Annotated in this window: 51 protein-coding genes and 1 tRNA gene (2 of these 52 only partly in view); 30 read left to right on the plus strand and 22 right to left on the minus strand. The window is 38.0% G+C overall.

The features are described 5' to 3' along the window. Nucleotides 1-565: 565 nt before the first annotated feature. The 7 genes from BUA71_RS11330 to BUA71_RS11360 all read right to left on the minus strand — a co-directional run bounded on the left by BUA71_RS11330 (nt 566) and on the right by BUA71_RS11360 (nt 5958). The gene (locus BUA71_RS11330; RefSeq protein WP_072879839.1) at nt 566-1252 is read right to left on the minus strand and encodes a TIGR04283 family arsenosugar biosynthesis glycosyltransferase; all 687 of its coding nucleotides are present in this window, start codon (nt 1250-1252) and stop codon (nt 566-568) included. A gap of 4 nt (nt 1253-1256) precedes the next feature. Then, a complete protein-coding gene (locus BUA71_RS11335; protein ID WP_072879840.1) occupies nt 1257-2072 on the minus strand; it encodes a DUF547 domain-containing protein in 816 nt (271 codons plus the stop codon). 103 nt (nt 2073-2175) lie between these two features. Next, nucleotides 2176-2988: a purine-nucleoside phosphorylase gene (locus BUA71_RS11340; protein WP_072879842.1), complete on the minus strand. Its 813-nt coding sequence runs from the start codon at nt 2986-2988 to the stop codon at nt 2176-2178. A 48-nt stretch (nt 2989-3036) separates the two neighbouring features. Beyond that, a complete protein-coding gene (locus tag BUA71_RS11345) occupies nt 3037-3645 on the minus strand; it encodes a TIGR04282 family arsenosugar biosynthesis glycosyltransferase (RefSeq protein WP_072879844.1) in 609 nt (202 codons plus the stop codon). 20 nt (nt 3646-3665) lie between these two features. Further along, nucleotides 3666-4163, minus strand: a complete 498-nt coding sequence (locus BUA71_RS11350) for a rhodanese-like domain-containing protein (protein ID WP_072879846.1) — start codon at nt 4161-4163, stop codon at nt 3666-3668. 323 nt (nt 4164-4486) lie between these two features. Continuing rightward, nucleotides 4487-5545 (minus strand): arsenosugar biosynthesis radical SAM (seleno)protein ArsS, encoded by a 1059-nt coding sequence (gene arsS, locus BUA71_RS11355; RefSeq protein ID WP_072879848.1) that lies wholly within the window; start codon nt 5543-5545, stop codon nt 4487-4489. Between the two features lie 77 nt (nt 5546-5622). Further along, nucleotides 5623-5958: an arsenosugar biosynthesis-associated peroxidase-like protein gene (locus tag BUA71_RS11360; RefSeq protein WP_072879850.1), complete on the minus strand. Its 336-nt coding sequence runs from the start codon at nt 5956-5958 to the stop codon at nt 5623-5625. A gap of 1003 nt (nt 5959-6961) precedes the next feature. Between BUA71_RS11360 and BUA71_RS11365 the strand changes: the two genes are divergently transcribed. Then, complete coding sequence (locus BUA71_RS11365) at nt 6962-7981, plus strand: helix-turn-helix domain-containing protein (RefSeq protein WP_072879852.1); 1020 nt, start codon at nt 6962-6964, stop codon at nt 7979-7981. On the opposite strand, the gene BUA71_RS11370 is transcribed toward BUA71_RS11365, so the two are convergent. Then, a complete protein-coding gene (locus BUA71_RS11370) occupies nt 7978-8679 on the minus strand; it encodes a LytR/AlgR family response regulator transcription factor (protein ID WP_072879854.1) in 702 nt (233 codons plus the stop codon). The two genes, BUA71_RS11365 and BUA71_RS11370, sit on opposite strands and share 4 nt — an antisense overlap. Continuing rightward, nucleotides 8676-9782: a sensor histidine kinase gene (locus BUA71_RS11375; RefSeq protein WP_072879856.1), complete on the minus strand. Its 1107-nt coding sequence runs from the start codon at nt 9780-9782 to the stop codon at nt 8676-8678. Before BUA71_RS11375 ends, BUA71_RS11370 begins: the two co-directional genes overlap by 4 nt. A 141-nt stretch (nt 9783-9923) precedes the next feature. Here BUA71_RS11375 and BUA71_RS11380 point away from each other — a divergent pair, with 141 nt between their 5' ends. The 13 genes from BUA71_RS11380 to BUA71_RS11440 all read left to right on the plus strand — a co-directional run bounded on the left by BUA71_RS11380 (nt 9924) and on the right by BUA71_RS11440 (nt 29741). Beyond that, entirely contained in the window at nt 9924-12191 is a 2268-nt protein-coding gene (locus tag BUA71_RS11380) for a GH92 family glycosyl hydrolase (RefSeq protein ID WP_072880040.1), read from the plus strand. Beyond that, a complete protein-coding gene (locus tag BUA71_RS11385) occupies nt 12191-14068 on the plus strand; it encodes a sodium:solute symporter family protein (protein WP_072879858.1) in 1878 nt (625 codons plus the stop codon). The genes BUA71_RS11380 and BUA71_RS11385 overlap by 1 nt, the downstream gene beginning before the upstream one ends. 1 nt (nt 14069) lies before the next feature. After that, nucleotides 14070-15035 (plus strand): glycoside hydrolase family 130 protein, encoded by a 966-nt coding sequence (locus BUA71_RS11390; protein WP_072880042.1) that lies wholly within the window; start codon nt 14070-14072, stop codon nt 15033-15035. Between the two features lie 2 nt (nt 15036-15037). Continuing rightward, nucleotides 15038-16126 (plus strand): carbohydrate-binding family 9-like protein, encoded by a 1089-nt coding sequence (locus tag BUA71_RS11395; RefSeq protein ID WP_072879860.1) that lies wholly within the window; start codon nt 15038-15040, stop codon nt 16124-16126. Beyond that, nucleotides 16123-17235 carry a glycoside hydrolase family protein gene (locus BUA71_RS11400; protein ID WP_072879862.1) on the plus strand — a complete coding sequence of 371 codons (1113 nt, stop codon included), beginning with the start codon at nt 16123-16125 and terminating at the stop codon, nt 17233-17235. Before BUA71_RS11395 ends, BUA71_RS11400 begins: the two co-directional genes overlap by 4 nt. Beyond that, entirely contained in the window at nt 17232-19463 is a 2232-nt protein-coding gene (locus BUA71_RS11405; RefSeq protein ID WP_072879864.1) for a GH92 family glycosyl hydrolase, read from the plus strand. Before BUA71_RS11400 ends, BUA71_RS11405 begins: the two co-directional genes overlap by 4 nt. After that, nucleotides 19463-21787 (plus strand): beta-N-acetylhexosaminidase, encoded by a 2325-nt coding sequence (locus tag BUA71_RS11410; RefSeq protein WP_072879866.1) that lies wholly within the window; start codon nt 19463-19465, stop codon nt 21785-21787. The genes BUA71_RS11405 and BUA71_RS11410 overlap by 1 nt, the downstream gene beginning before the upstream one ends. 5 nt (nt 21788-21792) lie before the next feature. Then, the gene (locus BUA71_RS11415) at nt 21793-23130 is read left to right on the plus strand and encodes an alpha-L-fucosidase (RefSeq protein WP_072880044.1); all 1338 of its coding nucleotides are present in this window, start codon (nt 21793-21795) and stop codon (nt 23128-23130) included. A gap of 128 nt (nt 23131-23258) precedes the next feature. Beyond that, nucleotides 23259-23501: a type II toxin-antitoxin system ParD family antitoxin gene (locus tag BUA71_RS11420; RefSeq protein WP_072880046.1), complete on the plus strand. Its 243-nt coding sequence runs from the start codon at nt 23259-23261 to the stop codon at nt 23499-23501. Then, the gene (locus tag BUA71_RS11425) at nt 23498-23800 is read left to right on the plus strand and encodes a type II toxin-antitoxin system RelE/ParE family toxin (RefSeq protein ID WP_072879868.1); all 303 of its coding nucleotides are present in this window, start codon (nt 23498-23500) and stop codon (nt 23798-23800) included. Before BUA71_RS11420 ends, BUA71_RS11425 begins: the two co-directional genes overlap by 4 nt. Nucleotides 23801-23986: 186 nt before the next feature. Continuing rightward, a complete protein-coding gene (locus tag BUA71_RS11430; RefSeq protein WP_072879870.1) occupies nt 23987-26290 on the plus strand; it encodes a GH92 family glycosyl hydrolase in 2304 nt (767 codons plus the stop codon). Between the two features lie 370 nt (nt 26291-26660). Continuing rightward, complete coding sequence (locus BUA71_RS11435) at nt 26661-28898, plus strand: GH92 family glycosyl hydrolase (protein WP_072880048.1); 2238 nt, start codon at nt 26661-26663, stop codon at nt 28896-28898. 204 nt (nt 28899-29102) lie between these two features. Further along, the gene (locus BUA71_RS11440) at nt 29103-29741 is read left to right on the plus strand and encodes a copper homeostasis protein CutC (RefSeq protein ID WP_072879872.1); all 639 of its coding nucleotides are present in this window, start codon (nt 29103-29105) and stop codon (nt 29739-29741) included. A 216-nt stretch (nt 29742-29957) separates the two neighbouring features. Here the strand turns inward: BUA71_RS11440 and groL are convergent, their stop codons facing one another. The 7 genes from groL to miaB all read right to left on the minus strand — a co-directional run bounded on the left by groL (nt 29958) and on the right by miaB (nt 36740). Beyond that, nucleotides 29958-31601, minus strand: coding sequence for a chaperonin GroEL (gene groL / locus BUA71_RS11445; RefSeq protein ID WP_072879874.1), 1644 nt, complete (start codon nt 31599-31601; stop codon nt 29958-29960). Between the two features lie 95 nt (nt 31602-31696). Next, nucleotides 31697-31972 (minus strand): co-chaperone GroES, encoded by a 276-nt coding sequence (locus BUA71_RS11450; protein WP_072879876.1) that lies wholly within the window; start codon nt 31970-31972, stop codon nt 31697-31699. 150 nt (nt 31973-32122) lie between these two features. After that, on the minus strand, nt 32123-32467 hold the full coding sequence (gene secG, locus BUA71_RS11455) for a preprotein translocase subunit SecG (RefSeq protein WP_072879878.1): 345 nt from the start codon (nt 32465-32467) through the stop codon (nt 32123-32125). After that, entirely contained in the window at nt 32464-33339 is an 876-nt protein-coding gene (locus tag BUA71_RS11460) for a hypothetical protein (protein ID WP_072879880.1), read from the minus strand. The genes secG and BUA71_RS11460 overlap by 4 nt, the downstream gene beginning before the upstream one ends. Nucleotide 33340: 1 nt before the next feature. After that, the gene (locus tag BUA71_RS11465; RefSeq protein WP_072879882.1) at nt 33341-33847 is read right to left on the minus strand and encodes an LptE family protein; all 507 of its coding nucleotides are present in this window, start codon (nt 33845-33847) and stop codon (nt 33341-33343) included. Between the two features lie 15 nt (nt 33848-33862). Beyond that, a complete protein-coding gene (locus BUA71_RS11470; protein WP_072879884.1) occupies nt 33863-35137 on the minus strand; it encodes a sigma-54 interaction domain-containing protein in 1275 nt (424 codons plus the stop codon). A gap of 172 nt (nt 35138-35309) precedes the next feature. Next, entirely contained in the window at nt 35310-36740 is a 1431-nt protein-coding gene (gene miaB / locus BUA71_RS11475; RefSeq protein ID WP_072879886.1) for a tRNA (N6-isopentenyl adenosine(37)-C2)-methylthiotransferase MiaB, read from the minus strand. Between the two features lie 262 nt (nt 36741-37002). Here miaB and BUA71_RS11480 point away from each other — a divergent pair, with 262 nt between their 5' ends. The 9 genes from BUA71_RS11480 (at nt 37003) to BUA71_RS11520 (ending at nt 50269) form a co-directional block, all read left to right on the plus strand. After that, nucleotides 37003-38244: an LVIVD repeat-containing protein gene (locus BUA71_RS11480; protein ID WP_072879888.1), complete on the plus strand. Its 1242-nt coding sequence runs from the start codon at nt 37003-37005 to the stop codon at nt 38242-38244. A 421-nt stretch (nt 38245-38665) separates the two neighbouring features. After that, a complete protein-coding gene (locus BUA71_RS11485) occupies nt 38666-40564 on the plus strand; it encodes a hypothetical protein (protein WP_245812577.1) in 1899 nt (632 codons plus the stop codon). 186 nt (nt 40565-40750) lie between these two features. Continuing rightward, entirely contained in the window at nt 40751-43279 is a 2529-nt protein-coding gene (topA, locus tag BUA71_RS11490) for a type I DNA topoisomerase (RefSeq protein ID WP_072879890.1), read from the plus strand. Nucleotides 43280-43282: 3 nt separating this feature from the next. Beyond that, nucleotides 43283-44443: a formimidoylglutamase gene (locus tag BUA71_RS11495; protein WP_072879892.1), complete on the plus strand. Its 1161-nt coding sequence runs from the start codon at nt 43283-43285 to the stop codon at nt 44441-44443. Nucleotides 44444-44557: 114 nt separating this feature from the next. Beyond that, the gene (porK, locus tag BUA71_RS11500) at nt 44558-45922 is read left to right on the plus strand and encodes a T9SS ring complex lipoprotein PorK/GldK (protein WP_072879894.1); all 1365 of its coding nucleotides are present in this window, start codon (nt 44558-44560) and stop codon (nt 45920-45922) included. 29 nt (nt 45923-45951) lie between these two features. Beyond that, entirely contained in the window at nt 45952-46611 is a 660-nt protein-coding gene (porL, locus tag BUA71_RS11505) for a type IX secretion system motor protein PorL/GldL (protein WP_072879896.1), read from the plus strand. A gap of 57 nt (nt 46612-46668) precedes the next feature. After that, the gene (gene porM / locus BUA71_RS11510) at nt 46669-48213 is read left to right on the plus strand and encodes a type IX secretion system motor protein PorM/GldM (protein WP_072879898.1); all 1545 of its coding nucleotides are present in this window, start codon (nt 46669-46671) and stop codon (nt 48211-48213) included. Between the two features lie 13 nt (nt 48214-48226). Then, the gene (gene porN / locus BUA71_RS11515) at nt 48227-49120 is read left to right on the plus strand and encodes a type IX secretion system ring subunit PorN/GldN (RefSeq protein ID WP_072879900.1); all 894 of its coding nucleotides are present in this window, start codon (nt 48227-48229) and stop codon (nt 49118-49120) included. 93 nt (nt 49121-49213) lie between these two features. Continuing rightward, nucleotides 49214-50269 carry an NAD(P)/FAD-dependent oxidoreductase gene (locus BUA71_RS11520; RefSeq protein ID WP_072879902.1) on the plus strand — a complete coding sequence of 352 codons (1056 nt, stop codon included), beginning with the start codon at nt 49214-49216 and terminating at the stop codon, nt 50267-50269. 124 nt (nt 50270-50393) lie between these two features. On the opposite strand, the gene BUA71_RS11525 is transcribed toward BUA71_RS11520, so the two are convergent. After that, entirely contained in the window at nt 50394-50780 is a 387-nt protein-coding gene (locus tag BUA71_RS11525; protein WP_072879904.1) for a DUF983 domain-containing protein, read from the minus strand. A gap of 107 nt (nt 50781-50887) precedes the next feature. Here BUA71_RS11525 and BUA71_RS11530 point away from each other — a divergent pair, with 107 nt between their 5' ends. The 4 genes from BUA71_RS11530 to BUA71_RS11545 all read left to right on the plus strand — a co-directional run bounded on the left by BUA71_RS11530 (nt 50888) and on the right by BUA71_RS11545 (nt 53862). Further along, on the plus strand, nt 50888-52804 hold the full coding sequence (locus tag BUA71_RS11530) for an ABC-F family ATP-binding cassette domain-containing protein (protein ID WP_072879906.1): 1917 nt from the start codon (nt 50888-50890) through the stop codon (nt 52802-52804). A 16-nt stretch (nt 52805-52820) separates the two neighbouring features. Further along, nucleotides 52821-53003, plus strand: coding sequence for a CPXCG motif-containing cysteine-rich protein (locus tag BUA71_RS11535; RefSeq protein WP_072879908.1), 183 nt, complete (start codon nt 52821-52823; stop codon nt 53001-53003). Nucleotides 53004-53289: 286 nt separating this feature from the next. Beyond that, nucleotides 53290-53652, plus strand: a complete 363-nt coding sequence (locus BUA71_RS11540) for a SpoIIAA family protein (protein WP_072879910.1) — start codon at nt 53290-53292, stop codon at nt 53650-53652. A 137-nt stretch (nt 53653-53789) separates the two neighbouring features. Continuing rightward, a tRNA-Met gene (locus BUA71_RS11545) sits at nt 53790-53862 on the plus strand. 137 nt (nt 53863-53999) lie between these two features. Here BUA71_RS11545 and BUA71_RS11550 read toward each other — a convergent pair. From BUA71_RS11550 to BUA71_RS17635, 5 genes are all read right to left on the minus strand, one after another. Beyond that, the gene (locus tag BUA71_RS11550) at nt 54000-54674 is read right to left on the minus strand and encodes a hypothetical protein (protein ID WP_072879912.1); all 675 of its coding nucleotides are present in this window, start codon (nt 54672-54674) and stop codon (nt 54000-54002) included. Continuing rightward, a complete protein-coding gene (locus BUA71_RS11555) occupies nt 54667-55527 on the minus strand; it encodes a hypothetical protein (protein WP_139277094.1) in 861 nt (286 codons plus the stop codon). Before BUA71_RS11555 ends, BUA71_RS11550 begins: the two co-directional genes overlap by 8 nt. Nucleotides 55528-55653: 126 nt before the next feature. After that, nucleotides 55654-56148 carry a Pycsar system effector family protein gene (locus tag BUA71_RS11560; RefSeq protein ID WP_072879917.1) on the minus strand — a complete coding sequence of 165 codons (495 nt, stop codon included), beginning with the start codon at nt 56146-56148 and terminating at the stop codon, nt 55654-55656. Nucleotides 56149-56197: 49 nt separating this feature from the next. Next, on the minus strand, nt 56198-56350 hold the full coding sequence (locus tag BUA71_RS17630) for a hypothetical protein (RefSeq protein ID WP_175545957.1): 153 nt from the start codon (nt 56348-56350) through the stop codon (nt 56198-56200). 52 nt (nt 56351-56402) lie between these two features. Next, the gene (locus BUA71_RS17635; protein WP_175545958.1) at nt 56403-56579 is read right to left on the minus strand and encodes a hypothetical protein; all 177 of its coding nucleotides are present in this window, start codon (nt 56577-56579) and stop codon (nt 56403-56405) included. Nucleotides 56580-56680: 101 nt separating this feature from the next. Between BUA71_RS17635 and BUA71_RS11565 the strand changes: the two genes are divergently transcribed. Next, the gene (locus tag BUA71_RS11565) at nt 56681-57283 is read left to right on the plus strand and encodes a hypothetical protein (RefSeq protein ID WP_072879919.1); all 603 of its coding nucleotides are present in this window, start codon (nt 56681-56683) and stop codon (nt 57281-57283) included. After that, nucleotides 57259-57671 carry the 5' portion of a hypothetical protein gene (locus tag BUA71_RS11570; protein ID WP_072879921.1) on the plus strand. It continues 1 nt past the right edge of the window, so 413 of the gene's 414 nt are visible here — the first part of the coding sequence; the start codon lies at nt 57259-57261; the stop codon is cut by the window's right edge — 2 of its three bases fall inside, at nt 57670-57671. Before BUA71_RS11565 ends, BUA71_RS11570 begins: the two co-directional genes overlap by 25 nt. Then, nucleotides 57647-57671: the 5' end (the start) of an ImmA/IrrE family metallo-endopeptidase gene (locus BUA71_RS11575; protein ID WP_072879923.1), read on the plus strand. The gene runs 776 nt beyond the window's last position; 25 of the gene's 801 nt are visible here — the first part of the coding sequence; its start codon is at nt 57647-57649; its stop codon lies off the right edge, out of view. The genes BUA71_RS11570 and BUA71_RS11575 overlap by 26 nt, the downstream gene beginning before the upstream one ends.

The raw sequence follows: 57671 nt of genomic DNA on the forward strand, positions 1-57671 counted from the left end.
TTTGAATTTTAGACACTTAAATATACTAATTTTCCGCTTTTCTATTGCCTAAAAATTCAAGAAAAATCCCACTTTCTTACATCGAACTCAGGTTATAAATATACCGCCTTTACGAGGCTTAAGGGAAATTCGGAATGTAATTTTTGCTATGGAATAATCAAACTGGAAACAAAGACTTAGGAGCTTCAGAGAAGCGAAATATTTATAGCAGGAGATTTTCAGGGATAAAAAAGAGCTCCAATAGGAGCGGTATATTTTATCTTGATTGTGCATTATGGCAATAATGGTTTTTTTAAATATAAGAAAATCGGGTATGAATAGCTATGCCGCTTCGCTGGAGCTTATAGAGCGTCACTGCTATTTTACTATAAATATACCGCCTTTACGAGGCTTAAGGGAAATTCGGAATGTAATTTTTGCTATAGAATAATCAAACTGGAAACAAAGACTTAGGAGCTTCAGAGAAGCGAAATATTTATAGCAGAAGATTTTCAGGGATAAAAAAGAGCTCCATAGGAGCGGTATATTTCTAAGAGAAGTAGGACCTTGTTATATTTAATAGCGTTTACACCTGTACTTTTTGTTTATAAAAACGATGTAATTCTTCCGGGCCTGCTCCAAAGCATTTTTTTAGATGAATTCTTAAAAAGAAATACTGCAATGTCCATACTCCGCATTCTTCATAACGTCGTGCCGAGGTGGTTAGCCATTTTTTGATAATGGTGAATTGTTTTTTCTGATAAAGCTTTTCTATAAAATCGTTGTCTTCATAGATCACAAAATCCTCATTAAAACCTCCAATTTCTTCAAAAAGTGTTTTGGATACAAATAAAGATTGATCCCCACCACGACATATTTTGTAATTAAAGCGAGTGCACCAGCCGGAGAATTTAAGCAGCCAATGTGAATGGTCAAACCGCATACAAAAGCAGCCGGCTTTATTTCCTTTTTGAAACTGCGTCACAATAAGTTTGTCGAAATTTTGTGGGGGATAGGAATCGGCGTGTAAGAAATACAGAATTTCGCACTTTGCTGCTTGAGCCCCGGCATTCATTTGCCTGGCTCTTCCTTTTTCAGACTTTATAAGCTGTACATTAGTAGATTGCTGAAGTAAGTCCGTAGTGTTGTCGGTGCTACCGCCGTCCACTACTATAATTTCTGAAATAAAATGAGAAGAGGAATTCTGAAGATGGCCTAATAACTTCAAAATCCCGTCTTCCTCATTTATAACCGGAATAATAATGCTTATCATTCCTTTATTTCTGCTCGTTTAGGTTCCAGTTATAACTTTTATAAGAAATTGTTGCGCCTTTATTGATTTTAATGTCTGAATATTGATTTACATATTCCCTAACCGATTTAATTTTCTTAGTAATAAAGTCTTTTTTATACCAATCGAAAATAGCCGAAAGCTTAGCAGCGTTTTCGCCGATCTTGTTTTTATCAGAATTAATAAACTCACGTGTAACTTCATCTAATTGTTCATTGATTTTCGCTGCCGTATAAGCTTCGTTTAAAAGTTTTGGACAGGAAATAGAGGCGCAGTTTATGGCAAAATGAATTCGCGGCTCATTCATTTTTCGTAAAATACTATTTTCTATCCCACCCAAAGCTAATTTCTTATCGCCCACTGCTACAATAGCTTTCGTCCAGGGACTCTCAATATCTTTAATGCTTTTTAACGGATAATTTTCTAAAATAAGTGCCACGGTATGGGCGTTGTAAAGGTTTATGTAATAGGCCAGTTGTTCCTGCACAGACCAATCTTTACCGGGCTTGTTCTTAGAAAGCATGCTTAGATATTCCTCCAATTGCTTTTTATCATCTTTAAATGCTTTGTAATCTACATCCCCACTTTTATCCACGTGTTTTTGTAAAAGCTTAGTCCATAAACTATGATCTAAATTTACTGCCGAATTTGCAGTAGTGGAAGTTAGCTTTTCCGGTACTTTTTTATTGGAAAGTCCTTTATCGCTCAAGCCAGCCGCCGATAGCAGGTTACAGCTGGTAAACGCAAAAAGTATAAATCCCAGGCTTAGACTGCGGAAGGTTTTTGAAATATTCTGTTTCATAATTTTGATTTTTTGTGATTCCCTCAAGTCCTCACATTTCCGATAACTATACGGGACTGCGAGGACTTTCCGATTAAATTATTTCAACGTGGGAATTGCGACTTTAAATCGTTTTTATCAATTCCTTAAATAAAACAATCATATTTGGTTCGGCTTTTTCGGCCATGGCTATAATCTCTTTTATATCTACGGGTTTTAGATCTTTTGGGTTTGCTTCATCTGTAATTACCGAAACCGCAGCCACCGGGAGTTTTAAGTGATTGGCCACAATAATCTCTGGCACCGTGCTCATTCCCACGGTATCTGTGCCCAAAATTTGGAGCATTTTATATTCAGCGCGGGTCTCTAGTTGTGGTCCTAGTAGGGCGGTATAAACGCCTTTGTGCAATTTTATTTGCTCAGTTTCAGCAATGTTTTCAAAAGCTTTATTCATTTTTGCATCATAAGGCGCACTCATATCTACAAAGCGCTCGCCCAGTTGATCTACTCCTTTGAACGCCAGGGGTGAATTCCCCAATAAGTTAATGTGATCGTCAATAAGCATCAATTCCCCTTTTTTGAAATTGGGGTTTACAGAGCCGGAAGCATTAGAAACCAATAATTTTTTGATGCCCAGTTGGTGCATAACGCGCACCGGGAAAGTGACATCCTGCATATTATATCCCTCATAAATATGAAAACGACCCTGCATCACGACTACTTTTTTGTTGGCCAGGCTTCCAAAAATCAATTTTCCCTTGTGAAATTCTACCGTTGCGGTGGGGAAGTTTGGAATGTCGTTGTAACTCACCACGGCTTCTATGGAAATTTCGTCTATCAATTGCCCCAGTCCGGTACCCAAAATGATCCCTATTTGCGGGTTTTTAAAACCTTTTTCTTCTAAAAATTTAGTGCTTTCCTGTATTTTCTCTTTCATAATTTTCGACTAAATGTGTGCATTTAAATGATTTTTTCTGAAGGTAATTTAATGATTAAAAAATTGCTGAAAATCGGGATGATCTTTAATATCTGAAAAATGATCTACATCGTTTCTTGCTTCTAAAATACCCAGTTCTGTTCCTTTCAAATCTTCTAAAGTAGCTTCCAAAACGCTGGAAGTTCCCCAGACTTTTTGCTTAAAAACCTGCGGATAAAGCTTATTCATTCCTAAAAGATAGTATCCGCCATCTGTGGCAGGACCAATAACTGTTTCTTTTTGCTGAAGTAAAAGAAAAGCGGTTTCCAGGTCTTTGGTTTCCAGTTCGTAAAGATCGCTCCCAATAATAATAATATTTTTATACCCGTTCTTGAAGCCATCTTTAAATGCCTGAAGCATTCTTTCTCCCAAATCTTCACCTTTTTGTAGTTTTTTGGAATATAATTCGTTATCCCAAACATCCCGCTCCCAAATTTCTTCAGAATAATAGACTTCTTTATGAACCGCCAGGTTTTTAGTGACCGAGGCCGTGTGTTCCAATAAGAATTCATAAATCCTTAAAGCCGATTTTTCTCCTACATCTTTAGCCAGTCTTGATTTCACTTTTCCCAACTCGGGGTTTCTGGTAAAGATGAGCAATAAATTTTCTGATTTCAAATGATTATTTTTTTACAGATTTAAAAGATTTTTTCTCCGTTTTTTAAATATTTCGCCCAGCGTTTCGCAAATACGTGAACTCTCTCTGTGGGCTCGTCAAACTCGTTATAAACGGAATATCCCTTATTTTTCCATTCAAAAATGCCGCCATATAAATTACTAACATTGCTATAACCTTCTTTTTTTAATTTTTCTGAAATGGTTTCAGAACGTATTCCCAGCGAGCAATATACCACTACAGGTCTGGATTTATCATTAATCAAATGTGAAATTATTGTTACTGAAAATTGGGAAAACCCGGCATAAACGGCTGATTTTATATGGCTTACTTTAAATTCTTTTGGTTCCCGGGCATCTAAAATTACCAGGTTAGTGTCTTTACTTTGCATTTTTAATTCTTCCACAGAAATATATGGCACAGTTTGCGAATTATAACGCGCTAAAAGTTTATCTAAATCTGCCTGGGCGTGAGAGGAGACGCCTATCAAGATAAAACAGTAAATTAAAAATTGCTTCATAAAACTATTTTATTGCATAACCATAAATAACAATAATTGTCATCTATCCTAAATAGTTGAAGGCATTAATATTGAAATTAAAGTCTTACAAATTCAATATTATATTTAAAAGCGGATAAAGACTATTTCACTGTTTTGCTTAATCTTTAAAATTTGATGTTTCTAGTTTAGCATTGCGCTGAAAATATCCTGGTTTGTTCGTGTAGAAGTCAGCTTGCGAAGTAAAGAATCTTTGTTCTAAAGGAGGAGATCCCTCCTTCGTCGGAATGACATTACATCACAATTCTAATAGCTTTATTAAACTACAGCCTTAATTTTTTAACTTAAGTAACACTTCCCTGGCAACTACTTCCAGATCCTGCTGTACAACCATAACAGTGCTGAGAAATTCTAATTTCACGATCGTTCAATAGATCTTCGTTATAATCGCTTATATGCTGCACTTTGCTGTTCACTTTTAATTCCAACATTTGGTTAAAATCGCAGTCATAGAGCCAGCCATCCCAGCTTATGGAAATAGTATTGGTGCACATCACGCTTTCTACCGCCTTCGGGTTGTAAGCATCCACCAGTGCATACATATAATCTTCGTAATTTTCTGAAGCGATCAAATATTCTAAAAATCGGCTTATTGGTAGATTGGTAATAGCGAAGAGCTCATTAAAATCGATATTAAAATCTTCTTTTAAAGCTACTTTAAAATCGCGTTCCAGTTCTTTTTGATTGGTAGGGAGGAAAGCACCGGCGGGATTGTACACCAAATCTAATTTTAGTCCTGTGCCTTCCTGGGCATAACCAACCTCGTTTAGCATTTGTAGGGCTTTTATAGATTTATCGAAAACGCCACTACCTCTTTGTTTGTCGGTTTTTTCCCTTTTGTAAAAGGGTAGGGAGGAGGCCACGTGTACATTATATTTCTTGAAAAACTCCGGCAGGTCATGATATTTTTTATTGGCCAGAATAATCGTGAGATTAGAGCGCACGATGAAATCTTTAATCCCGGCTTTAGAAGCCTCCTCTACAAACCATCTAAAATTGGGGTTCATCTCTGGCGCCCCTCCTGTAAGGTCTAACGTATGTGCACCGGTAGTTTTAATAACTTCCAGGCATTGTAACATAGTTTCTTTGGTCATTATCTCTCTCCTGTCTGGCCCGGCATCTACGTGACAATGGGAGCAAACCTGGTTGCACATATAACCTAAATTAAGCTGAAGGATTTCCAGCTTTTTAGGTTTTAGCGGAAAATTACCGGTTTCGGCTATTTTATCTTTAAACGTAGGTAACTCTCCTTCGCGGAAAATTCCATTGTTTAAAAATTTAAGCTGATTGGCCGGTTTTGAAAGGTCATCTTTTCTTGCAGATAAAGATTTTAATAATGCCATAAAATTTATTCAGAAGTTTAAAAATTAAAGATCCAATTATTGGTTAGACTGGAATAGAAGCTAAAAATAAAAATCACTTACATGGAAAGTTTTTCATACTTATTCATCATTTGCACGCCGTGAACAAGGGTAGCGCCACTTTTAATGGCAGCCCCAACGTGTACGGCTTCCATCATTTCTTCTTTTTCTATTCCTCGTTCCAGCCCGTCTTTGGTGTAAGCGTCAATACAATAAGGACACTGCACTACGTGCGAAACAGCCAGTGCAATAAGGGATTTTTCCCGGGCAGAAAGTGCGCCTTCTTCAAAGACTTTTCCGTAGTAATCAAAAAATTTATTGCCTAAATCTTCGTTCCATTCGGTGATCTTACCAAATTTCCTTAGATCTTCTGCATTGTAGTATGGCTTAGACATAGCTTATCTTTTTTAAATTTGTTTGATCACTAAAGTATCTATTAATATTTACGTAACAAATCACTTTGTAGTTTTTTAAAGATTTGTTTCATCTATTCGGTTTAAGCTCCAAAATTTAATTATTTAAAGCTATAAGGAGTAAAAAAGACTGGACTGTCAAACAGCGACTGAATCTTCCTTCTTAGTAAAAATTTTAAGTTTATGGTTTTTTTCTCTGGGAGTAAGAAAACCTTGTTAAGATAGGTTCTTACAGATTCAAGATTCTTAGAGTTTCATTATCTCGAAATGGAATGGATTAAACCTATGTAAACGATCTTAGACATTCTAGGTGTTCAAGAAATTTTAGACGTTTAAAGAAGGAGGGTAAAAATAAAATCTTAATATCACGCTCGCTTGCCAGGATGCTAATTTAAGGGACCAATATAGATAAAACGCTCTCTGCGAAAATCAAAACGCTGTGACTGCCGTTGGTATTCTAATAGCTTCAATTATTATGAATCTGGTAAAAACAAGTGAACTAGCACGCAATTACTGCGGTATTAGCGATTTTTCTCAGCTTTTTCCCTTTTAAATTTAAGTATTTTTTTAATAAAAAATACCGATAAAGCGAGAATAGCCAGAATCTCTAAGCCTAAGAAAATGTAGATGAGGTTCATAGGAATTGGGTATAGTGTCTATCCCGGGGAGAGGCGAAAGACTGGTGATTTACAAATAAACGAATGTTTCACGATTGTGCTTAACGTTATTTAGTTTAAAGATACGGTTTTTTAAGAAAAATTAAGGCTTAAATGTTAATATTATTATTAATTTACAGCTGTAAAATTTAACACTATTCACACTATTATTAGTTCAAAAGCTTTTATGTTTAATGCCTTATAGATTTCTATGGTTCAAATTTTATTTTTACGTGAGAAAATAAGTGTTAAAACCTATAAGTGTTTTTAGGATTTAACATCTGTTGTAGATTATTGACTTGACTATATGAGGCTTAGGCTATTTCGATATGAAAATTAAAGTACAAACCTTACCGGTAAAAGAAATTATTCAGGATATTTCAGAAAATTTAAATGCTCCAATTGAAAATGGAAGTGGAGAGCATACTATACGCCTGCCGGAAGATGTGGGAGAAGGTTATATTCGGGGAATTAGTTTCGATTCTGGCCTTGGCTTTATCACTTACAACTGTAAGTTCTATGAAGATGTAGAGATTCATTTTACTTTAAGCACGGTACATCCGCTTAAATTTATTTTTTGCTCCAGCGGTTCTCTGGGACATTCCTTTCAGGATGCTGATAAGGTGAACAAGATTGAAACTTATCAAAATATTATTGTTTCAAGTAGTGGTTATAATGGCCACGTTTTATATTTTAAGGCAAATGAAGCAACCTATATTTCCAGTTTGGAGATTATAAGATCTGTGTTTGTACATCGTAGTAATTATGATTTTGTAAATCTTGATGCTACTTTAAAAGACCTTTTTCGGGATGCGGTATCTGAAAAGCAATTTTTTCACCAGGGAAATTATAGCATTAAAGCCGCCGATATCATGAATGAAATTAATGCCAAAGATTTTACCGGATTTTTGCGCTCGGTATATTTGGAGTCTAAGGCTCTAGAGATGCTGGTAATACAAATCGCCCAATACGAAGATGATGAGGATGAAGGGAAACTGCCGCAAATATTAAGACAATCTGATATCCAAAAAGTAGATTATGTGGTAAAGAGGATTCAGGGGGATATGGGAAGTAATCTAAGTGTTGAAATGCTAGCTAAAGAAGCGGGTACAAATGTGAATAAGCTTCAGGAAGGTTTTAAATATGTTTATGATCTTACCGTAAATAAATATATGCAGCATGTGAAACTGCAGGCCGCCAAGGAAATGTTGATGACTTCAGATAGAAATATTTCGGAAATTGTGACCGCTATAGGGCTGAATAACAGAAGTTACTTCTCTAAGATATTTAAAGAGAAATATGGAGTTAACCCTAAATATTTTCTCAAGAACAGGAATAAGGAAGACTAACTATCAAGAATAGTATCTTTCACATCGTTTAGGTAACTGCGACCTATAACATAACGTTTACCGTCAATTTCCAGGCTATTCCCTTCTAAGGTATCTACCTTGTCTAATGAAACAGTATAAGATCTGTGAATTCTTATAAAATGCTCTTTGGGAAGGCTCTCGGTAAAACTGCTTAAAGTTTGATGAATAACGTAATCTTTATCCTTAGTAATTATTTTAATATAATCTTTAAGGCTTTCTATGAGCAGTATATCATCCAGGTAAACTTTTTTCATCTTCTTTTTATTGATTTTTAAAAAAAGATGTTTTTCGCGCCAGCTGCTATCTTCTTCTTTGGGTTTTTCTAATTTTCTTATGCCTTTATTAACGGCTTGTAAAAAGCGGGGGAAAGGGATGGGTTTTACAAGATAATCTAAGATCTCCAGCTCGTAACCCTGTACTGCATATTCCTCATGTGCTGTAGTAATAATTACCTGGGGTTTATTAGCGAGACTTTTTAAAAAGCTGTAACCATCTAAGACGGGCATATTTATGTCTAAGAATAGTAAATCTACCTGGTTTTGTTGAAAAAACTCCAAACTATCTAAAGCGCTATTAAAACTGGCGACAAGCTCAACACCTTTTATTTGCTTCAAATAGTTTTTAATAATATCTACCGCCAGGGGTTCGTCATCTATAATTGCGCACTTTAAGCTCATTCTAATCTTAGCTTTAAATCAACTGTAAAATTCTGATTTTCTTCTGTAATGTCAAGGTCGTAATCCTCGTTATTATAACCTAAAGCCAGGCGCTTTTTAACATTGGTAATTCCAATTCCGCCTGTTTTAGGCTTATTTGGTTTTAAAAGTTCCAGCTTCCTGGTGTCCTCTGGCTTTGGGATAGTATTGCGGCACCTAAAATACAAAATATTGTCGGCGATGTTTAAACTTATATTTATTTTCACCGGACTGCTACTTTTGTTGGCTCCGTGTTTAAATGAATTTTCTATAAAAGGGATAAGTAGCATGGGAGGTAATTTCTTATCTTTTGGTTCTCCTGTAATTTCAAAATCAATTTGTAATTTATCGCCGTGCCTTATTCTTTCAAGATCGAGGTAATTCCTAACACAGGAAATTTCTTTTTCCAGGCTTTGTAGATTTCGGGTGGTCTCATATAACAAATAACGCATAAGCTCGGAAAGTTTTAAAATTGTCTCAGGCGTTTTTTCAGATTTACTTAAGCTAAGCGAATAAATATTGTTGAGGGTATTAAAAAAGAAATGCGGGGAAATTTGCGTGCGCAAAAACCGTAATTCTGTTTCTAATTGAGTTTTTTCCAGGCGCGCCGCTTTTTTGCTTTCCCCCATCCAGTTTATGATGATCTTTATAGCGGTGACAAAAGAGATTACATAGAACTCACCCAACATCATGACCACGGCATAATCAAAGCTAAAAGTGGTGGTTTCTTCCGGTCCCTCTGGCCAAACATTATGACTTATTAGAAAATAGGTGAGCTCAAATTTTAAGAAAACCATTAAAAATATTACTCCAAGGAGAATAATAGTAAACTCAATTATTCTTTTTTTATAAATGAATTTGGGTAGTAAAATATAAATAGTGAAGTAGGATAAAATCATATGTATGGGGAATCCCAGCATATTTGCTTTTAAAGAATATAGGTAATCTCCGTAATAACTTCCCCATCTAAGCGTGTTAAAAATAAAATAAACAGACCAGAAAATTATGTGGTGTGTGATCGAGATTTGGTATCCCTGTGCTTCGTTGAGAAAAAAGCTGTTTTTAAAACGTTTTAGTAAAGACATAAGATGGAAAAGGTGGATTTATGTTATTCGGCTTTTCTTACCTGCTGTTTGTCTAATATTCTTTTTAGTATGGCTGAATATATAAATATTTATAAGACTGTATTCGAAAATTTTTATTGTACCGAAAATCTAAGCGCTGTTATGATTAAAAAATCCCCATATCTCTTCTTTTTTTTGTTAGCTTTCTTAGGCTGCAAAGATCAGAATAAAGAAGCTGTAAAGCCGCAAAAAACAGAAAAAAACTTAACTAATTATGTAGATCCATTTATTGGGACCGGTGGTCACGGGCATACTTATCCCGGGGCAACCGTGCCTTTTGGAATGATACAGCTAAGCCCCGATAATGGCAATAGTGCCTGGGACTGGGTTTCTGGTTATCACGTTACAGACTCTATTATTGCCGGTTTTTCCCATCTACATTTAAGCGGAACAGGAATAGGCGACCTGGCAGATCTTTTGTTTATGCCGGTTAACAAAGAAATAGATTTAACCAAAACCGTGAATTCAAGAGATGATATTCCTTATAAATCTAAATTTAGTCACGATAAGGAAGAGGCAGCACCGGGATATTACGAGGTTTTCTTGGAAGACCCGCAGGTAAATGTTCAGCTTACCTCTTCTTTGAGAACGGGCTATTCAAAATATACTTTTACAGAAGGTGATAAACAATCGGTGATACTGGACTTAGGATTTGCAATAAACTGGGACAAAGCTACCGAAACCAGTATTGTTCTTGAAAATGACCGGAAAATTAGTGGCTATAGACACAGTACGGGTTGGGCTAATAATCAAAAAGTATTTTTCACTGCCGAATTTTCAAAACCAATTGCAAAACATCACTTTATTGCCGATGGAAAAAAGGAAGACGGCGATAAGGTTGAAGGTGTTAAAACCTCGGCACAATTTTTTTTCGATGAGACTACCGGGAAAGAAGTTGAGCTAAAGCTGGCGCTTTCTTCAGTAAGTGTGGAAAATGCGAAGGAAAACCTGGATAAAGGCGATTTTAATTTTAGCAACATTAAAAATGATGCTCAAAAGATCTGGAACAAATCCTTGCAACATATCACGGTTGAAACTCCGGTAGATTCACTAAAAACTATTTTTTATACGGCCCTTTATCACACCAAACTGGCCCCGGTTACTTTTAGCGATGCTAATGGAGAATTTAGAAAAGAAAATGACAGCATTGTAAAAGCTGAAGATTATACTGCTTACTCTACTTTATCGCTTTGGGACACCTTTAGGGCACAACAGCCATTGTTAACCCTTACTAATCCAGATAAGGTAACCGATATTATTAAATCCATGCTGGAATATTATAAGACCAATAAAATTTTACCGGTGTGGACGCTCTACGGAAATGAAACCAATACCATGACCGGTTATCATTCCATTCCTGTGATTGCTGAAGCTTATTTTAAAGGAATTAGGGATTTCGATATCGAAGAAGCTTATAAAGCGATGAAGACTACGATGATGCAGGATGAACGCGGATTGAAATATTACAAAGAGTACGGTTATATTCCATACAATGCGGTAGATGAATCGGTGACCATTAGTTTAGAATATGCTTATAACGATTGGTGTGTAGCGCAAGTGGCGAAGGCTTTAGATAAACAGGAGGATTATGAATATTTCTCTGAAAGAGCAAAAGCTTATCAGGAGTTGTTTGATCCCGAAACCGGTTTTATGCGAGGAAAAGCAAAAGATGGTAAAACCTGGAATACACCATTTGATCCTAAACATTCCAACCACCGGGAAAATACAGATTATACCGAAGGAAATGCCTGGCAACACAGTTGGTTTGTACTCCACGAGCCACAGGAATTTATAGAACTTCACGGTGGGCCAGATAATTTTACTGAAAAATTGGAACAACTATTTACCGAAGATTCAGAAATTACCGGTGATAATACTTCGGTAGATATTTCTGGTTTAATTGGTCAATATGCTCACGGTAACGAGCCCAGTCACCATATTGCTTACTTATTTAATGAAGCCGGGCAACCCTGGAGAACGCAATATTGGGTAAATGAAATATTAAAAACCCAGTACAGCACCCAGCCCGATGGTTTAAGCGGGAACGAAGATGCCGGGCAAATGTCTGCCTGGTATGTGTTTAGCAGTATGGGCTTATATCCATTTAATCCAGCTTCAGCCGAGTATGAAATTGGAAGTCCGTTGTTTGAGAAATCTACGATAAACCTGGAAGACGGAAAAACCTTTAATATCATTGCAGAAAATGTTTCTGAAGAAAATATTTACATTCAGTCAGCAAGCTTAAATGGGGAAGAATTTAATCAAACCTCTATCACGCATCAGGAGATTTTAAAAGGAGGGGAGCTTAAATTTGTGATGGGTCCCAAGCCAAATAAGAACTGGGGCGTAAATAAAAAACAAGCGAATTAATGGCTTTAGTAGATGTGCTCATTATAGCCCTTTATTTAGTTCTTACGGTAGGGATAGGAATTTGGGTTTCAAAGAAAGCTTCCAAAGGATTGGATTCCTACTTTTTGGGGGGCAAAACAATAAAATGGTATTTCCTGGGGCTTAGTAACGGTTCGGGGATGTTCGATGTTTCCGGTACTGCCTGGATGGTGGGGATCTTGTTTCTCTATGGCGTAAAAAGCTTTATGTTCATGTGGATGTGGCCAATATGGAACCAAATCTTCGTGATGATGTTTTTGGCTGTATGGATAAGAAGATCTGGAGTGATGACAGGTTCTGGCTGGATTCTTACCAGGTTTGGAGATGATAGGCCGGGAAGGGCTTCACATTTAATTGTTGCTATTTTTGCCGTGGTTGCCGCGGTTGGATTTATCGCTTATTTCTTTGAAGGTGTTGGTAAATTTATGACGGTAATCTTACCCTGGGATTTTAGCTTAATGCTGGGCGATTTTATGCTGCTTACTTCAGAGCAAAGTTATGCTTTGTTAATCATATTTTTCACCACTATTTATACCATTAAAGGCGGGATGTTTTCGGTAGTTAGTACCGAGGTGCTTCAGTATGGAATTATGTTGCTTTCTGGGGTGCTTATTGCCGGTTATACTTTTTTTGAATTTACAGACCTGGAGATAAATAATGTAATCCCCGCGGAATGGAAAAATGTTTTCTTCGGAAGTGAGCTGAAGACATTCTGGGATGGAAAAAAAGAACCATTTAATGCGCTAATTGATTCCCAGGGCTATAAAATGTTTGGGGCTTTTATTGGGATGACACTTTTTAAAGGGTTTTTTGCCAGTATCGCAGGGCCAACGCCAAGTTATGATATGCAACGAATCCTTTCTACAAGAACCGTAAAGGATGCAGCTTATATGAGCGGCTTTACTAACCTGGTGTTGTTTATTCCCCGTTACCTTTTAATTGCTGCGATTGTATTAATTGGTTTGGTGTATATCGCTCCAGAGATGGCAGCATCGGGTAGCGTTACAGGAAATGACCTGGAAGTAATTCTTCCCAAAGTGATAAATAATCACGTGCCGGTAGGAATTAAAGGTCTGCTGCTTGCCGGGCTTCTGGCAGCATTTATGTCCACTTTTTCGGCTTTTGTAAATGCAGGGCCGGCTTATATAGTAAACGATATTTATAAAAAATACTTTAAGCCTACGGGATCAGACAGGCATTATGTAAAAGCCAGTCACATCGCTTCTTTACTCGTAGTTATTCTGGGAGTGATTATGGGCTTTTTTGCCGATTCTATTAACTCTATTACACTATGGATCACCAGCGCTTTATATGGAGGTTATGTAGCCGCAAATTTCTTAAAATGGATCTGGTGGCGGTTTAATGGCTGGGGATATTTTTGGGGAATGCTCTCTGGCTTAATTATCGCCTCCTTACAATTTTTTATGGATCAAAATAAGGGTAATTTTGTGCCGGATACCTTTTTATATGATGTAGCACATATTCCGGCGATTTACCTGTTCCCGGCAATTTTTTTATTTTCCCTGGCGGGTTCGTTTTTGGGAACCTACCTAACACCGCCCACCAATATGACTACTTTAAAAAGTTTCTATAAAAACGTAAGACCGTGGGGTTGGTGGAAACCGGTATTAAAAGAGTTGCAAACCGAAGATGCCGAAATTGAAACGAATAAAAGTTTTGGAATAGATATGCTAAATTGCCTTATTGGAATAATATGGCAATCGAGTATGATTCTTATGCCAATATTCCTGGTGATAAGGGATTATCCTAAAACCTGGATGTCATTATTGGTATTTGTAATTAGCTCACTTATTTTAAAATTCACCTGGTTAGATAAAGTTAGAAATTATGAAGAATAGTATGAAAAATATACCCTGGCAAGATAGACCAGAAGGTTCAAATGATGTAATGTGGCGATATAATGAAAATCCTGTAATAGATCGTTATGCCATCCCAACTTCAAACAGTATTTTCAACTCTGCAGTGGTGCCATTTAAAGATGGTTATGCAGGAGTTTTTAGATGCGATAATAAAGCGGTGCAAATGAATATTTTTGCCGGTTTTAGTAAAGACGGAATCAACTGGGACCTGGAGCATGAGCCTATAGATTTTGAAGCGGGAAACACCAATATGATCGAGTCTGATTATAAATATGACCCCAGGGTGACTTTTATAGAAGATCGCTACTGGATTACCTGGTGCAACGGCTATCACGGTCCTACTATTGGAATTGGCTATACTTTCGATTTTAAAGAGTTTTACCAATGTGAAAATGCTTTTCTTCCTTTTAACAGGAACGGGGTTTTATTTCCGGAGAAAATAAACGGAAAATATGCAATGCTAAGCCGTCCCAGCGATAATGGCCATACTCCTTTTGGAGATATTTACATTAGCTACAGTCCAGATATGAAGTATTGGGGCGAACATCGTTGTGTGATGAAAGTAGCTCCCTTTGAAGAAAGCGCCTGGCAATGTACAAAAATAGGTGCAGGCCCTGTGCCAATTTTAACCGATGAAGGTTGGTTGCTGTTTTACCACGGGGTTATTAATACCTGCAACGGATTTAGGTACTCCATAGGAGCAGCTATTCTTGATGAAAATGAACCGGAGAAAGTTAAATACAGGTCTCAACCTTATTTGCTGGCACCAGCCGAGCTTTATGAGCTAACCGGGGATGTGCCAAATGTACTTTTCCCTTGCGCAGCTTTGCATTCTAAAGAAGAGGATAAACTTGCGCTTTATTATGGTGCGGCAGATACAGTTACTTCAGTTGCTTTTGGGAAATTGAGTGAGATTATAGATTTTGTAAAAAATAATAGTCTATAAAAATGAAAAAGCTTGCTGGTATAAAATTAGGGGTTGTTCTGGGTATGTTCAGCTTTGGTCTTTTGGCCCAACAAAACATACCCCGAACCTATGTTGCGCATCAAACTTCCGATGAAATTGAAATAGATGGGCTTGCCAATGAGCAAGCCTGGGAGAAAGCGCCCTGGAGTGAAGATTTTATTGATATTGAAGGAGAAAAGACCCCTAAGTATAAAACGAATATGAAAATGCTTTGGGATGAGGAATACCTGTATTTTTATGCCAATATGGAAGAATCGCATATTTGGGGTACTTTAAAGCAAAGGGATACGGTTATTTTTTACAATAACGACTTCGAGATTTTTATAGATCCTACCGGTGATACCCATAATTATATGGAGTTTGAGATGAATGCCTTAAATACCGTGTGGGACCTGTTTTTGGTAAAACCCTATAGGGAGCCTGCTCCAATTATAGATAGCTGGGATATTCAAGGGTTAAAATCTGCAGTAAATATAAAAGGAACTCTAAATAATCCTGAAGATACCGATGAAAGTTGGAGCATAGAAGTAGCAATTCCCTGGGAGGTTTTAAAAGAAGCCAATACCCATGATGAATTACCAGAAGACGAGTTTTGGCGTATTAATTTCTCGCGGGTAAACTGGGACTTTCAGTTGGATGAGGGAAGGTATTCCAGGAAAAAAGACGAGAATGGTGAGTTTTTACCGGAATATAACTGGGTATGGTCGCCACAAGGTGTCATAAACATGCATGAGCCAGAGCATTGGGGTTATGTGTATTTTTCTTCCAAAGAACCTGGAGAAAAGGACGAATTTGAAATTCCGCAGGATGAAAAAATTAGATGGGCATTTTACGAGTTGTATAGAAAACAAAAGGCTTATTATAATGAGCATCATAGCTGGGCGGAAAGTTTGAATAAACTTCAGCAGGAAACTATAAACATTGATGGGGAAGTTATAGAACCCATTTTAGAAAATCATTTTACCGGATGGAACATTTCAACAGAAAGTCCGTTTTCGGGAAAAACCTACGTCATTAAAGAAGACGGAAAATTTTTAACTATCGAAAATCCAAAATCTAAAAACAAATGAAAATTAAACCTTTATTAATTGGCCTTATCGCCATAGGATTAACTTCTTGCCTCGATAATATGAGCGCCAGGAAGTCCCAGGGAAATGCGGAGGACAACAAGAATGAAAACGACTTTAAATTCTCGGTATGGACCACTGCCGATCCCGAAAAAGCCGATGCCGATTATACTGCGGAATTTAAAAAGTATAGCGATAATGGCATTGAATCTGTTCTTATTAATACCGATACAGATCCCGAGCTTCTTGCCAGGTTAACACCATTGGCTAAAGAAGAAGGATTGGAGGTACACGCCTGGATTATGGCGATGAGCCGCCCGGGGGATAGCGTGGCCTTAGAGCATCCAGATTGGTATGCCGTGAGCCGGGAAGGTAAATCTGCCCACGATACCAGGCCTTATGTTGAATATTACCAATGGCTATGTCCTACCAGGGAAGATTCCAGAAATCACGTTCTAGGATTGGTGGAAGGTCTCTCTAAAGTAGAAGGAATAGAAAGTGTTCATTTAGATTATATTCGATTGCCCGATATTTTTCTGCCAATAGGTTTATTGCCTAAATATGACCTGGAACAAACAGAAGAATTAGCACAATTCGACTTTTGTTATTGCGATGTTTGTGTTGCTGAATTTGAGAAAGAACATCACAAGAATCCCAGGGATTTTGAAAACCCCGCGTTGGATATTGAATGGAAACAATTTCGTTTAAACAAAATAAAAGCTGTGGTAGATGATTCTTATGAGATTGTACACAATAATGGAAAACAGTTAACTGCAGCAGTATTCCCTTATCCAGAGATGGCAGATCATATGGTTCGCCAGCGATGGGACAAATGGAGAATTGACGAGGTGTATCCTATGATCTATAACAACTTCTATAATGAAGAGTTAGACTGGATTGGTTGGGCAACAAAACAAGGAGTTACAGATCTTGCTAATAAAGATACTCAATTAAATACCGGTATTTACGTGCCACCAATGAGCCCCGAAGATATTACAAAATCGATAAAACTGGCAAAAGAAAATGGCGCCAAAGGTATTTCCTTCTTTGATGGAAATGCGTTAACAGATGCACAACTTAAAGCGATAAAAAAAGCTTCAGAAAATAAATGAGAAAGCTAAGTTTGTTTTGGATTATCCTGTTTACAGTTCCGGTTTTTGCTCAGCAAAACCTCACGGAATTTGTAAACCCATTTATTGGAACAGATGGCCCCGGGAATACTTACCCCGGGGCTACGGTTCCTTATGGCATGGTGCAATTAAGTCCCGATATTGGCATTCCCGGGTGGGACCGTATTGCAGGTTATTTTTATCGCGATTCCATTATTAGCGGATTTTCCCATACCCATCTTTCAGGAACGGGTGCGGGAGATCTTTATGATATTTTGGTGATACCCACCAATAGCAAATTCGATAAAAGAATAGAAGAAAATAACTTTAAACCTTTTTCTTCTTTTAGCCATAATGCCGAAATAGCTTCTCCCGGATATTATGCCGTAGAACTTCAGGATTTTGGAATCCTGGCAGAATTAACAGCCACCCAAAGAACCGGTATTCACGAATATACCTTCCCAAAAGATGAGAATTCTAAAATAACCATAGATCTGGGTTACGCGCTAAATTGGGATAAACCTACAGATACGCATATTAAAGTAGTAGATAAGACCACTATTGAAGGTTATAGAAAATCTACCGGCTGGGCAAAAGACCAGCGCATTTATTTTGTAATTAAATTATCTAAAGGCTTTAATGCTTATAAGCTTTTTAAAGATGGAGATGAGGTTGAAAATCCGGTGCAGGGAGAAGATACGAGGATTGAGCTGAATTTTTCTACTTCCAACCGTGAGAAAATAATGCTTAAAACAGCACTTTCTACCGCCAATATTGAGGGTGCTTATGCTTCTATGCAAGCTGAAGCCCCGCATTATGATTTTGATAAATATAGGAATGATGCCAGGAAAACCTGGGAAAAAGAATTACAAAAAATAAAGATTGAAACAGATGATAAAGACCGAAAATCGGTTTTTTATACGATGATGTATCAATCTATGTTGGCACCCACTTTATTGAGCGATCCCAATGGGAATTACAAAGGTGCTAACGATACCGTTATGCAAGCCAATAATTTTAAGCGTTATGATACGTTTTCACTTTGGGATACCTTTAGGGCGGCACATCCACTTTATACGATAATTCAGCAGGAAAGAGTGCCAGGTTTCATTAAATCCTTATTGGCGCATTACAGAGAAACCGGTTTGTTGCCGGTGTGGTCCATGCAAGGAAACGAAACGAATATGATGTTAGGTTATCACGCTGTGCCGGTGGTAGTAGATGCATATTTTAAAGGTTTTGATTTTGATGCTAATCTTGCTTTTGAAGCTTGTAAAGCCAGTGCTATGGCCAATGATCGGCAAATAGATGTTTACCGGGAGTTGGGTTATGTGCCGGCGAGTGAAGAAAATGAAGACTGGAGCGTTTCTAAAACCCTGGAATATGCCTACGATGATTGGTGCGTAGCGATGTTTGCCAAAGATTTGGGAAAGGAAAATGATTATCAATATTTTCTAAAGCGTTCTAAAAACTGGAAAAACCTATACGACGAACAGAGCAGCTTTTTTAGGCCTAAAACTGAAAAAGGAAAGTTTGTCGATAATTTTATTCCGAAGGAATATACCAAATATTTTAGTGAAAGTAATGCCTGGCAGTATTTCTGGTTCGTACCACAAGATATCCCCGGTCTTATCGATGAAATGGGAGGGGAGCAAAGATTTGAGCAAAAACTGGATTCCATGTTCACTTTTCATCCTACAGCATCAGACGAGTTGCCTATTTTTAGCACAGGAATGATTGGCCAATATGCCCACGGTAATGAGCCCAGCCATCACGTGGCTTATCTTTATAATTATCTTAATAAGCCTTCAGAAACCCAAAAACTGGTTCGGGAAATATTAACCACACAATATAAAAATGAACCGGCGGGACACTGCGGAAACGAGGACTGCGGACAAATGTCTTCCTGGTATATTTTTAGTGCCATGGGATTTTATCCCGTTAATCCCGCTCAGGGAACTTATATGCTGGGCGCGCCTCTTTTTGAAAAAGCAGAAATTAGTTTACCCGGAAATAAAAAGTTTAGCATTAGGGCTAAAAACTTAAGTGAAGAAAATAAATACGTAAAGAGTATTCAGCTCAACGGGAAACCATTAAACCGTAGTTTTATTACGCACAGCGAAATAACCTCTGGAGGGGAATTGGTTTTTAATATGGTCGGGGAGCCACAGAATTCAGAATCTAAAAACAAATTAATAAAAACACCTAAGCCAAATAAAATCTATCAATAATGAAATATTTTTCTTACTTACTATGTGTTATGGTTTTGGTCTTTTCGGCTTGTTCCGGGAATAAGGAAAAGACTTTTTCAAAAGATGAAATCACCCTCATCCCAAAACCGGCAGAAATGAAGCTGAATAAAGGTAGCTTCGAATTTACAAAAGAAACCGGTTTTGTAGTGCAGGGATCGCAACAAAAGGAAATTGCCGGTTTGTTGAATGCTAAATTTAAATCGGCGGCAGGATGGGAGATGAAGATTTTAGAAGAAAATCCTGATGCTAATTTTATTCAGTTTAAGGAAAATAAAGACTTAAAGGATGAAGCTTATAACCTTGAGGTGAAAAAGGATAAAATCGTGATTGAGGCTGGTTCTTCTTCAGGTTATATTTATGGAGTAGAGACTTTAAGACAACTCTTACCGTTGGAGCTTGAAAGCGATGAAAAAGTAGGTGATGTTGCCTGGCAAATTCCGCAATTGACCATTAAAGACGAGCCAAGGTTTAAATGGCGCGGACTTATGCTGGATGTTTCCCGACATTTTTTCGAGAAAGAATATGTTTTAAAAACCATAGATCGCCTGGCGTTTTTAAAGATGAACACTTTGCACCTTCACCTGGTTGATGATCAAGGTTGGAGAATTGAGATTAAAAAGTATCCAAAACTTACTGAAGTTGGTGCTTTTAGGGTAGATCAGGAAGAAAAACACTGGGATGCGCGAAGTGACAATGATCCCGATGAAAAAGGAACCTACGGCGGATTTTATACCCAGGAAGATATTAAGGAAATTGTTGCTTATGCCGGGAAACACGGTATAGATGTAGTGCCAGAAATTGAAATGCCGGCGCACGTGACCAGTGCAATTGCTGCTTATCCCGAGCTTTCCTGTGCCGGGGAACCGGTTGCGGTACCTTCTGGTGGGCTTTGGCCAATTACCGATATTTATTGTGCCGGAAAAGATGAAACTTTCGACTTTTTAGAAGACGTTTTATTGGAAGTGATGGAACTGTTTCCATCTAAATATATTCACGTAGGTGGCGATGAAGCTACCAAAACCGAATGGGAAAAATGTGAAGATTGCCAGCGTAGGATTAGGGAAGAAGGCCTGGCCGGGGTAGATGAGCTGCAAAGCTATTTTATTCAAAGAATGGAAGAATTTATTAGTTCTCACGATAGGGTTTTAATAGGATGGGACGAAATCCTGGAAGGCGGTTTAGCTCCCGGAGCAACTGTTATGAGCTGGCGCGGAACCAAAGGTGGCTGGGAAGCTTCAGAGCAGGGTCACGATGTGATAATGACCCCGGGAAGCCACGTGTATTTTAATTTCTATCAGGGAGATTTTGATACCGAACCTATGGCTTTTTCAGGCTTTACCCCGTTAAGTAAAGTTTATGAATTCGACCCTGTGGTAGATAGTATGAGTACAGCCCAGAAAAAACACGTTTTGGGCGGGCAGGCGAACTTATGGTCTGAATTTATCTCCACAACAGAGCGTTCAGAATATATGCTTTTCCCTAGATTGGCCGCTTTATCTGAGGTACTATGGACGCCGGAGGAAAACAAAGATTGGGCAGATTTCTCCAGGAGAATGCACGTGATGTTTAAGCGTTTTGATAAAATGAACATCAATTATGCGATGAGTGCCTATTCGGTTACAGCCGAAAGTGAGGTAGATGCTACTTCAGGAGAAATTAAAATTATCCTAAAAAATGAATTCCCAGATTCAGAAATTCGTTATACGCTGAATGATGAAAATATAGATGAATCATCGTCTGTTTATAATGAGCCAATTCAGGTTGATTCCAGTAGCCTTTTAAGAGCTGCAGTATTTGAAAATGGAAAAGCCAAAGGCGATACTTTGGTTAAAGATTTCCATTTCCATAAAGCCGTTGGCGCAAAAGTGACTTATAATCCTATTTACAATGACAGCTATACGGGCGTAGGAGAGAACACTGCGGTAAATGTGATTAGGGCGACCAAGAATTTCCACGATGGCCAATGGCTTGGTTGGTTAGGTGAGGATGTTGAGGCAATCCTGGAACTTGATGAAAAGGTAAAAGTTGAAAAAGTAAAAGTAGGAGCTATGGAAAACCAGGGCTCCGGAATTTACTTCCCGGTAAAAGCAACTGCATTTCTTTCTAAAGACGGAAAGAATTATAAGAAAGCAGGTTCAGTAAGTCGTGATTTTAAAGTTAACGGTGCTATTGGTTTAAAAGATTTTGAAATAGAGGTAGAACCACAGGAAGCTAAATTTATAAAAGTAAAGGTAGAAACTTATAAAGGCTTACCCGGTAAAGGAAAGGCCTGGTTGTTCCTGGATGAAATAATTGTAGAATAATGAATATGAGAAAGTTAGTAGTAGTTTTTCTTTGTTGTAGTAATTTTATTTTTGCACAAGATGACAAAAAGGATAATGAAAGGATGGAGTGGTTTAACGATGCCAAGCTTGGTATTTTTATCCACTGGGGGTATTATGGCGTAAACGGGATTACAGAATCCTGGTCCATGTACCATAAACAAATTCCTTATACCGATTATATGGATCAGGGGGATGAGTTTACCGCCAGTAATTACGATCCCGAAGCCTGGGCCAAACTTTTTAAGGAGGTTGGGGCAGATTATTCGGTGTTGACAACCAAGCACCACGATGGGGTTGCCCTTTGGGATACCGATTTTAGTAAGCTGAATGTTGTTGAAAAAACCCCCGCCGGTAGAGACTTAGTTGGACCCTATGTTGACGCTTTAAGAGAAAACGATTTGAAAGTGGGGTTGTATTTTTCCCTGCCAGACTGGTCGCATCCCGATTATGAAGTGGTATTCCCAAGACCTGATACGCGGAAAAATTATCCACAGAAAAATCAAAAAACCTGGCCGGCCTGGGAACGATTTGTTTATTTCTATAAAAATCAGATCAAAGAATTGCAGGATAATTACAACCCCGATCTTTTCTGGTTTGACGGGGATTGGGAGCATAGCCCCGAAGAATGGCGGGCTAAAGGTCTTAAAGATTCTTTGCTAGCCAGGAATCCAGATATTATAGTGAATTCCAGGCTTAATCAATATGGCGATTACAGTACTCCAGAGCAGGGAGTGCCGGTGGTAAGGCCAGAAGGGCCCTGGGAATTTTGTATGACGATGAATGATAACTGGGGTTATTATCCATCGGACACAAACTATAAACCTTCTTCCCAAATTGTGAGAACTTTTGCCGAAGTAATTGGTTCTGGTGGAAATTTATTGCTGAATATTGGTCCGAAGCCAGATGGAACAATTCCACAGGAGCAGGAAACAAGACTTAGGGATTTGGGAAGATGGATCGCCAAAAACGATGCAGCTATTCACGGCACTGTTGCCGGACTGCCATACGGGCATTTTTATGGACCCACTACGCTAAGTAAAGACCAGAAGAAGCTGTATCTCTTTATGCTTCAGGATCCTAAAAATTACATTTCGCTGAAGGGTATTCAGAATAAAGTGAAAAGTATTCGCGTTTTAGGCAGTGATGAAGAATTGGATTTTGTAAGAAACGGTGGTGCTGCCTGGAATAATATTCCTGGGATTTTAAGAATAGACCTGCCCGCTAAAGAAAGCATTGATGAGTACGTAACTGTTCTGGAAATAGAATTAGAAGACGAGTTAGAATTATACCGCGGGCATGGGAATGCCGTGGAATTGAATTAAAATAGAACTATAAAACCTGCGAAGTCTTTTTTAGACCTTGTAGGTATATGTTTCTCACTAGTAGAAGGTTGTTTACAGATTGTGCACGTTACCAGGGTTTGGTATATTTGATAAAAACAAAATCCAAAATGGCAAAAAATACATCAATATCGCTCGGGAATCATTTTGAGGAATTCATTAAAGAAGAAGTAAAATCTGGAAGATACGGTTCAGTAAGTGAAGTTATTCGTTCTGCTTTAAGACTCTTAGAAAGAGAAGAAAAAAAAGAAAGAGAGCTAATTAAAGCTCTCGAAATCGGAGAGCAAAGTGGATTTGTTGAGGACTTCGACCCGAACCAAAATTTGAAAGAATTACATCGTGAGTTCTTATGAGTAAAAACCAATATCGAATAAGTCAGGAAGCGATTAAGGATTTAAAAAAGATTTGGCTTTACACTTTGAATAAATGGTCTAAAGAACAAGCAGACAGATATTATGACCTAATAATTGCAGAGATTGAATTCGTTACGGATAATTTTATGACTGGCAAATCTGTAGAACAAACGCGAAAAAATTATCGTGTAACTAAAATAAAATCGCATTTGGTTTTTTACAGAAAAGCGGAAAATGACATCGTAGAAATCGTTAGAATTTTACATCAAAGAATGGATATTAAAAAACGACTGAAGTAAAAAACTGCGCACAAATAACTAAGTATTCGTTCAACTATAAATAATTGCTTTTACTTGCCGAAGCTGAAAATTCCACAGGGATTTTCAACTGCGTACTTGTAAAATTCCGTGCTAAAGGACGCAACTATTCATAGTCGAGACCGTTGCCAGGATGAAAATTGTTAATAAAACATTTTAATTAAAAACATGGGAAAGAATTTAAAGGTTTTCGTAGGTACATTTTTAGCGTTGTTTCTTTCAGCAACAATGACAGCGCAGGAACATGAGATCTCTTATGTAGATTATGTAAATACTCTAATGGGAACCGATTCGGCTTTCGATTTGTCCAATGGAAACACTTACCCCGCAATCGCTTTGCCCTGGGGGATGAACTTTTGGACGCCGCAAACCGCCGAAATGGGCGATGGTTGGGCCTATAAATACGATGATTATAAAATAAGGGGAATTAAACAAACCCATCAGCCAAGTCCGTGGTTAAATGATTATGCTGCATTTTCCCTAATGGCGGTAACCGGCAAACTGAAGTTTGAGGAAGAAGAAAGAGCTTCCTGGTTTTCCCATAAAGCCGAAACAGCCAAACCCCATCATTACAAAGTATATCTAGCCGATTATGATGTGACCGCCCAGGTTGCGCCAACCGAGCGGGCTGCCCATTTTAAATTCACATTCCCTGATGCCGATAGTTCCTACATAGTGCTAGATGCCTTTAACAAAGGTTCTATGGTAAAGATTATTCCTGAAGAAAGAAAGATTATTGGTTATGCCCGGAACAATCACGGCGGCGTGCCAGAGAATTTTCATAATTATTTTGTAGCTGAATTCGATAAGGATTTTGAACTTACCCACACCTGGAAAGATGAATGGGAACTTCAGCAAAATTCAAAAAATGCAGAAGCCGATCACGTAGGCGCTATCATTGGTTTTAAAACTAAAAAAGGAGAGGAAGTAAATGTGAAAGTAGCTTCCTCTTTTATAAGTCACGAGCAGGCGCAACTTAATTTAGATTCAGAAATTGGGGAAAGCAGTTTTGAGGAAGTAAAAGAAAAAGCTGCGGCAGTTTGGAATAAAGAACTCGGCAGGATTAAGATAGAAGATGAAGATAAACAGCAGATAAGAACCTTTTATTCGAGTTTATATAGGGTGCTTTTATTTCCGCGGAAATTTTACGAGATAAATGCACAGGGGGAAAAGGTACATTATAGTCCGTATAATGGGAAAGTGCTACCCGGATATATGTTTACCGATAATGGATTTTGGGATACGTTTAGGGCAGTCTTTCCATTCTTCAATTTAATGTATCCTGAATTAAATAAAGAAATTATGGCCGGCCTGGCCAATACCTACAAAGAGTCTGGGTGGTTGCCGGAATGGGCGAGTCCCGGGCATAGGAATGTAATGATTGGTTCTAACTCGGCGCCCATTATTGTTGATGCTTATTTAAAAGGAAATGTTTTTGAAAAAGATGTAGATGTCCTTTTTGAAGCTATTTTAAAGAATGCCAATGTAGAAGAAGGTCGCCCGGAAAGTTCGGTAGGCCGGGAAGGCGTAGATTATTACAACGAGCTTGGTTATGTGCCTTATGATGTAGATATCCATGAAAATGCAGCGAGAACCTTAGAATACGCCTATGCCGATTGGACCCTTGCAAAAATGGCTGAAGACCTGGGAAAAAAGAAGGTCGCCAAACGTTTTTATAAACAAGCTTACAATTATAAAAAACTGTTTGATCCTTCCACAAATTTAATGCGGGGTAAAAATGAAGACGGAAGTTTTCAGGAGCCATTTAATCCCTTGAAGTGGGGAGATGCGTTTACCGAAGGCAATAGTTTGCATTATACCTGGAGTGTTTTTCAGGATATCGACGGACTTATAGATCTAATGGGCGGAAAAAAAGAGTTTACAGCAAAATTAGACGGGGTTTTTGAAATGCCCCCAAAATTTGACGATTCCTATTACGGCTTTACCATTCACGAGATTCGGGAGATGCAAATTGTAAACATGGGGAATTATGCACATGGGAATCAGCCTATTCAGCATATGATTTATTTGTATAATTATGCGGGACAGCCCTGGAAAACGCAACAACGAATTAGAGAAGTGCTTACCAAACTTTATTTCCCAACACCAGATGGTTATCCGGGAGATGAAGATAACGGGCAAACTTCTGCCTGGTATGTGTTTAGTTCACTGGGATTTTATCCGGTAACGCCGGGAAGTGACCAATATGTAATTGGAAGTCCGCTTTTTGATAAAGCCACGCTAAACCTTCAAAGTGGCAATGAATTTGAGATTATTGCTGAAGATAATTCCGAAGAAAACTTTTATATAGAATCTGCCGTGTTAAATGGAAAGAAATGGAATAAAACTTACCTTAATTATGAGGATGTGATGAAGGGCGGAAAAGTAAAGTTTGAAATGAGTGATACGCCAAATAAGGAATGGGCGACGGAGGAAGATTCGGTGCCTTATTCGTTGAGTAGGGAAGAATAGAGACAAGAGACAAGAGACAAGAGACAAGAGACAAGAGACAAGAGACAAGAGACAAGAGACAAGAGACAAGAGACAAGAGACAAGAGACAATTTGAAATAGCTAAACAAGTTATGATAATTTGCTGAATATCACATTGTGATTTTATGTGAATTATTGATTTAATCGTCAAACTGAGCCAGTCGAAGTTTTTAATATACTGAGCTAAATTATGCCCTTTATTAAATATTTAAAAAAATAAAAAGAATCAGCTGAAATCAGAAAAAACGGATTAAACTATAAGACCTCACAGGTTTCCGAGATCTGTGAGGTCTGGTTTTAATTAATTTTTCTGGTTTTACTTATAAGTAGAAAAAAATAAATATGAATACCATGAGGAATTTAAAACTTAGCCTATTTGTTGTTTTAATGAGCAGCATAGTGTTTGGGCAGGAAAAGCCGGTAACTTATGTAAATCCGTTTATTGGGACTTCAAATTATGGTGCTACCAATCCCGGGGCCATTGCGCCACGTGGAATGCTTAGTGTAAGTCCTTTTAACGTGGCTGGAAAGATCGAATTAAATCCGTTGGAAAAGGACAGTCAGTGGTTATCCAATCCTTATGTAAATGAAAATAAATTCCTTACCGGTTTCTCCCACGTGAACCTAAGTGGGGTTGGCTGTCCCGATTTGGGAGTAATCATTAGTATGCCCACAACCGGGGAATTTAAGACCAATCATTTGGATTATGGCACAACTTATAGTGAAGAAACAGCCAAAGCCGGGTATTATTCGGTAGCATTAGATAATTATAAAGTTAAAGCTGAAGTCACTGCATCTACGCGGGTTGGTGTGAGCCGCTATTCGTTTCCCGCCGGCAAAGCAAATGTTTTGCTTAACCTGGGCCTTGGTTTGACCAATGAGCAGGGGGGAATGTTGAAAATTAATTCTGCTACCGAGGTAGAAGGTTTTAGAACGGTAGGTTCGTTTTGTTACAATAGTCCCGAGCAGGCTTATCCCGTTTATTTTGTCGCCAGGTTGTCTAAGCCGGCCGAAAATTTTGGGGTTTGGAAAACACCAAACAAATATGAAGGTGTAGAAGCGCAATGGATGGGTTATAACGGCAAAACCCGACTCAAGGAAGGGTTTAAAAGAGAAGTAGTAGGCGACAGCCTGGGTGCTTATTTTAGTTATGATTTTGAGAAAGCAACCCAGGTAGAACTTAAGATTGGAGTTTCTTATGTGAGTATTGAAAATGCAAGGGAAAATTTAGATCAGGAAGCAAAAGACAAATCTTTTGATGAGGTTTATACGGAAACCAGGAATGCCTGGAATAAGAAATTAAAACAAATAGAAGTAGAAGGCGGTACCAAAGATGATAAAACAATTTTTTATTCAGCTTTATACCACACCCAGATCCATCCGAATATTTTTAACGATGTAAATGGAGAATATCCCGAAATTTCTACCGGAGAAATTGGCAAAACCGATGGCACCCGTTATACCGTTTTTTCACTGTGGGATACTTATAGGAACTATCATCAGCTAATGACTTTACTATATCCGCAGGAACAGCTGGAGATGGTGCATACGATGTTAGATATGTATGATGAAAATGGCTGGTTACCTAAATGGGAACTTAATTCTACCGAAACCTTTACTATGGTAGGCGATCCAGCCTCGGTAGTGTTAGCCGATACCTATTTAAGAGGTTTGACTGATTTTGATGTTGAGAAAGCTTTTGAAGCTATGAAAAAGAGTGCTACGCAAACGGAAGGAAATCCCTTGCGACCAGGTTTAAAAGAATATCTCGATCTCGGTTATGTGAGTGTGGATAGTAAGATAGCGGGACCGGTTTCCACAACTTTAGAGTATAATATTTCCGATTATGCCATTGCACAATTGGCGAAAGAATTGGGCAAAAAGAAAGATTACAAGCAGTTTTCTAAACGCGCGCTGTCTTATAAAGATCTTTATAATCCTAAAAGTGGGTTCCTCCAACCTAAGATGAGCGATGGAAAATGGTATGAGCCATTTGATCCCAACGCAGGGGCTAATTTTACTGAAAACGTAGGTTATATTGAAGGTAACGCCTGGCAGTACTTATTTATGGTACCTCAGGATATTGAAGGACTTATCGCACTTATGGGTGGCGAAAGTCAATTTGAAAATAAGCTAGATGAGGTTTTTGAAAAAGACCAGTACGATATGGCCAACGAGCCCGATATTGCCTATCCTTTCCTCTACAATTATATAAAAGGAAGTGAATGGAAATCTAGCAAGAGGGTATCTCAATTAATAGACGAATATTATCACAATGCACCCAACGGACTCCCCGGAAATGATGATACGGGGACTATGAGCGCCTGGTTGGTTTACGCGATGATGGGTTTCTACCCCACCACTCCCGCACAACCAGATTATGCTATTATTGAGCCTCGATTTAAAAAAATAACCATTCATTTAAATCCTGAATATTACAAGAAAGAAAAGCTTATTATCAATAGGCTGGACCCCGAAGAAGCAGAAAACGTGGGCAAAAAATCCCTGTACAATAAGGATAAATTCTTTATAAGCCACGATACGCTTATGAATATAGGAGAGATTAATATAGCTTCTGAAAAAGAATAGTTTTTCATATTACTTCTGGTAATATGGTAATAAGGGATATTCCTATCTTAGATGTGAGAATATTTTAACTGTATTTTCGCTTTTAAACTTAAGTTGGATCTGTTAACTAAACCTCACAGATACTGTGTTTCAAAATCTTGTGAGGTTTGAGAAAATTCACCAAAATGATTACCTTCTCTTTCGTTTAAAATAAAAATCTCTGAATTGAAAGAAACCCCATATTTAGTAGAAGCCTGTGTAGAAACCCTTAAGCAGTCCATAACTGCCGAAAAGAACGGTGCCGATAGGATTGAACTTTGTGCCGATTTGCATCTGGGCGGTGTTACGCCAACAAAAGAATTGGTTCGAAAGGTTAAAAAAGAGCTGCAGATTCCCATAAGAATAATGATTCGCCCTCGAGGAGGAGATTTTCAATATTCTGCTGCAGAACTTACCCAAATGAGGGAATCTATAGAGTTTTGCAAGGAAATTGGGGTAGATGGGGTAGTTTTCGGGTTTTTACAAGATGATAAAAGAATAGACCTTTCGGTTCTAATTGAATTGGCGAAAATTGCGAAGCCTTTGCAGGTAATTTTTCACAAGGCTATAGACGAGACCCCCAATATTTTAGAATCGGTTACAATATTAAAAGAAACGGGACTGGTAGATGGAATTTTAAGTTCGGGCGGCTGTGCTACAGCCTTAGAAGGTGCCAGCGCGCTTAGAGAAATGCTTAAAAGAACAGGAGAGGAGCTGGAAATTATATGTGCCGGTAAAATTACCACCGCAAATCTTCAAGAAATTCACCAAAAAATTGGATCCGGGGCTTACCACGGAAGGAGAATCGTACCCGGATTAAAATAGTTAATTGATAGAGAAGAGAGAAAAGAGAATAGACAAGAGAGAAAAATAGAGACTGTAAAAATCACTATACGTGCTTTGATGAGGAGATTACTTCACCGTCTTCATAATGACTAATACATTCTGCTTTAAGATTCTTAAAATAAAATCCCCGCTTTCAATTGAAAGCGGGGATTTACTGTTTGTACCACTTACTTCTAAACTTGTACTTTTAGGGCACTACATCATTCCGGGCATACCGCCGCCCATTCCACCGCCTGGCATTCCGCCGCCGCCTTTGTCTTCCTCTGGAAGATCTACAAGGGCACATTCGGTAGTTAGGATCATTCCGGCAACAGAAGCTGCATTTTCTAATGCAATTCTTGTTACTTTCTTAGGATCGATAATTCCGGCTTTCATCATATCTACAAAAGAGTCGGTTTTAGCGTCATAACCAAAGTCTTTTTTACCTTCTAAGACTTTGTTGATTACTACAGAAGCTTCTCCTCCTGCATTGGTCACGATGGTTCTAAGTGGAGATTCAATTGCTTTTACAATAATTTGAATTCCGGTATTTTCATCGTTATTTTCAGCTTTCAATTTAGATAAAACAGCCTGTGCTCTAACAAAAGCTACACCACCACCGGCTACTATACCTTCTTCTACAGCTGCACGGGTTGCGTGAAGTGCATCGTCAACACGGTCTTTTTTCTCTTTCATTTCAACTTCTGAAGCTGCACCTACATAAAGAACGGCAACACCACCGGCTAATTTAGCCAAACGTTCTTGAAGTTTTTCCTTATCATAATCTGATGTAGTGGTTTCAATCTGTGCTTTTATTTGGTTAACACGCTCTTCAATTTGCTTGTTATCACCACCACCATTAACTACAGTAGTATTATCTTTATCGATAGCTACTTTTTCTGCTGTACCTAATTGATCTATAGTTGCATTTTCTAGAGAGAAACCTCTTTCTTCAGAAATTACTGTACCACCGGTTAAGATAGCAATATCTTCTAGCATTGCTTTTCTGCGGTCTCCAAAACCTGGTGCTTTTACTGCAGCGATTTTAAGGGATCCACGCAATTTGTTTACCACTAAAGTAGCAAGGGCTTCCCCATCTACATCTTCAGCAATAATTAAAAGTGGTTTTCCAGATTGAGCTACTGGCTCAAGAATTGGAAGTAGATCTTTCATTGCAGAAATCTTCTTGTCAAACAACAAGATGTATGGATCTTCCAAATCTGCAGTCATTTTCTCAGAATTTGTCACGAAATAAGGAGAAAGATAACCACGGTCAAACTGCATTCCTTCAACAACCTCTACGTTAGTTTCGGTTCCTTTGGCTTCTTCTACGGTGATTACACCTTCTTTTCCTACCTTCCCAAACGCTTCGGCGATAAGTTCACCAATAAGTTCGTCGTTGTTGGCAGAAATTGAAGCTACCTGCTTAATTTTTTCTGAAGAATCTCCAACCTCTTTGGTTTGTTTTGCAAGATCTTCTGTAATTGCAGCTACTGCTTTGTCAATGCCACGTTTTAGATCCATTGGGCTTGCACCGGCAGCAACGTTTTTAAGGCCTTCTTTAACGATAGCCTGGGCAAGAACTGTTGCGGTAGTAGTACCATCTCCTGCAAGATCATTGGTTTTAGAAGCAACTTCTTTAACCATTTGAGCTCCCATATTCTCCAATGCGTCTTCGAGCTCAATTTCTTTGGCTACTGTTACCCCATCTTTAGTGATGGTTGGCGCACCAAAGGATTTGCTTATTACTACATTACGACCTTTTGGGCCTAAAGTTGTTTTTACTGCATTGGCCAATGCATCTACACCGCGCTTAATTCCGTCGCGAGCCTGAATGTCAAATTTTATATCTTTTGCCATTGTTAATTATTTTTGTCATTTCCGTAAAAACCGAAAATCTTATTTATTATAAATTTGTTTTGAAAATTCCTGTAGATAAACAGGATAAAGAAATCTTATACTATTGCAAGGATATCATCCTCTCTCATCATAAGATACTCTGTCCCTTCCAATTTTAGTTCGGTACCAGAAAATTTACCGTAAAGAACGGTATCTCCAACTTTTACAGTCATATCGTAGTCCTTTGTGCCTTTACCAACAGCAACTACTTTTCCACGTTGTGGTTTTTCTTTAGCAGTTTCAGGAATATAAATTCCAGATGCTGTTTTGGTTTCAGGGGCTACAGGTTCAATAAGAACCCTGTCTGAGAGCGGTTTAATGTTTAGTCCCATTTCTTTAATTTTATTTTAGGTTAATTAATTTTTTTAAAATCAGTTAAGCTTCTTTCTAAAATTGTGCCAGCCAAAATTCCCTGCCATTTAGCAAAAAAAAATGCCAGCTTGTCATAAGCTGGCATCTATATATTTTAAAGAGCTATACCTTTATTCCTGATTGTCAGATTCGGGTTGTTGAGTTGGCATTTGTACCGGTGGTGTTGTAGTATTCTCTGGCATGGCTTCTTCATCGAAAACGCGGGATTCAGTAAACCCGTTGCCATCCATAATAGTCACATTAGAGAGTAAGATTAAAACCAGTAAAAGCGTAGCTAAGGTCCAGGTACTTTTATCTAAAAAGTCACCTGTTTTCTTAACGCCACCTACTTGTTGTCCGCTGCCACCAAAAGAAGACGATAATCCGCCGCCTTTAGGATTTTGTACCATAATCACCACAACCAATAAAAAGGCAACGATAACTATTAATGCTAAAAAAATTGTGAATGTACTCATTCTTTCTTGGTATTATTTTCTTGTAATTTTTCGGTTGCCCGAATTTGGTCAGCAAAGAAACCACTTTTTTCGGGATTTTTCAAAATTAATATTTTATATGCCTGAATTGCTTTTTTGTAGTTTCTCTGTTCCAGGTACACCCGGGCCAAAGTCTCTGTCATTAGAGACTCTGGCGTGCTTTTACCCACTTCGGCCAGGTTGGTTTTATTGGTGGTTTTTCCCGGTTTTATTTTAGGATTTTTAGAAATAAAACTGTCAATCAACTCAAATTTCTTGTGTTGTTCGTCATTTTTATGCGGTTTTTCTTCAGTTTGCTCCCTATTAATGGGTTTTGCTGAAGTAAGTCGTAACCACTCTGAAAAAGAGTGCGATTCTGAACCATCAAACTCCAGTGGTTTACCTAATTTTAGCGCTTCTTTTTCTCGAGCTGTTTCAGGGTTTTCCTCCTCTTTTTTGCCAGGTTTTTCTAAAAACAATTCGGGATCCATGACCCTCCTTGATTCCGATTGTCGCATTTTTATGGCGTCATCTATATCCATACTGCGACGGGCAAAAATTTCTTCGGGTTCAAAAACGGTGATATTACGCAATTGCAATTCCTGGTCCTGAATTTGTCTTGCTATCCTATTTTGATTGAACTCTTCAGAAGTTATAAAATCGAAAAGCACACTGCGATTAGTGGTATAGGCAGCAGTTTTTTTAAGCGCTGTATTGTAGCTGAATTCCCTGTGCTCTTTGAGTCCTTTTAAACGAACCGCCCGTGCCGCCTGAAAATAAGGCGCATCTTTAAGCACCTGCTCCAAAGCGTCGGTTTGCCCGGCAGTGACCGTTGTAGGTTCTTTAAGCAATTGTATAAATTCTTCAGCTTCCATATTACCAATCGGTTAATGCAGCATTAAAAATATCCTGGGTCAACCTATCAAAAATTTCGTTTACCGCGGTTTCCAAAGTGCCTCCAACTAATTGTGCGCTGGCGGGATAATCGTAATAGAAAGAGAAGCGGCGTTCAAAATCCTTTTCGGGTTCCAGGGTATTGTAATAGCGCACATTTACGGCAATGGTCAATCGGTTTTGCGCTGCAGTATTCTCGGCAGTAGCCGTCATTGGCGCTACATAAAAATCTATAATCTCCCCTTCAAAAATTAGATCGGCGTTGTTATTGGCCAGGCTTAAACTGGTTTGGTTTTGAATTAAATCTTGCAACTGCAAAGTGAACGTACGGTCTATTCCAGGCTCCACCAAATCTGCCTGATTTTGAAAATAATTCACCTGAAAAGATTGGGCATCACCGGTATCTGCTCCTGTAAAAGAGTAAATTCCGCAAGATTGCATCAAAAATATAGCGGTAAGTGATAATAGTAGGAAAGCGACTTTCTTCATAATGCGGATAGCAATTTATAAATTATATTGTTTGATTTTTCGGTATAAAGTGCGTTCGCTAATCCCTAATTCCTCGGCCGCCGCTTTACGTTTTCCACTATGACGCTCCAGGGATTTTTTTATGAGTTCCAGTTCTTTATCCTGTAGCGAAAGTGGCTCTTCTTCCTCAATTTCTTCAGCAAAATAATATTTATCTTTTTCCCTGTTTTCTCCTTTCGGGCTGTTCTGCGGAATTTGCAATACTTCCAGATTCTCATTGCTTAAGGCATCTAATTCTTCAGAATCTACGTCTTCGCCGTCATCATTACCGTATAATTTTTCAATGAGACTTTCATTTTCATCCTGGACCTCCTGGCTGTTGCCGTTTTCCATCAATTTTAGCGTAAGTTTCTTAAGATCGGTAAGGTCACTTTTCATATCAAAGAGCACCTTGTAAAGTATTTCCCGTTCGTTGCTAAAATCACTTTCTTTTTTCTTTTCTGAAATTATCGCCGGAAGGTTACTGCCTATATTGGGTAAGTATTCTTTTAAACGTTCGGCGCCAATCATCCTTTCCTGTTCCAAAACAGAAATTTGTTCAGCTATATTTCGCAACTGTCTAATATTACCGCCCCAGCGGTATTTTTGCAATAAATCTACCGCTTCATCCTGAAGCTTAATTGTTGGCATTTTATATTTAAGAGCAAAATCTGAAGCAAATTTTCTAAACAACAAATGAATGTCTCCTTTACGTTCACGCAGGGGAGGGAGGTTAATCTCTACGGTACTTAAGCGATAATAAAGATCTTCCCTAAACTTTTCTTTCTTGATAGATTCCTGCATATCGATGTTAGTGGCTGCGATAATGCGAACATCAGATTTTTGAACTTTAGAAGAACCTACTTTTATAAATTCCCCGTTTTCCAAAACACGCAATAGACGCACTTGTGTGGGCAGGGGTAATTCTCCAACTTCATCTAAAAAAATGGTGCCGCCGTCTGCTACCTCAAAATATCCGCTTCGGGTTTGGGTAGCGCCGGTAAAAGCTCCTTTTTCGTGTCCAAAAAGTTCAGAATCTATGGTGCCTTCTGGAATGGCGCCACAGTTCACAGCTATATATTTTCCGTGTTTCCTATGCGATAATGAATGGATGATTTTTGGGATACTTTCTTTTCCCACACCACTTTCCCCGGTTACCAAAACCGAAATATCTGTTGGCGCAACCTGGATCGCTTTTTCAATAGACCGGTTTAAGCGAGCATCGTCGCCTATAATGCCAAATCGTTGTTTTACTGCCTGTATTGATTCCATAGGCCCCTAGCCCCCAAAGGGGGAATTAAAAGCCCCCCAACCCCCGAAAAGGGAAATAGGAGCTTCCCATCTCCCAAAAGTGGAGATGTGGTAGTTAATATTTATATTTAAAAATGTCATAACTTTTATATCTTTTGATTTTCTCACTCTCTTGTAGTTTTCTCTTTGTGGGTTAGGGGAGGCTCTCCCCAATTAATGTAGCACTGGTACAATCGGTTACTTTTACCTTTACAAAATCACCAATTTTATGATTCCCTTTTGGGAAAACCGCTACCGTATTTTGTGTGGTACGGCCGCTCCACTGCTCACTGGATTTTTTGGATTCCCGTTCAATTAAAACTTCTACAGTTTGTCCGAGAAATCGTTGTATTCTGAAGTGATTATGTTCCCGCTGTAACTTTACAATTTCAGCTAACCTTCGTTGTTTTGTTTCGGCAGGTACATCATCTTCTAGTTTGCGGCCAGCCATCGTGCCGGGCCTTTCAGAATAGGCATACATATAGCCAAAGTCATATTTTACGTATTCCATTAAAGATAGGGTGTCCTGGTGGTCTTCTTCGGTTTCGGTGGGAAAACCAACAATTATATCCTGTGAAATCGAACATTCAGGCATTAATTCCCTTATATAATCTATGAGTTTAAAATATTCTTCGCGGGTATGCAACCTGTTCATCTTTTTTAGGATACGGTCGCTGCCGCTTTGCACCGGCAAGTGTATATGCTTGCAAATGTTTTCATATTTCGCCACGGTTTCTATTACATCCAAAGTCATATCCTGAGGATTGGAAGTAGAAAACCGAATGCGCATTCCCGGCTGGGCTTCAGCTACCAGTTTTAAAAGTGCCGAGAAATTTGTGGCTGTAGCCTTTTGAATTTCCGAAGCATTTTTAAAATCTTTTTTAAGTCCGCCTCCATACCATAAATAACTATCTACATTTTGGCCTAGAAGGGTTATTTCCTTAAATCCTTTTTCCCACAGGTCATTAACTTCTTCCACAATACTTTGCGGGTCACGGCTTCGTTCCCTTCCACGGGTAAATGGCACTACACAGAAAGTACACATATTATCACACCCCCTGGTTATGGATACGAAAGCTGAAACCCCGTTAGATTGCAAACGAACGGGAGAAATATCGCCATAAGTTTCCTCTTTAGAGAGCAGCACGTTTATGGCATCCCGGCCTGCTTCTACTTCATTTATCAGGTTTGGGAGGTCTTTATAGGCATCTGGGCCTACCACGAGGTCCACAATTTTCTCCTCTTCCAGGAATTTTTCTTTTAAGCGTTCGGCCATACAGCCTAATACGCCAACTTTCATTTTCGGGTTTATTCGTTTAACAGCATTGTATTTCTCTAATCTTTTGCGAACAGATTGTTCTGCTTTTTCCCGAATAGAGCAGGTGTTTACCAATACAAGGTCTGCTTCTTCCAGTTTTTGGGTTGTATTAAAGCCTTCTTTAGATAATATAGAAGCAACGATTTCACTATCACTAAAGTTCATGGCGCAGCCATAACTTTCAATAAAAAGTTTACGGGTATTTTCTTTTTTTGCTTCTGTAACCAGGGTATTTCCCTGTTGCTTTTCATCTATAATCTTCTCCATAAGTCAATATTCCTTTACAGGATTTAATCCTGTTTTCTCATAATAATTACTGAATATGCTAAAGCGACTAATCCCGATAGCAATTGGGAGGGATTAATCCGCGCTATAAAACACTTTTCATCAGTAACGTGAATTATGCGGTTAAAAGCGCAAAGATAAGGTTAAAACACACTTCTGACAAAGTGACAGCAAAAAAATTAAATATTCGAACGCAACCTTTTACTTATTTGTGCATCTATAAGGAAACCAACCAACTACAGCGATGAAAAAACTTAGCGGATTAACAGTGCTTTTTTTATTGGCCTTTCTTAGTATTTCTTGCGAAAAGGAAAGTGAAGAAGGCGATTATTATAATGTAGCGATTCCCGTGGTGAAATCTATACAGGATTTTAGAGGGATGGTAAGAATTTCTGAGCCCAGGAGTATTGAACAAGCCGGTAAAATTTATAGTTATCAGGATTATGTTTTTATAAACGATGCTGAAAAAGGTGTTCATATTATCGATAACAGTGATCACCTTGCGCCACAAAAGGTGAAATTTCTTGAAATTCCCATGAATACAGATGTAGCAATAAAAGATGATATGCTTTTTGCTAATTCTGCTATGGACCTGGTAGTTTTTGATCTTAGTGACATCAATAATATTAAACAAAAAGAACGTATAAAAGACGTTTTTCCCAATAGAACATATCACATTCCCAATGGTGCTGCTTTTGTAGATTATAAAAACTTCGATTTTGAAAATGAGGTGATCGTGGGATATTTGATAGAGTCGCGTAAAATTGAAACACCAAATGGCCCTGTGTTTACAGAAGATGAGTTTGTTAACAATTCTGGTGTTTCAGGAGGTTCTGGAACCGGGGGTTCGCTGGCGCGTTTTAATATTCATAAAGGTTTTTTATACGTGGTAGATCAAACCAACCTTTCCATTTTTGATATAAAAGACTTAAATGAGGCTCAACTGGTAAAGACAGAAAGAGTTGGTTGGGAAATAGAAACCATTTTTAATAAAGAAGGCTATTTGTATTTAGGAAGTTCATCTGGTATGTTTATTTATGATATTGAAGATCCTGCCGCACCACAATTTCAATCTATGTTTAGCCATATTTTAGGCTGTGATCCTGTGGTGGTGAAAGATGATATTGCCTATGTAACCATAAGAGGCGGTAATCTTTGTGGGCAGGAATGGAGCCAATTGGATGTTATTGATGTGGGTGATAAGAAAAATCCGCAGCTATTAAAATCTTTTGAGATGGAAAATCCCTATGGCCTGGGAATTAAAGATGACCGGTTATTCGTTTGCGATGGCAGTGCAGGATTAAAAATATATGATACACAAGATACCCCCAACCTAAAATTAAAAGACCACTTTCCAGACATTAACACCTATGACGTAATTCCCCTGGAAAAAGAGCTGTTAATGGTTGGGGATAATACACTTTTTCAATATACTTATAAAGGCAATAAGATTACGTTGCTTAGTGAGTTCAAATTGGGAGATTAATCCCAGTTACTTCTATTTAAGATTATTGAACCTGAAGTAAAAAAAGCTGTAAATTCCTTTAGTCTTCATCTTTAAGATTATTTGGGGTTTATGGCTTTTTTATGCAGAAAATATTGTCTTTGATAGAGGTTCGTTTTTTATGCCACAAAGACATGAAAGCACCAGAATATACTAAGATGTTCTTCGTGTTTTTCTTAGTGTCTTCGAGTCTTTGTGGCTTTTTTAATCGTGTAATGGAATCATATTACAAGCCTGAAAGAGTTGTTATTAATCACGAATATTCCTTAGCATTGTAGATAATAGCATATTTTTCATCCTTATATCCATTAAAAAACAAACTTTATTTTAGAAAAAGTTCTCTTTTCTGGGAGAGATTCTTTAACGAACTTTGTACTCTTGTAATTTCTTAGAAAGATAGACCTTGAAGAAGTGTGTTTATATTGTATTTATTTTAGGCTTTTGTCTAAATAGTTTCGGACAGGTTCAGGAGGAAGCAGATACCAATACCCGGGATAGCGTAGCATTATACCAAAAGCTTAAAAAATATTCAGAAAGAAATAAACTTACCAAAACCTTGCACAAGCTCATATTTCGGCAGGAGGAGCAAAACTTTCGAGAGCAGCAAAGGCAACCAGACTATTTATCCTATCATGACAAAGTAATTAGGAATATTGTTATACGTACCAGGGATCCTTTTGGATATTCTATAAAAGATAGCGTGAACACGCCTGCTACCTTTCTTGGAAAAGCAGGAAATGCCATTCACGTTACCTCGAATGAGGCAAGTGTTAAGAAGTTTTTGTTATTTAATGAAGGGGAGGCTTTAGATACATTGTTAGTGCAGGAAACGGCCCGACTTTTAAGGAAGCAAAATAATATACGTAAGGTGAGGATTATTCCCAAGTCTATAGAGGATTCTAAAGATTCTTTAGACCTGGTTGTGGAAGTTTTAGACTCCTGGAGTCTCATTCCTAAGGTGAGTTTTTCAGAATCCCGGGCTAAAGTAAGTTTACGGGAGCGAAACTTCATTGGGACAGGGCACCGTGTGGATGCAAAGTACGACAAACGTCATACCGACGGTAGTACCGGCTTCACAGGAGTTTATGAGATTAACAATGTCAAAAATACTTTTATTGATTTTACGGGTAAATACGCCTTAGATGTAGATCAATATTATGATCAGTTTCTTTCAGTTAATAGGGATTTTTATTCACCACTTGCACATTGGGCCGGAGGAGTTTTTATTCAGAAACGGTTTTTGGGTAGTTTATTTCCACAAAATAGCGCTCAATTTATCAAACAGGATTTTAAATATTTCTATCACGATTTTTGGGGGGCATACGCCTTTCAGCTTTTTAAAGAAGACTCTAAAAAAAGGCGTACTACAAAATTGGTTTTAAGTTTACGCTCTTCTTTTCTAAATTACAAAGAAACGCCAAAAATAGCGTATGACAGCATTGGCTATTTTTCTGATGAGCATTTTCACCTGGCCAGCATTGGTGTGAGTTCCAGGGAATTTATTAAAGATCGCTATATTTTTAGGGATGGAGACATAGAAGATGTACCGGTAGGTTCCCTTTTTTCTTTAACGGCCGGTGTTCAAAGAAAAAACCATCAAAATCGTTTATATTCGGGTTTGCGGGTATCTTACGGTAACTATAACGCTTGGGGGTTTTTTAGTGGTAATTTTGAATTGGGAACTTTTTTTAATGATGCTCATACCGAGCAAACTACCTTAAGTTTTAAAGCAAATTATTTCAGCAATCTTTTAAATCTTGGCGGGGAATGGAGAATGCGACAATTTATAAAACCACAATTGGTTATAGGTTTTAACCGCTTAAATTCGGTTGCAGACCGTTTGGGGCTTAATGAAAGCCCATATTTTAAGGGCGTTCATAGTTATAGATACATAGATTATGGTAAGAGGAATAAATATGTAGATTATAACAACGGCAATATTCAGGGTTTTGAAAGTTCGGCAAGCGGCACAAGAAAATATGTGCTTGACTTACAAACCCAGTTTTATTCTCCCTGGTCACTTTTAGGCTTTCGTTTTAACCCTTTTGTAAACATAAGTTTGGGAATGTTATCTGGAGAAAGTTTTATTAAAAACGACAATAAAATATATTCGTCTCTTGGAGCGGGCTTTATTATTAGAAACGACTATTTGGTATTTGACTCCTTTCAGTTCTCCTTTTCTTATTACCCTTCGATGCCGGGAGGAAGAAGGGAAATCTTTCAAACTAATAGCTTTAGAAGTGAAGATTTTGGTTTTCAGGATTTTAAAATGAGGGAGCCACGGCCGGTTATCTATGAGTAAGGCGCGGTTAATGGGTTAGGGCGTTTGGCATGGTTTTTCAGAAAACTGTAAATAGAAAAGTTACACGCCCTCTAAAATAAAAACTTTATAAAAAAGGTGGAATTAGAATGGATCGATAGGATTTTCTTCAAAAAAAAATAGAAATCAAAAAAATCATATACTTTTGCAGCTAGAAAAATTTGAGTTATGGCAAAGAATTTAGTGATTGTTGAGTCTCCTGCCAAGGCAAAGACCATTGAAAAGTTTTTGGGCAAGGATTATAAGGTGACTTCTAGTTTTGGACATATTGCAGATTTGCCAACCAAAGAGTTGGGCGTGGATACCGAAGGGGACTTCACTCCAAAATACGTGGTTTCCAAAGACAAGAAAGACGTTGTAAAAAAGCTAAGAGGTTTTGCTAAAAATGCCGAAATGGTATGGCTGGCCAGTGATGAGGACCGTGAAGGAGAGGCTATTGCCTGGCATCTTGCCGAGGAGCTAAAACTAAAAGGTGAAAAAACAAAACGAATTGTATTTCACGAAATTACTAAATCGGCTATTCTTAAAGCAATTGATAATCCCAGGGGGATAAATTACAACCTGGTAAATGCCCAGCAAGCGCGCAGGGTTTTAGACAGGTTAGTAGGTTATGAACTTTCGCCTGTGTTATGGAGAAAAGTAAAAGGCGGACTTTCGGCCGGGCGGGTACAATCTGTAGCCGTGCGACTCATTGTAGAACGTGAAAGGGAAATTCAAAATTTTAAGGCGGAAGGTTCTTATAGAGTAGATGCAGAGTTTACCACTAAGGACGGGAAGTCTTTTAAAGCAAAAATTCCTAAGAATTTTGCAACCCGGAAAGAAGCGGAAGCTTTTCTGAAAGAAAACCTCGATGCTGATTTTAAAGTAGCTGAACTAACTACGAAACCGGCAAAGAAAAATCCCGCGCCACCCTTTACTACTTCAACCTTGCAGCAGGAAGCAGCCAGGAAGTTATATTTCTCGGTAAGTAAAACCATGACAATGGCACAACGTCTTTACGAAGCCGGTCATATTACTTATATGAGAACAGACTCGGTAAACCTTTCAGATGATGCCCGTAAAGGTGCCAACCGGGAAATATTAAAAGCTTATGGTGATAAATATGCAAAATCCCGCCAGTTTAAAGGAAAAACAAAAGGAGCGCAGGAAGCTCACGAGGCTATAAGACCTACAGATTTTGCCAAACATTCGGTGCGGGCAGACCGTGATGAGCAACGTTTGTACGAGCTTATTTGGAAACGTGCAATTGCCTCACAAATGAGTGAAGCGCAATTGGAGCGTACCAATGTAAAAATAGAAGCTTCCAGGCACGATAAACATTTTACCGCCAATGGTGAGGTGTTAAAATTTGATGGATTTTTAAAAGTATATTTAGAAAGTAATGACGAGGAAGATGAGGAACAAAGCGGAATGTTGCCGGCTTTAAAGGAAAATCAGCCTTTAGCTAATCAATATATTAGCGCGACAGAGCGTTTTACCAGGCCGTCTTATCGTTACACAGAAGCTTCTTTGGTGAAAAAACTGGAAGAGCTAGGAATTGGCCGTCCTTCTACTTATGCACCTACCATTTCTACTATTCAGAATAGAAAATATATCGAAAAAGGTTCTGTAGATGGTACAGAGCGTGAGTATTTACAATTTGTACTGAAAAAAGAAAAAATTTCAGAAAAAAAATTAACCGAAACCGTGGGCAGCGATAAAGGGAAGTTGGTTCCTACTGCTGTTGGTATGGTGGTTAATGACTTTTTGGTGAACCATTTTTCAAACATTCTCGATTATAATTTTACCGCTCGCGTAGAACAGAGTTTTGATGATATTGCTGAAGGAAATGAAGCCTGGACGCATATGTTGAAAGAGTTTTATGAAGAATTTCACCCGCAAGTTGAAGATGTCGCCAAAAATGCCGAGCGGGAAGTAGGAGAACGTGTTTTGGGTGAAGACCCCGCAACCGGAAAACCGGTGAGTGTGCGTTTGGGTAAATTTGGTCCCATGGTGCAAATAGGCTCAGTAGAAGACGATGAAAAACCGAAATTTGCCAGCCTTGGCCCAGACCAGACTTTAGATTCGGTAACTTATGAAGAGGCGATGGATCTTTTTCAGCTTCCAAAGGAATTGGGGGAATATAAAGATGAAAAAGTTGAGGTGAATAATGGCCGTTATGGTCCTTATGTGAAATTTGGTAAAAAATATGTTTCATTAGCCAAAGGCGAAGACCCGTTAAATGTAGATTTTGAGCGGGCTATGGAGCTTATAAAGGAAAAAGAAAAAGCCGATGCGCCTATTCACGAATATGAAGATATGCCGGTGCAAAAAGGTGTGGGGCGATTTGGTCCTTACCTTAAATGGAATGGAATTTTTATTAATGTAAATAAGAAATACGATTTCGATAACCTGTCTATAGAAGATATTGAAACGCTTATTGAAGATAAAAAGCGAAAAGAACGCGAAAAGTTAATCCATAATTGGGAAGAAGAAGGAATTCGTGTGGAGAAAGCGCGCTGGGGCAGGTTTAAGATTATTAAAGGAAAAACCAAGATAGAATTGCCAAAAACCACAGATGCCGAAAATTTAAGTTTGGAGGAGGTTAAAGAGATTCTTGAGGAGAAAACTAAAAAGAAGAAAACCACAAAAAAGAAAGCGACGACCAAAAAGAAGTCAGCCGCTAAAAAGAAAACCACTACAAAAAAGAAAAAGTAATTTATGGATTTAGACTTTCTGAGTCCCCTTTCTGAATCTTTATTAGAAGAACTATCGGCCTTAGAGGAGCAGTCCCTGGCCGGGCAGGTAGAAAAACACACGCAAAGCGAAGGCATTCCTCAGCTTGAAGGCGTGAATTTGGCTATAGTGGGAGTGAAAGAGAATCGCCTGGGAAGCGAAATAGATTTCCTGGATTTTGAAGATGTGAGAAAATCATTTTACAGTTTATTTCCCGGAAATTGGGATGTGAAAATTGTCGATCTTGGGGATATTGAAAAAGGTGAAACCGTAGAAGATACTTATTTTGCATTGCAAACCCTGGTGGCAAAACTTGTAAAAATGGATGTGGTTCCTGTAATTCTGGGTGGCAGTCAGGATTTGGTTTATGCTCAATACCGCGCTTACGATACTTTAGATCAAATGGTGAATTTGGTAAATATAGACAGTAGGTTTGATCTTGGCGATGCCGAAAAACCTATAGGCAATCATTCTTATATGGGAAAGATAGTGGTAAACGAGCCTTATAATCTATTTAATTATTCCAATTTAGGTTATCAAACATATTTCAATTCACAAGATGAAATAGAACTTATGGATAACCTGTTTTTTGACGCCTATCGGCTGGGAGACGTAAATGCCAATATTAGTATAGTGGAGCCCGTAATGCGGGATGCCAATATGGTGACTATAGATCTAACCTCGGTTAGTGCGCCGGCCTGCGGTTCCCGTGATATCGCTTCTCCAAATGGGTTTGACGGCAAAGAAATTTGCAATTTAGCACGTTATGCGGGAATAAGTGATAAAGTGAGTTCCTTTGGGATTTATGAATATGACAATCTTAAATTTGGAAATTTAGGTGCCATGTTAATGGCGCAGATGATGTGGTATTTTGCTGAAGGGGTAAATTATAGAACAAATGAAAATACTATCTCAGCAAAAAAAGAGTTTATAAAATATCAGGTGCCAATAGAAGAAGAGGTGCTTGTTTTTTTTAAGAGCCCAATAAGTGGCCGATGGTGGATAGAGATTCCATTTTTGGAACATTTAAATACTAAATTGAAGAGGCACACGTTATTACCTTGCAGTGAAGAGGATTATTTGGAGGCTTGCAACCAGGTAATTCCCGAGAGGTGGTATAAAGCTAAAAGAAAAAATGAAGTGTAAAATAATTTCAGACATTCGTAAGATTTACCGTATTTTTACCCAAAATATTGTTTTTTAAAAAATATTTAGATAGGTTTACCGCCGTAAATTTACAAGTCTTAACCTAAGAAAATTATGAGGAAATTTATTTCGCTAATTGCTGTTCTTGCCCTACTTTACAGCTGTGGGCGTGGAGATCGTGGACAGCTTGTTGGTGCGAAAGGGGAAAAGTGGAATCCCGAAAAGCCACTTGGAATGACGCTAATTCCTGGTGGATCTTTCATTATGGGTAAAGCCGATGATGATCTTGCCGGAAAAAAAGATGCCCCATTAAAGACCGTTACCGTGAGATCCTTTTATATGGATGAAACTGAAATCACTAATGCCGAATATCGACAGTTTGTAAATTATGTACGCGATTCTGTGGTACGAACAGAGTTGGCAATTATGGCTGAGAATATGGGGGAGACCTCTGGTTCTGGCGGAATTGGCGATTATGCATTTATGGATTCTGAAGAAGGTGAGATGACTCCTTATGAAGAATACATGCTCAATACTTATGGGCAGGGTGGTCCTTCAGATACTTACGCAAACCGTCGCTTAAACAAGGACATCGATATTGTTTGGGATACCGAAGATTATCCCGATGTGAACTATGCCGAGGTTATGGATATGTTATATATTCCTATGGAAGAAGTTTACAACGGGCAACGCACCTTAGATGTAGATAAACTAAAATTTACGTACACCTGGATGGATGTACAGGGAGCTGCTAAAGCCCAGGGGAATAGAAGGGATTATATAAAAACAGAGGAATTAAATATATATCCAGATACAACGGTATGGATAAGAGATTTTAACTATTCTTACAACGAGCCTATGCACAACGATTATTTTTGGCATAGCGCTTTCGATGACTATCCCGTAGTAGGCGTTTCCTGGAAGCAGGCTCGTGCTTTTGCACAGTGGAGAACACTATACCACAATTATTACAGAAGAGAAAAAGGCGACCACAATGTGCCGTCCTACCGCATCCCTACCGAGGGAGAGTGGGAATATGCTGCCCGTGGTGGTTTAGAAGGAGCAACCTACCCCTGGGGAGGTCCTTATACCAAAAACGACAGAGGTTGTTTTATGGCTAACTTCAAACCTTTAAGAGGGGATTATGCGGCAGATCAGGCTTTATATACTGTAGAAGCTAAATCTTATGAACCTAATGATTATGGACTGTATAATATGGCTGGAAATGTTTCAGAATGGGTGAACTCATCCTACGATCCCGCTTCATATCTTTATATGTCCACCATGAACCCCACAGTAGATAACCCCGATGATATGCGGAAAGTAATTCGTGGCGGCTCCTGGAAGGATGTAGCTTATTTCCTTCAGGTTAGCTCCAGAGATTATGAATATGCAGATTCTGCCCGAAGCTATATTGGCTTTAGAACAGTTCAGGATTACCTCGGGACAGATGTTACCCTAAATCAAACCACTAAATAAAAACTCTAACAAAACCTAATTAATTTATTATGGCAAAATCAAACACAAGTAGAAGAATAACAACGATGGTGTACGGTCTGGGTGCATCTGTAGTAATTTTAGGAGCGCTTTTTAAAATTATGCACTGGCCTTTCGCTAACCCAATGCTTATTGCCGGATTAGTGGTAGAAGCATTTGTATTCGCCTATTCTGCTTTTGAACCTATGGATGATGATGTAGATTGGTCATTGGTATATCCTGAATTAGCAGGAGGACAGGCAAGCCGTCGTACAGCCACGGTAATAGAAGAAGAAAAAGAAACACAGGGGCAGTTGTCCAGAAAACTGGATGATATGCTTAAAGAAGCTAAAATAGATGCCAGCTTAATGAGTAGCCTGGGAGATAGCATTCGTAATTTTGAAGGCGCTGCAAAAGGAATTGCACCTACCGTGGATGCTATGGCTTCTCAAAAGAAATATAGTGAAGAGCTAACAACTGCAGCAACGCAAATGGAAACGCTTAATAATATCTATAAAGCCCAGGTAGAATCTGCTTCACGCCAGGCAGAAATAAACCAGGAAGTAACCGAAAACGCTGGTAAACTAAACCAGGAAATGGGATCGCTTACTGCCAACCTATCTTCTCTAAACGGAGTATATGGAGGAATGCTTACTGCTATGAACGGGAGAAAAAATGTGACAACTAATTAGTAATAACAATGCTAATCCCTGAAACCCTAAATTTTTAAGAACTAAACTAATTAGCACATGGCGTCTGGAAAACAATCCCCAAGACAAAAGATGATTAACCTGATGTATTTGGTGTTTATCGCAATGATGGCACTTAATATGTCTAAGGAAGTATTAACAGCTTTCGGTCAAATGAACGAAGACCTGGAAGATTCTAATGCAACCACATCTCAAAGAAATGAAATGGCTATGGCAGGCCTTGCCACTAAAGCCGATGAACAACCTGGAAAATATCAGGAATTAAAAGAAAAAGCCGATCAAATAGGAGTTCTCTCAGATAACTTATACGCTACGATAGAAGACCTCAAAGCAAAACTTACTGAAGACCTGGAAGGAGAAGACAAGACGAATTATGAGTCTATGGACCGTCCCGATAAAATGGACAACCTCTTTTTTGCCAGTGGAAGGGTATCGCCACGTGGCGAAGAATTTGTTGCGGCTATAGATGAATATAGAAAAAATGTAATGGCTGTATTGGGGGATGATTATCCTCAAATTACAAGAAAATTGGCAAAAGATTTTAATACTGAAGAAGTTACTAATAACGAAGGCGTAACAAAACCCTGGTTAATGTACAACTACCAGGGCTTTCCTTTAATTGCTTCTTTAACAAAGTTAACTCAAATTCAATCTAAGGTTAGAAATACAGAGAATGATATTCTTTCTGCAATGCTTTCGGGACAATTGCAAAGTGATGTTTCGCTTACCAATTACCAGGCGATTGTAGTTCCTGAAAAGACAGCTTTCTTCAGTGGAGAAAACTTTAAAGGAAAAGTAGTATTAGGTCGTGTAGATCCTACCTTAAAATTTGAGAATGTTACTATTAATGGTAGTGATGTAGAAAGTACAGAAGCGGGACAGGTAATGTTAGACTTCCCGGCAGGAAATGTTGGTGAGAAAGAAATAAACGGGGAACTTCAATTTAAAGAAGGAGATTCTATTGTTAGAATTCCAATTAACAGTTCTTATGCGGTAATTCCGAAGCCGAATTCAGCAGTAATTTCTGCCGATAAGATGAACGTGCTTTACCGAGGGGTGCAAAACCCAATGACCATTTCTATCCCCGGGGTAAGTCAAATTAGTGCCCAGGCACCCGGACTTTCCTCTGCCGGTGGTGCAGGAAATTATATGATGAACGTGACTAACCTTAGAGCAAGGGAAGTGGCGATTAAAGTGAGTGGGAAATTGCCTAACGGAGAAACGGTTTCAGATAGTAAGACCTTTAGGGTGAAAGATATTCCGCAGCCGGTAGGAACGGTGCGTGGTGAAAGTGGATCTGTGCAAATGCAACGTAACAGCCTCGAGATATCTACCATTAGTGCAAATTTACCAGATTTCGACTTTAACCTTAACCTGAATGTATCTGGGTTTAGTTTTAAAGTTCCCGGTCAACCAACCGTGAGGGTTAACGGTGGTAAATTAGACGGCAGGGCTAAAGATGCCTTGAGAAGAGCCGGTAGAGGAGAAACCGTTACCATTTTTGATATTCAGGCAAGTATTTCCGGAAATTCCGGGTATAAGCTTAAGAAGGTAGCTCCCGTGATTATAGAGCTAACAAATTAATAAAATTATGAAGATGAGTTGGAAAGGATTTTTAGTAAATGCTTTAGTGTTATGTTTTACTATCGCTTCCTATGGGCAGGCAAATATCTTAAATGCCAAAGATCCTAAGGATATTGGTAAGAAGACCGAAGCTCAAAAACAATCAAATCTAAGCGATAAGCCTTTAGAATATGGTTATGTTGAAGAACGCGATATTCTTTGGTCCAAGGTCGTTTGGGAAATTATAGATTTGGATGAGCGTGTGAATTTTCCACTTTATTATCCTATAGATGTAAATAATATTGGTAGTAACCGTAAGTCGTTATACAATGTTTTAATTGATGGGATTAAAAGCGGAAAAATAGAAAAGATTTATGCCGACTCATATTTTAACGATGAACGTAGTTTAAAGGATATCGAGGCAACCCTTTCTAAAGTAGATACAACTAATTTGGGTATTGAGCAGTATAATGCCGGGGAAGAGGTAGATGCGCAGTTTATTGATCGAAGAGATCTTGGTGCTGCAGATATTGCTGAATATCATATTCGTGGAATGTGGTATTTTGACAAGCGTATGGCAGAGCTTAGATATCGTATTTTAGGTATTGCTCCCGTTGCTCCCGATGTTAACTTTATCGATTCTGGACAATCTGATCTTGTGGAGTTATTTTGGGTGTGGTTTCCAGATGCCAGGGAAGTATTAAATGATAACGAAGCTTATACCGGCGGAAACAATTCTGATGCGGTAAGCTTTGACCACCTGTTAAACTCCCGAAGGTTCAATGCAACCATTTACAAGGAGGATAATGTCTATGGAAACCGGGAGATCGATGAATATATTGCAGACAATGCCTTTATGGAACTTCTGGAAGCTCAAAGGATTAAAGAGCAAATTAGAAATTTTGAATTGGATATGTGGAACTATTAAAAATAGTTTCTGTGTGAAATTATATTAATATGAAAAAGCGTTCCCATTGGAGCGCTTTTCTTTTTTCAAAAAATTAATAAATATTCCCTGTTGATGTTAGATACTATAGTAGTTGGTTTGGGACTTAGCGGTGTAGCCTTAAGTAAGAAGTTAGAAGATGAGGGGAAGAACTTTCTTGTTTTTGAAGATAATTCTCAAAACTCATCTTTAGTAGCCGGTGGCCTGTTTAATCCTGTCATATTAAAACGCTTTACCCTGGCCTGGAAAGCCAATGAGCAAATGAATACTGCCCTGCCATTTTACCGTAGGTTAGAAGATAAACTCGCAACAAAATTTGTTCATAAATTAGCTATTTATCGTAAGTTTTTTTCTGCGGAAGAACAAAACAACTGGTTTGAAGCTGCCGATAAACCTTTGCTTTCTGAATATTTGGATACTAATTTGGTGAAGCATATCAATGATAATATCCCTGCTGAATATTGTTTTGGAAGAGTAAAAGGAACGGGAGTAATTGATACCGATGTCCTGCTTAAAGAATATCGTTCCTATTTAAAAAAAGAATCCAAACTTAAAGTTGAACGTTTTTGTTATGACGATTTAAAAATTGAAGAAGACGGGGTTACTTACGGAGAACTTTCAGCAAAAAACATCGTGTTTTGTGAAGGTTTTGGACTGCTTAAAAACCCGTTCTTCAATTACCTTCCGTTGCGAGGTAATAAAGGCGAATATATAACGATTTATTCCGAAGAACTTCAGCTTGATAAGGCGGTGAAATCCTCAGTCTTTATCATTCCGTTAGGCAATAACCTGTATAAAGTTGGGGCGACCTATAATAGTAGAGATAATAATCCTGCGCCAAGTGAAGAAGCCAGGGAGCAGTTAGAGACAAAATTACAGCAATTAATTACCTGCGATTACGAGGTGGTAGATCAGTCGGCCGGGATAAGGCCGGCGAGTAAAGACAGGAGGCCAATGCTTGGCAGGCACCCGGAACATCAAAATTTGTATTGCTGCAACGGTTTTGGAAGCAGGGGTGTTTTAATTGCGCCTATGGCCGCCTCACAGCTTTTTGAACTTATGGAGTTTAATAATCCCGTTTCTGAAGAAATAGATTTACAGCGGTTCACTAAGAAGCATTATCAGGCTTAACTGGTTTAAACCTGGTCTAGAAAGTTATTATGCGCATGTATTCCAATTTCCAAAGAAACAAGTTAATTAAGCCAGGCTTAATCTTTAATACAATATATACTTGTTGCTTTATGAATATTGAAGATTAAGATTCTCCTGCTTTTGGATTATAATTAAGAAAAAAGTTAATCCAAATATTGCGGGAAAGCCGAATAATTACTGGCATAAAAACAATTAAAGTGCCTGTAATAACCCAAAAGGTCGTCACCAGGTCACTGCCCACTAGTAGGTAAGTAATCACAAAAGCCGCGACAGAGAAAGCGATACCAAGTGCGTAGCTTACATACATGGCACCAAAAAAGAAAGAAGGCTCCATTTTATATTTTGTACCACAATTGGAGCAATGCTCGTGCATTTTAAAAATCCTGGTCATTTTATAGGGGTTATCTTCCACATACATGCTTTCTTGCTGGCAAACTGGGCAGGTTCCCGTAAGAATACTATAGAGTTTAGTTCCTTTGAGAAATTTCATAATTGACAATCAGGATTTTATACTTTGAGAATTAGCTGCGATTGAAGTCTTTCTTAATTTTTTTCGCATTGCAAATTTAGGCATATTTGCAAAAATAAAATTAATAAATGCTGAATATTCACAATCTCTCGGTTTCTTTTGGCGGGGAGTATCTTTTTGAGGAAATAACCTTTAGGTTAGGTGCAGGGGACCGTGTAGGTCTTATTGGTAAAAACGGTGCCGGAAAATCAACGATGCTTAAAATCCTCGCCGGGGAGCAGGAGTATGAAGGACAGATCGCTAAAGACAAGGATTTAAATATCGGATTTTTAAAGCAGGATATCGACTTTGTAAAAGGTCGTACGGTTTTAGATGAAGCACAACAGGCTTTTGTTGAAATAAAAAAGCAGGAGAAGCAAATAGATGAAATAAACCATCAACTCGCCACGAGAACCGATTATGAAAGTGAGTCTTATACCCAGCTTATTCAGGATTTAAGTGAGATCACCCATAGTTATGAAATTATAGGTGGCTATAATTATGAAGGCGATACCGAAAAGGTGTTACTGGGGCTGGGATTTCAGCGGGAGCAGTTTGATAAATTAACCGATACTTTTTCGGGAGGTTGGCGCATGCGTATAGAATTGGCCAAACTTTTACTTCAGAATAATGATATTCTACTACTGGATGAGCCCACTAACCATTTGGATATTGAGAGTATTATTTGGTTGGAAAATTTTCTGAATAATTATCCCGGCTGTGTGGTAATTGTGTCGCACGATAAAATGTTTCTGGACAATGTGACGAATAGAACTATTGAAATTTCCCTGGGTAAAATTTACGATTTTAGTAAACCTTATTCCAAATATTTAGTACAACGGGCTGAACTTAGGGAGCAGCAACTGGCAGCACAGAAAAATCAGCAAAAAGAAATAGAGCATACCGAAAAGCTCATTGAGAAGTTTAGAGCAAAGGCCACCAAAGCTTCCATGGCCCAATCCCTCATCAAGAAACTGGATAAAATAGATCGTATTGAAGTAGATGAAGACGATAATGCGGTAATGAATGTAAGTTTTCCAATATCGGTCCAACCGGGAAAAGTGGTGATAGAAGCAGAAGGAGTTGGGAAAGCTTATGGAGAAAATCAGGTTTTAAAAGATATAGATTTGCTTATTGAACGGCAGAGTAAGATCGCTTTTGTAGGGCAAAACGGCCAGGGAAAAACCACTTTGGCAAAAATGATTATCGATGAAATTCCTTACGAGGGTCATTTAAAATTGGGGCATAACGTGCAACTGGGTTATTTTGCGCAAAATCAAGCTGATTATTTAGACGGGGAAAAAACGGTTCACGAAATTATGGTAGATGCTGCCAACGAGAAGAACCGAACCAAGGTAAGGGATATGTTGGGCTCTTTTTTATTTAGGGGAGATGAAGTAGATAAAAAAGTAAAAGTCCTTTCTGGTGGGGAGCGAAACAGGTTGGCGCTTTGTAAGATGATGCTACAGCCTTTTAATGTGCTTATTATGGATGAGCCTACCAATCACCTGGATATAAAGTCGAAAAATGTATTAAAAGAAGCTCTAAATCAATTTGAAGGTACACTTATAATTGTTTCTCACGATAGGGATTTCTTACAGGGCTTATCTAATAAGGTTTACGAGTTTAAAGATGGTGGTATTAAGGAATATCTTGGGGACATAAATTACTTTTTAGAGCAGCGAAAACTGGAAGATATGCGTGCGGTAGAGAAAAAGACAAAAGCTGCACCTACTAAAAATGTTACCGATTCAACAAGAAATAAGAGTTCTTATAAGGACCAGAAAAAAATCAAGTCTCTAAAAAATAAGCTCAGTAACACAGAGACTAAAATCACCAAGCTTGAAAAAGACCTGGAAACCCTAGATTTGGAGCTAGCTACAAACTATGAGGCAACTGCTACAAAACCTGGTTTTATGGAAAAATACAAAGCAAAAAAGAAAGATTTGAATAGCTTAATGGAGCAGTGGGAAGAAGTGCAGGAAGATTTAGATCGTCTTGATTAATTAAATTTAGAATATTATGTACGAACATTTTTTTCAATGTCCTTACTGCTGGGAAGAGATTTCGGTCTTATTAGATCCGTCGGTCTCCCAGCAAACTTATATTGAAGACTGCGAAAATTGCTGTAATCCCATGGAGTTTGAGGTGAGCTTTCAAAATAATGAATTAATAAGTTTTGAAGTGCATAATATAGAGCAGTAAAAAATCATTATTGTCCGGGTAAAAGCTTAACTTGTTGAGCTATATTAAAAAATTATTAATGTCCGGTGAAAATATAACTAATTAGAATGTTCTCTTTTATAGCAAAGCCCAAAAGCGATTTCATAATTATCCTCCTTGCTGTTAGAAGTATTCATGCAAAAGAGTTAATTGAAGAATATCACTTATAAAAAAAGCAGGATTCTCAGTTAGTTAGAGTTTAGTTTTTTCTCTTTTTTCTTGCAGCGAAGCGATCTTGTTTCTTTACCGGACAATAGAGTTAAAAAATATGTATGATCGCGTTTCTTTTTTCGAACTTTCCGACCATGTGGTAGGCTTAATTATAAAATCTGATATAAACGAGCATACCGTGGCAGAAATGCACAGGCAAATTAGAGAGAAAATTGATGAATATGATAAGATCAATCTGTTTATAGAAATAGAAAAAGGTGCCAAAATTGAATTGAAACCGCTTTTCAAAGATTTAAAATTTAAATTTAACAATGCTGAACATTTAAAAAAAATGGCAGTAGTCACAGAGCTTTATTGGTTTAGCAATGTTTTGAATATCAAAGACCTAATGATGGAAGCCGATATTCGTACTTTTGAACACGAAAATAGGCTAGAAGCATTAAATTGGATTGCTGAATAATTTTTTTCATATTTTTTTGTGCAAGTCAAAAACAGTTGTATATTTGCAGTCCGATAACGCAATAGCAGTAATAGACTGCTAACAGACTTCGGAAACAATAGAATTTAATAATCAGTTCTACTGATTCAAACATACATCGCGGGATAGAGCAGTAGGTAGCTCGTCGGGCTCATAACCCGAAGGTCACTGGTTCGAGTCCAGTTCCCGCTACTAGCAAAGACAAGGGTTTCAAGAGATTGAAGCCCTTTTTTTATGGACTGGGTACAACATAGGTACAACATTTTACAGTTTTTCTTCAAGAAATTTAATTTGAAGAGAATTGATGTCAATTGTGGTTATATCTTATTTCAGTTCGAAACTTGTTCTGTATTGGGGCTGTATTTCCTAAAAAGTGCCAAATCAAATTTTAATTGTTGCAAGCCATACCCTTTCAAATCATAGATTTTCTTCCGGCAACATTTTTTGTATTTAGGCCCGCCACATAATGGACATTCTTTATTAGGGTGATATTTGATGCCATTAATGGCCGTTTCCAATAAGGAAACAATATTTTTAAAATCAGATAGTCCAAATTCTTCTTGGTAAAATTGTGCGATACCATCAAAGTGGTGCTTGTATTCCCCATTCGCATAATCCCCTGTGGATTCTTTATAATGATAATTGGCGAAAAAAGGATATATAACTTCTCTGTAAAACTCTTCAAAAATGATACCTCGCCCTTTTCTTTTCATTAGCTTATGCGGAATGTCCAAACAACATTCCCCTTTCTTGGAAATATGAAAGTCCCAATCTCTATTGATAATTTGAGTTTTCTCGATTACCATAGGAACGGTATATGGGTATTCAGCTTCGTTTATAAGAATTAGGATTTTAAAGTGCCCCCAGAGCTTATCATTTTTGTCTAAGACACTTATTTTGCCTTCCAGAGCTAAATATCCGGTTTTAGGGCTTTCAACTTTCTCAAAGGCAAAATATTTGTCCAGAAAATTTTTAATATCAGTACTGAGGCCTTTTTTACCCATAGTTGAAGTAAGGTTTACTTTTAGAAGCGATTGGATACAAATCACGGCTATTCCTGTTGGGGTCAGGAAAGGTGTTAATTGTCAATACCAAGACACCCATATCGTTTTGAACAGCTAGGTTGTTATCTACCAAATAGCGTTCCCAATCAAAGTTGTATTGGTAATATTTTCTTCCATCTTCATAATCGTGAATTTCTTTGCTTCGCTGTTCAAAATATTTGTCCTTTCTAAGTTGTGTGGTCACATTGTGGCCTACAACTATGCCACTATTTTTGGCGTTACTTTGCATTTTAGGCGCAAGACTTGTATGAAGACTACACGTCGTAACTTCGCCCGATTCACCAATGCCCGAATAGAACCAATCCACCTGTTTGGAATGACCCAAATCCAATCCTGCTCTTGTATGTATGTCTTGAATACCATTATCTTCAAAAAACTCTTTAAGATCATTTTTCACGAAATAGGATATCATAGAGAAGGACTTTAAGGCATCTTCTACGGCTTTTAGCTTTTCTTTCTTTTTTCCGCCGAAATATACCATTAAACCATCGCCCTGTATGCGATGCACGTAGCCACCGCATAGGTTTACTGCAAATATTGATGCTCGGATGATACTTTCGGTAATCAACCTTACCGTTGCTTTTGTGAAATTATTAAAGAGCTTTGTGCTCCTCTTTACATCGATGAAGCCTGAAATTATCCAATGTTCTTCAACTAAGTCTGTACCCTTTAAGTGTACAAAGTCTGGATGACTTCCCAATGGCTGATAATCAAAAGTTTCAGGCACACCCATCCCTTTGGCAAATAATTTCATTTCGTGGGATAGCTCTCGACCAGGAAGTTCGTTTCTCAACGATTTAAGGTATTCACGGTTGCTTTCCAACAAAGATTCGCTTAATCCGTAGATTTTGTTTGATTTTGTAGGGTCGTTCTCGACCGCTTTTTTAATTACGTTTTTGTAGTCTTCAAATAAGTTCATTTAAGAGGTTATTTTAATTAATATGCAGGTTAAGGGTGCCAATAGCATAAATTGTACGATTAATAGGCGACAAGCCCACTTTAGTTTTTTGAATTTTGATTTCAAGCCTTGTGAAAGAACAAAAACTTGATTTCTCAAATCTTTTACATCCTCGTTTTGGTCTTGCTTTTTTGAAAGCTCGAAAAATTCTTTTTTGTTTTTCTGTGCGATACTGGCGAAATAGTATAGTGATTCCACATCTGACTTAGGTGAGAAATAAGGCATACTTGCTAATGCCAGCAGTATGAGGCTGCTAACGCCAAATAGAATAATGGCTGCTAAAAATATTAAGAGCCATATTTCTTTATCAAAAAGTTCCTGAATTTGGGTTAGCAGCGTAATTGTCCCACCTGTGATAAAGGTATTTATGGCAATATAAACTGCTGTTTTGTTGTTAACGCTATCGTAATAATGGTCAAGGCGACTCACGGTATATTCCAATCTTTCTTTTTCCATAGAGAGTAAATTATTAACTAGGCTGAATCCTAAGAACCAGCCTAGTTGATTACTTAATAGTCTTTGCAATGGCTGAAACAGCCGCAACAAAAGTTACCACAGTAAGAATTGTAGAAATAACTTTAGCGTTATTTCCTTTTAAATGTAAACAGGTGTCTTTTTCACAAAGACTCAACCTGTCATTTTGAAATGAATAATTCATAGTCAAAATTTAAATTTGCCCAAGTTCACAGCATTTGGGTTTCGCTGAAGTGTTACTTACTTTTATCGGTAACACCCTTAAATTTTCCGCCGCTGGTTTTTACGTCCATAAATCTTCCGGAATCGGAATCTATTTTGACGTAAAGACCAGTTTTTGGGTTTTTGAATTGCGTTCTGCTTTTGACCGCACCGTGTCTGCGATTGTCGCCACTTTTACCATTTGTTGCCATTTGTATTGTTTTATAATTGCTACACTCTTATATGCTTCTAATTATATTTTTTTTACCATTGTTTAGTAAATTTTTGCGATATTGAAGCATATACTTAATGAATGAGGGTAGCTACAACTTCAGAAATAATAGAACAGCTTGACGCAATCGATATAAAGAATCTCTTAAACAGGATGGAACTTTATACTCGTGACCGCTTTTATGACAAGAGTGACAGAAACAAGAAAGGCTTTCAATTTCAAGACTTTTGTCAACGAACATTAACCAAAGCCTGTGATGGGACGCGCAAATGGAAACCAGATAATTGCTCTTTTGAAAAATTTATATTTTGGGCTTTAAAGAGTGATTTAGATAGTTTTTTCAAACAGTTAAAAAGAGAAGACGATAATTCAGATGAAAACCCTCAATCAGAATACATAATCAATATCCCAAACTATTCCAATGAAGAACCTAGTAAAGATCATAATTATGAAAAGATTGATGATGAAGTGAAATTGCAACAATGGATAAAACAGTTGGAAGACCAAGGGGCGGACAAAGAGGAAATAGAAATGTTTGAGTGCTTTGCCAATGGAATTGACAAACCAAAAGATATAGCAGATTTACTCGATAAACCAATCGATGTGATTTACACAATATCTAGAAGATTAAGAAGAAAAAAAATCAAATTCAACGAGAAGTGGACAAGCTTAAAAAAACAGTAAAGAAAAGTCTTGATAATTTTGACAAGGCGATTCCTGATGATTTGGTTAAAAAGCAACTTGAATTGGAAGGTGTCGATTTAGATGAACAATCTTCATCACAAGATAAATTTATCAAGCAATTGACATTTAAATTAAAATCAAAAAGTACTACTGTAAAATATGACCGTATGCTTGAAAAAGCATCAAATTATTTTAAAGATGCTTTAACCAAAGGTTTGGATAAACCAATTTCCTATATGAATGAATTGATGAGAACAAATAATTTACAAACACAATTCAATAGGTTAGATAAACTGTCAGAAGATCAAATAAAAGATATAATTAAAGACCAAAATCTGATAGAAATATTAGAAATGCTTGAAGATGAGGAAAAGTCTGAAGGGAAGTA

The organism is Salegentibacter echinorum (assembly GCF_900129445.1).
Lineage (GTDB): Bacteria > Bacteroidota > Bacteroidia > Flavobacteriales > Flavobacteriaceae > Salegentibacter > Salegentibacter echinorum.

Coding starts and splice junctions, on each gene's coding strand:
- BUA71_RS11385 (WP_072879858.1), top strand. CDS start 12,191: ATGGCTTTAGTAGATGTGCTCATTATAGCCCTTTATTTAGTTCTTACG.
- BUA71_RS11365 (WP_072879852.1), top strand. CDS start 6,962: ATGAAAATTAAAGTACAAACCTTACCGGTAAAAGAAATTATTCAGGAT.
- miaB (WP_072879886.1), bottom strand. CDS start 36,740: ATGGAGAAGATTATAGATGAAAAGCAACAGGGAAATACCCTGGTTACA.
- BUA71_RS11470 (WP_072879884.1), bottom strand. CDS start 35,137: ATGGAATCAATACAGGCAGTAAAACAACGATTTGGCATTATAGGCGAC.
- BUA71_RS11375 (WP_072879856.1), bottom strand. CDS start 9,782: ATGTCTTTACTAAAACGTTTTAAAAACAGCTTTTTTCTCAACGAAGCA.
- BUA71_RS11420 (WP_072880046.1), top strand. CDS start 23,259: ATGGCAAAAAATACATCAATATCGCTCGGGAATCATTTTGAGGAATTC.
- BUA71_RS11330 (WP_072879839.1), bottom strand. CDS start 1,252: ATGATAAGCATTATTATTCCGGTTATAAATGAGGAAGACGGGATTTTG.
- BUA71_RS11530 (WP_072879906.1), top strand. CDS start 50,888: ATGCTGAATATTCACAATCTCTCGGTTTCTTTTGGCGGGGAGTATCTT.
- BUA71_RS11405 (WP_072879864.1), top strand. CDS start 17,232: ATGAGAAAGCTAAGTTTGTTTTGGATTATCCTGTTTACAGTTCCGGTT.
- BUA71_RS11380 (WP_072880040.1), top strand. CDS start 9,924: ATGATTAAAAAATCCCCATATCTCTTCTTTTTTTTGTTAGCTTTCTTA.
- BUA71_RS11370 (WP_072879854.1), bottom strand. CDS start 8,679: ATGAGCTTAAAGTGCGCAATTATAGATGACGAACCCCTGGCGGTAGAT.
- secG (WP_072879878.1), bottom strand. CDS start 32,467: ATGAGTACATTCACAATTTTTTTAGCATTAATAGTTATCGTTGCCTTT.
- BUA71_RS11495 (WP_072879892.1), top strand. CDS start 43,283: ATGGATTTAGACTTTCTGAGTCCCCTTTCTGAATCTTTATTAGAAGAA.
- BUA71_RS11565 (WP_072879919.1), top strand. CDS start 56,681: ATGAGGGTAGCTACAACTTCAGAAATAATAGAACAGCTTGACGCAATC.
- BUA71_RS11410 (WP_072879866.1), top strand. CDS start 19,463: ATGAAATATTTTTCTTACTTACTATGTGTTATGGTTTTGGTCTTTTCG.
- porN (WP_072879900.1), top strand. CDS start 48,227: ATGAGTTGGAAAGGATTTTTAGTAAATGCTTTAGTGTTATGTTTTACT.
- BUA71_RS17630 (WP_175545957.1), bottom strand. CDS start 56,350: ATGAATTATTCATTTCAAAATGACAGGTTGAGTCTTTGTGAAAAAGAC.
- BUA71_RS11335 (WP_072879840.1), bottom strand. CDS start 2,072: ATGAAACAGAATATTTCAAAAACCTTCCGCAGTCTAAGCCTGGGATTT.
- BUA71_RS11535 (WP_072879908.1), top strand. CDS start 52,821: ATGTACGAACATTTTTTTCAATGTCCTTACTGCTGGGAAGAGATTTCG.
- porK (WP_072879894.1), top strand. CDS start 44,558: ATGAGGAAATTTATTTCGCTAATTGCTGTTCTTGCCCTACTTTACAGC.
- BUA71_RS11425 (WP_072879868.1), top strand. CDS start 23,498: ATGAGTAAAAACCAATATCGAATAAGTCAGGAAGCGATTAAGGATTTA.
- BUA71_RS11525 (WP_072879904.1), bottom strand. CDS start 50,780: ATGAAATTTCTCAAAGGAACTAAACTCTATAGTATTCTTACGGGAACC.
- BUA71_RS17635 (WP_175545958.1), bottom strand. CDS start 56,579: ATGGCAACAAATGGTAAAAGTGGCGACAATCGCAGACACGGTGCGGTC.
- BUA71_RS11465 (WP_072879882.1), bottom strand. CDS start 33,847: ATGAAGAAAGTCGCTTTCCTACTATTATCACTTACCGCTATATTTTTG.
- BUA71_RS11430 (WP_072879870.1), top strand. CDS start 23,987: ATGGGAAAGAATTTAAAGGTTTTCGTAGGTACATTTTTAGCGTTGTTT.
- BUA71_RS11390 (WP_072880042.1), top strand. CDS start 14,070: ATGAAAAATATACCCTGGCAAGATAGACCAGAAGGTTCAAATGATGTA.
- BUA71_RS11550 (WP_072879912.1), bottom strand. CDS start 54,674: ATGGGTAAAAAAGGCCTCAGTACTGATATTAAAAATTTTCTGGACAAA.
- BUA71_RS11350 (WP_072879846.1), bottom strand. CDS start 4,163: ATGAAGCAATTTTTAATTTACTGTTTTATCTTGATAGGCGTCTCCTCT.
- BUA71_RS11450 (WP_072879876.1), bottom strand. CDS start 31,972: ATGGGACTAAACATTAAACCGCTCTCAGACAGGGTTCTTATTGAACCT.
- BUA71_RS11435 (WP_072880048.1), top strand. CDS start 26,661: ATGAGGAATTTAAAACTTAGCCTATTTGTTGTTTTAATGAGCAGCATA.
- BUA71_RS11360 (WP_072879850.1), bottom strand. CDS start 5,958: ATGTCTAAGCCATACTACAATGCAGAAGATCTAAGGAAATTTGGTAAG.
- BUA71_RS11480 (WP_072879888.1), top strand. CDS start 37,003: ATGAAAAAACTTAGCGGATTAACAGTGCTTTTTTTATTGGCCTTTCTT.
- BUA71_RS11520 (WP_072879902.1), top strand. CDS start 49,214: ATGTTAGATACTATAGTAGTTGGTTTGGGACTTAGCGGTGTAGCCTTA.
- BUA71_RS11540 (WP_072879910.1), top strand. CDS start 53,290: ATGTATGATCGCGTTTCTTTTTTCGAACTTTCCGACCATGTGGTAGGC.
- porM (WP_072879898.1), top strand. CDS start 46,669: ATGGCGTCTGGAAAACAATCCCCAAGACAAAAGATGATTAACCTGATG.
- groL (WP_072879874.1), bottom strand. CDS start 31,601: ATGGCAAAAGATATAAAATTTGACATTCAGGCTCGCGACGGAATTAAG.
- BUA71_RS11415 (WP_072880044.1), top strand. CDS start 21,793: ATGAGAAAGTTAGTAGTAGTTTTTCTTTGTTGTAGTAATTTTATTTTT.
- BUA71_RS11400 (WP_072879862.1), top strand. CDS start 16,123: ATGAAAATTAAACCTTTATTAATTGGCCTTATCGCCATAGGATTAACT.
- BUA71_RS11340 (WP_072879842.1), bottom strand. CDS start 2,988: ATGAAAGAGAAAATACAGGAAAGCACTAAATTTTTAGAAGAAAAAGGT.
- BUA71_RS11560 (WP_072879917.1), bottom strand. CDS start 56,148: ATGGAAAAAGAAAGATTGGAATATACCGTGAGTCGCCTTGACCATTAT.
- BUA71_RS11395 (WP_072879860.1), top strand. CDS start 15,038: ATGAAAAAGCTTGCTGGTATAAAATTAGGGGTTGTTCTGGGTATGTTC.
- topA (WP_072879890.1), top strand. CDS start 40,751: ATGGCAAAGAATTTAGTGATTGTTGAGTCTCCTGCCAAGGCAAAGACC.
- BUA71_RS11460 (WP_072879880.1), bottom strand. CDS start 33,339: ATGGAAGCTGAAGAATTTATACAATTGCTTAAAGAACCTACAACGGTC.
- arsS (WP_072879848.1), bottom strand. CDS start 5,545: ATGGCATTATTAAAATCTTTATCTGCAAGAAAAGATGACCTTTCAAAA.
- porL (WP_072879896.1), top strand. CDS start 45,952: ATGGCAAAATCAAACACAAGTAGAAGAATAACAACGATGGTGTACGGT.